Source organism: Bartonella sp. WD12.1 (assembly GCF_002022415.1).
In the GTDB taxonomy this organism is placed as follows: Bacteria; Pseudomonadota; Alphaproteobacteria; order Rhizobiales; family Rhizobiaceae; genus Bartonella.
Genome location: NZ_MUBG01000001.1, coordinates 1,668,530 through 1,726,200 on the forward strand (window position 1 = coordinate 1,668,530; position 57,671 = coordinate 1,726,200).

At 37.6% G+C, this 57,671-nt stretch carries 43 protein-coding genes, 1 tRNA gene and 5 pseudogenes (2 of these 49 running past the window's edge); 21 read left to right on the top strand and 28 right to left on the bottom strand.

Features of this window, described 5'->3' with window-relative positions:
* Positions 1-397: the 5' portion of a (d)CMP kinase gene (gene cmk / locus BWD121_RS07410; protein WP_078663989.1), read on the bottom strand. Its footprint begins 248 nt before the window's first position; 397 of the gene's 645 nt are visible here — the first part of the coding sequence; it begins with the start codon at positions 395-397; its stop codon lies beyond the left edge, outside the window.
* Positions 394-1,722: a 3-phosphoshikimate 1-carboxyvinyltransferase gene (aroA, locus tag BWD121_RS07415; protein WP_078663990.1), complete on the bottom strand. Its 1,329-nt coding sequence runs from the start codon at positions 1,720-1,722 to the stop codon at positions 394-396. The genes cmk and aroA overlap by 4 nt, the downstream gene beginning before the upstream one ends.
* A 187-nt stretch (positions 1,723-1,909) precedes the next feature.
* Here aroA and BWD121_RS07420 point away from each other — a divergent pair.
* The 3 genes and pseudogenes from BWD121_RS07420 (at position 1,910) to ilvD (ending at position 5,084) form a co-directional block, all read left to right on the top strand.
* Positions 1,910-2,291, top strand: a pseudogene (locus tag BWD121_RS07420) (TIGR02300 family protein).
* A gap of 123 nt (positions 2,292-2,414) precedes the next feature.
* A tRNA-Ala gene (locus BWD121_RS07425) sits at positions 2,415-2,490 on the top strand.
* Positions 2,491-3,245: 755 nt separating this feature from the next.
* Positions 3,246-5,084: a dihydroxy-acid dehydratase gene (ilvD, locus tag BWD121_RS07430; protein ID WP_078663991.1), complete on the top strand. Its 1,839-nt coding sequence runs from the start codon at positions 3,246-3,248 to the stop codon at positions 5,082-5,084.
* A 411-nt stretch (positions 5,085-5,495) separates the two neighbouring features.
* Here the strand turns inward: ilvD and mutS are convergent, their stop codons facing one another.
* Positions 5,496-8,219, bottom strand: a complete 2,724-nt coding sequence (mutS, locus tag BWD121_RS07435; protein WP_078663992.1) for a DNA mismatch repair protein MutS — start codon at positions 8,217-8,219, stop codon at positions 5,496-5,498.
* Between the two features lie 212 nt (positions 8,220-8,431).
* Here mutS and BWD121_RS07440 point away from each other — a divergent pair, with 212 nt between their 5' ends.
* Positions 8,432-10,732, top strand: a complete 2,301-nt coding sequence (locus BWD121_RS07440) for an NADP-dependent malic enzyme (protein WP_078663993.1) — start codon at positions 8,432-8,434, stop codon at positions 10,730-10,732.
* 76 nt (positions 10,733-10,808) lie between these two features.
* On the opposite strand, the gene secB is transcribed toward BWD121_RS07440, so the two are convergent.
* Together secB and BWD121_RS07450 are read right to left on the bottom strand one after the other, a co-directional pair.
* The gene (secB, locus tag BWD121_RS07445) at positions 10,809-11,285 is read right to left on the bottom strand and encodes a protein-export chaperone SecB (protein ID WP_078663994.1); all 477 of its coding nucleotides are present in this window, start codon (positions 11,283-11,285) and stop codon (positions 10,809-10,811) included.
* A 116-nt stretch (positions 11,286-11,401) separates the two neighbouring features.
* The gene (locus tag BWD121_RS07450; protein WP_078663995.1) at positions 11,402-11,896 is read right to left on the bottom strand and encodes an FxsA family protein; all 495 of its coding nucleotides are present in this window, start codon (positions 11,894-11,896) and stop codon (positions 11,402-11,404) included.
* Between the two features lie 184 nt (positions 11,897-12,080).
* Between BWD121_RS07450 and BWD121_RS07455 the strand changes: the two genes are divergently transcribed.
* Both BWD121_RS07455 and BWD121_RS07460 read left to right on the top strand, forming a co-directional pair.
* Positions 12,081-12,773: a Tim44/TimA family putative adaptor protein gene (locus BWD121_RS07455; RefSeq protein WP_078663996.1), complete on the top strand. Its 693-nt coding sequence runs from the start codon at positions 12,081-12,083 to the stop codon at positions 12,771-12,773.
* Positions 12,774-12,832: 59 nt separating this feature from the next.
* Positions 12,833-13,417: a Smr/MutS family protein gene (locus BWD121_RS07460; RefSeq protein ID WP_078663997.1), complete on the top strand. Its 585-nt coding sequence runs from the start codon at positions 12,833-12,835 to the stop codon at positions 13,415-13,417.
* An 86-nt stretch (positions 13,418-13,503) separates the two neighbouring features.
* Here the strand turns inward: BWD121_RS07460 and BWD121_RS07465 are convergent, their stop codons facing one another.
* From BWD121_RS07465 to BWD121_RS07475, 3 genes and pseudogenes are all read right to left on the bottom strand, one after another.
* Positions 13,504-14,517, bottom strand: a complete 1,014-nt coding sequence (locus BWD121_RS07465; protein ID WP_078663998.1) for an Hsp33 family molecular chaperone — start codon at positions 14,515-14,517, stop codon at positions 13,504-13,506.
* 29 nt (positions 14,518-14,546) lie between these two features.
* Positions 14,547-15,480 (bottom strand): annotated as a pseudogene (gene argF, locus BWD121_RS07470) (ornithine carbamoyltransferase).
* 17 nt (positions 15,481-15,497) lie between these two features.
* Positions 15,498-16,685 (bottom strand): aspartate aminotransferase family protein, encoded by a 1,188-nt coding sequence (locus BWD121_RS07475; protein ID WP_078663999.1) that lies wholly within the window; start codon positions 16,683-16,685, stop codon positions 15,498-15,500.
* 438 nt (positions 16,686-17,123) lie between these two features.
* On the opposite strand from BWD121_RS07475, the gene BWD121_RS07480 reads away from it, so the two are divergent.
* Complete coding sequence (locus BWD121_RS07480) at positions 17,124-17,657, top strand: GcrA family cell cycle regulator (RefSeq protein ID WP_078664000.1); 534 nt, start codon at positions 17,124-17,126, stop codon at positions 17,655-17,657.
* A gap of 861 nt (positions 17,658-18,518) precedes the next feature.
* On the opposite strand, the gene BWD121_RS07490 is transcribed toward BWD121_RS07480, so the two are convergent.
* From BWD121_RS07490 to ccmA, 5 genes are read right to left on the bottom strand one after another with little or no spacing between them, the layout of a single operon-like run.
* A complete protein-coding gene (locus tag BWD121_RS07490; RefSeq protein WP_078664002.1) occupies positions 18,519-19,142 on the bottom strand; it encodes a DsbE family thiol:disulfide interchange protein in 624 nt (207 codons plus the stop codon).
* Positions 19,117-19,368, bottom strand: a complete 252-nt coding sequence (gene ccmD, locus BWD121_RS07495; RefSeq protein WP_078664003.1) for a heme exporter protein CcmD — start codon at positions 19,366-19,368, stop codon at positions 19,117-19,119. Before ccmD ends, BWD121_RS07490 begins: the two co-directional genes overlap by 26 nt.
* 18 nt (positions 19,369-19,386) lie before the next feature.
* The gene (locus tag BWD121_RS07500; protein ID WP_078664004.1) at positions 19,387-20,136 is read right to left on the bottom strand and encodes a heme ABC transporter permease; all 750 of its coding nucleotides are present in this window, start codon (positions 20,134-20,136) and stop codon (positions 19,387-19,389) included.
* 45 nt (positions 20,137-20,181) lie between these two features.
* On the bottom strand, positions 20,182-20,844 hold the full coding sequence (gene ccmB, locus BWD121_RS07505; protein WP_078664005.1) for a heme exporter protein CcmB: 663 nt from the start codon (positions 20,842-20,844) through the stop codon (positions 20,182-20,184).
* Positions 20,845-20,858: 14 nt separating this feature from the next.
* Positions 20,859-21,470: a heme ABC exporter ATP-binding protein CcmA gene (gene ccmA, locus BWD121_RS07510; protein ID WP_078664006.1), complete on the bottom strand. Its 612-nt coding sequence runs from the start codon at positions 21,468-21,470 to the stop codon at positions 20,859-20,861.
* Between the two features lie 292 nt (positions 21,471-21,762).
* On the opposite strand from ccmA, the gene acnA reads away from it, so the two are divergent.
* From acnA to cyoD, 10 genes are all read left to right on the top strand, one after another.
* Entirely contained in the window at positions 21,763-24,450 is a 2,688-nt protein-coding gene (gene acnA / locus BWD121_RS07515; protein ID WP_078664007.1) for an aconitate hydratase AcnA, read from the top strand.
* A gap of 215 nt (positions 24,451-24,665) precedes the next feature.
* Complete coding sequence (gene rpsT, locus BWD121_RS07520; RefSeq protein ID WP_007476123.1) at positions 24,666-24,932, top strand: 30S ribosomal protein S20; 267 nt, start codon at positions 24,666-24,668, stop codon at positions 24,930-24,932.
* A gap of 690 nt (positions 24,933-25,622) precedes the next feature.
* Positions 25,623-27,197, top strand: a complete 1,575-nt coding sequence (gene dnaA / locus BWD121_RS07525) for a chromosomal replication initiator protein DnaA (RefSeq protein WP_078664008.1) — start codon at positions 25,623-25,625, stop codon at positions 27,195-27,197.
* Between the two features lie 194 nt (positions 27,198-27,391).
* A complete protein-coding gene (gene dnaN, locus BWD121_RS07530; RefSeq protein ID WP_078664009.1) occupies positions 27,392-28,513 on the top strand; it encodes a DNA polymerase III subunit beta in 1,122 nt (373 codons plus the stop codon).
* 12 nt (positions 28,514-28,525) lie between these two features.
* The gene (gene recF, locus BWD121_RS07535) at positions 28,526-29,698 is read left to right on the top strand and encodes a DNA replication/repair protein RecF (protein ID WP_078664010.1); all 1,173 of its coding nucleotides are present in this window, start codon (positions 28,526-28,528) and stop codon (positions 29,696-29,698) included.
* 23 nt (positions 29,699-29,721) lie between these two features.
* Positions 29,722-30,177 carry a type II 3-dehydroquinate dehydratase gene (aroQ, locus tag BWD121_RS07540; protein ID WP_078664011.1) on the top strand — a complete coding sequence of 152 codons (456 nt, stop codon included), beginning with the start codon at positions 29,722-29,724 and terminating at the stop codon, positions 30,175-30,177.
* Between the two features lie 129 nt (positions 30,178-30,306).
* Entirely contained in the window at positions 30,307-31,278 is a 972-nt protein-coding gene (gene cyoA, locus BWD121_RS07545) for a ubiquinol oxidase subunit II (protein ID WP_078664012.1), read from the top strand.
* 76 nt (positions 31,279-31,354) lie between these two features.
* Positions 31,355-33,373: a cytochrome o ubiquinol oxidase subunit I gene (gene cyoB, locus BWD121_RS07550; protein ID WP_078664013.1), complete on the top strand. Its 2,019-nt coding sequence runs from the start codon at positions 31,355-31,357 to the stop codon at positions 33,371-33,373.
* Positions 33,370-34,035, top strand: coding sequence for a cytochrome (ubi)quinol oxidase subunit III (locus BWD121_RS07555; RefSeq protein WP_078664014.1), 666 nt, complete (start codon positions 33,370-33,372; stop codon positions 34,033-34,035). Before cyoB ends, BWD121_RS07555 begins: the two co-directional genes overlap by 4 nt.
* Entirely contained in the window at positions 34,035-34,613 is a 579-nt protein-coding gene (cyoD, locus tag BWD121_RS07560; protein ID WP_078664015.1) for a cytochrome o ubiquinol oxidase subunit IV, read from the top strand. Before BWD121_RS07555 ends, cyoD begins: the two co-directional genes overlap by 1 nt.
* A 145-nt stretch (positions 34,614-34,758) precedes the next feature.
* Here cyoD and fabI read toward each other — a convergent pair whose 3' ends face one another.
* From fabI to fabA, 3 genes and pseudogenes are all read right to left on the bottom strand, one after another.
* A complete protein-coding gene (gene fabI, locus BWD121_RS07565; RefSeq protein ID WP_078664016.1) occupies positions 34,759-35,577 on the bottom strand; it encodes an enoyl-ACP reductase FabI in 819 nt (272 codons plus the stop codon).
* Positions 35,578-35,627: 50 nt separating this feature from the next.
* A pseudogene (gene fabB, locus BWD121_RS07570) lies at positions 35,628-36,847 on the bottom strand (beta-ketoacyl-ACP synthase I).
* A 57-nt stretch (positions 36,848-36,904) separates the two neighbouring features.
* Positions 36,905-37,414, bottom strand: a complete 510-nt coding sequence (gene fabA / locus BWD121_RS07575) for a 3-hydroxyacyl-[acyl-carrier-protein] dehydratase FabA (RefSeq protein ID WP_007476100.1) — start codon at positions 37,412-37,414, stop codon at positions 36,905-36,907.
* A gap of 249 nt (positions 37,415-37,663) precedes the next feature.
* Between fabA and irrA the strand changes: the two are divergent.
* Positions 37,664-38,117, top strand: a pseudogene (irrA, locus tag BWD121_RS07580) (iron response transcriptional regulator IrrA).
* Between the two features lie 60 nt (positions 38,118-38,177).
* Here irrA and BWD121_RS07585 read toward each other — a convergent pair.
* The 5 genes from BWD121_RS07585 to BWD121_RS07605 form a co-directional block, all read right to left on the bottom strand.
* Positions 38,178-38,735 (bottom strand): SH3 domain-containing protein, encoded by a 558-nt coding sequence (locus BWD121_RS07585; protein ID WP_078664017.1) that lies wholly within the window; start codon positions 38,733-38,735, stop codon positions 38,178-38,180.
* 569 nt (positions 38,736-39,304) lie between these two features.
* A complete protein-coding gene (locus BWD121_RS07590) occupies positions 39,305-40,168 on the bottom strand; it encodes an NlpC/P60 family protein (RefSeq protein ID WP_078664018.1) in 864 nt (287 codons plus the stop codon).
* A 5-nt stretch (positions 40,169-40,173) separates the two neighbouring features.
* The gene (locus BWD121_RS07595; protein ID WP_078664106.1) at positions 40,174-41,547 is read right to left on the bottom strand and encodes a leucyl aminopeptidase family protein; all 1,374 of its coding nucleotides are present in this window, start codon (positions 41,545-41,547) and stop codon (positions 40,174-40,176) included.
* A gap of 13 nt (positions 41,548-41,560) precedes the next feature.
* The gene (gene coaA / locus BWD121_RS07600) at positions 41,561-42,505 is read right to left on the bottom strand and encodes a type I pantothenate kinase (RefSeq protein WP_240536713.1); all 945 of its coding nucleotides are present in this window, start codon (positions 42,503-42,505) and stop codon (positions 41,561-41,563) included.
* A 189-nt stretch (positions 42,506-42,694) separates the two neighbouring features.
* On the bottom strand, positions 42,695-43,684 hold the full coding sequence (locus tag BWD121_RS07605; RefSeq protein ID WP_078664019.1) for an asparaginase: 990 nt from the start codon (positions 43,682-43,684) through the stop codon (positions 42,695-42,697).
* A gap of 201 nt (positions 43,685-43,885) precedes the next feature.
* Here BWD121_RS07605 and hslV point away from each other — a divergent pair.
* Together hslV and hslU are read left to right on the top strand one after the other, a co-directional pair.
* Positions 43,886-44,468 (top strand): annotated as a pseudogene (gene hslV, locus BWD121_RS07610) (ATP-dependent protease subunit HslV).
* Positions 44,469-45,779: an ATP-dependent protease ATPase subunit HslU gene (hslU, locus tag BWD121_RS07615; RefSeq protein ID WP_078664021.1), complete on the top strand. Its 1,311-nt coding sequence runs from the start codon at positions 44,469-44,471 to the stop codon at positions 45,777-45,779.
* 1,068 nt (positions 45,780-46,847) lie between these two features.
* Here hslU and pnp read toward each other — a convergent pair.
* Together pnp and rpsO are read right to left on the bottom strand one after the other, a co-directional pair.
* The gene (gene pnp / locus BWD121_RS07620) at positions 46,848-49,049 is read right to left on the bottom strand and encodes a polyribonucleotide nucleotidyltransferase (protein WP_078664022.1); all 2,202 of its coding nucleotides are present in this window, start codon (positions 49,047-49,049) and stop codon (positions 46,848-46,850) included.
* Between the two features lie 232 nt (positions 49,050-49,281).
* Positions 49,282-49,551, bottom strand: a complete 270-nt coding sequence (rpsO, locus tag BWD121_RS07625) for a 30S ribosomal protein S15 (protein ID WP_007476079.1) — start codon at positions 49,549-49,551, stop codon at positions 49,282-49,284.
* Positions 49,552-49,848: 297 nt separating this feature from the next.
* On the opposite strand from rpsO, the gene BWD121_RS07630 reads away from it, so the two are divergent.
* Positions 49,849-51,477 (top strand): MFS transporter, encoded by a 1,629-nt coding sequence (locus tag BWD121_RS07630; RefSeq protein ID WP_078664023.1) that lies wholly within the window; start codon positions 49,849-49,851, stop codon positions 51,475-51,477.
* Between the two features lie 108 nt (positions 51,478-51,585).
* Here BWD121_RS07630 and truB read toward each other — a convergent pair whose 3' ends face one another.
* The 5 genes from truB to nusA all read right to left on the bottom strand — a co-directional run.
* Positions 51,586-52,548, bottom strand: coding sequence for a tRNA pseudouridine(55) synthase TruB (gene truB / locus BWD121_RS07635; protein ID WP_078664024.1), 963 nt, complete (start codon positions 52,546-52,548; stop codon positions 51,586-51,588).
* Positions 52,549-52,554: 6 nt separating this feature from the next.
* Positions 52,555-52,962, bottom strand: coding sequence for a 30S ribosome-binding factor RbfA (gene rbfA / locus BWD121_RS07640; protein ID WP_078662847.1), 408 nt, complete (start codon positions 52,960-52,962; stop codon positions 52,555-52,557).
* A 127-nt stretch (positions 52,963-53,089) separates the two neighbouring features.
* Positions 53,090-55,639, bottom strand: a complete 2,550-nt coding sequence (infB, locus tag BWD121_RS07645; RefSeq protein ID WP_078664025.1) for a translation initiation factor IF-2 — start codon at positions 55,637-55,639, stop codon at positions 53,090-53,092.
* Positions 55,636-56,271, bottom strand: coding sequence for an RNA-binding protein (locus tag BWD121_RS07650; RefSeq protein ID WP_078662848.1), 636 nt, complete (start codon positions 56,269-56,271; stop codon positions 55,636-55,638). The genes infB and BWD121_RS07650 overlap by 4 nt, the downstream gene beginning before the upstream one ends.
* An 18-nt stretch (positions 56,272-56,289) precedes the next feature.
* A protein-coding gene (gene nusA, locus BWD121_RS07655) for a transcription termination factor NusA (RefSeq protein WP_010703288.1) crosses the window boundary here: on the bottom strand, positions 56,290-57,671 show its 3' portion. The gene runs 232 nt beyond the window's last position; only the last 1,382 of its 1,614 coding nucleotides appear in the window; its start codon lies beyond the right edge, outside the window; it ends in the stop codon at positions 56,290-56,292.

Consider the following 57,671-nt stretch of genomic DNA (forward strand, 5'->3'; position numbering starts at 1 on the left):
AAACGTAAAATTTTATATTTGCATCAGGGCAGACGACAGTGCCAATATCACGGCCATCAAGTACGCTGCCTGGCAGAGTTTTGGCAAAATTGCGTTGTTTTGCAACAAGAATTTCGCGCACAGCCGGTATGGTTGCTACTTTTGAAGCTGCTTCACCAATTTCATGAGAAGTGAGAAGATTTGGATCTAAAGTGTTAAAATCAAGCTTTGTGGCGTATGTGATAGCACTGGTTTCATCATCAAGAGGCAATCCTTTTTGTAAAAGTACATAAGCAACACCGCGATAGGTTAGACCAGTATCTAAATGGTGAAGATGATAATGGGTTGCAATTTTACGGGCTAATGTTCCTTTACCAGAGGCTGCTGGGCCATCAATTGCAATGACAAAAGGTTTCAAAGAATTTGACCTCCAAGTTGACGCATTAAGGGAATAAACTCTGGAAAGCTGGTGGCAATCATTCGTGTATCATCGATGGTTACAGGTTTTTCTGATGCCAATCCAAAAATAAGAAAGCACATTGCAATTCTATGATCAAGATGTGTTGTAACACATCCACCTCCTAGACCTTTTGTTGAGTTTTTCCCATGGACAATAAGGAAGTCTACGCCTTCTTCACAATCTACGTTGTTGATTTTTAATCCTTGGGCAATAGCAGAAAGCCTGTCTGATTCTTTAACACGCAATTCTTCAATCCCTAGCATGGTTGTTTTACCTTCAGCAAAGGCTGCTGCTACTGCTAAGGCGGGATATTCATCAATCATTGATGGGGTTCGCTCTTTAGGTACGGTTACGCCTTTTAATACTGATGATCTGATACGTAGATCGGCAATATCCTCTCCGCCTGTTTGGCGTTGATTTAAAAAATCAATCTTAGCTCCCATTTCCCACAATGTTTGGATAAGACCGATTCTAGAGTTGTTTATGAGAACATTTTCAATAATAATATCAGAATCTTCCACAAGAAGAGCTGCAATAAGTGGAAAAGCAGCAGAGGAAGGGTCTCCTGGAATATCTATAATTTGTCCAGTAAGGTGTGGTTGACCATTCAGGTGAATAAAACGTGTACCTTTTTTGTCTGTCTCTATTTCAAGTTCAGCACCAAATGCTTTTAACATTTTTTCTGTGTGATCTCGGGTGATGATTGGTTCAATAACAGTGGTAATACCGGGCGTATTAAGACCTGCAAGAAGAATTGCTGATTTAACTTGGGCAGAAGCCACTGGTATACGATAACAAATCGGGCTAGCCATTTTAGGACCGTAAAGTGTTAAAGGCAAATGATCACCGTATATTTTTTCAACTGTAACGCCCATTAAACACAAAGGATCAAGGATACGTTTCATTGGACGTTTAGACAGAGAAGAATCACCGATAAAGGTTGTTTTCATATGATAAGAACTGACCATTCCCATAATTAAGCGAGCGCTTGTTCCAGAATTTTTAAAATTTAAAGATGTTTGCGCTTGCAAAAGGCAGCCGTTTCCGGTTCCTTGAATGACCCAGAGATTATTTTCCTTACAAATATGGGCACCCATAGCTTGCATAGCAGCAGCTGTTTGCAAAATGTCATCGCTTTCAAGAAGCCCGTGAATACGTGTTTCACCATTTGCAAGTCCCCCTAATATGAGAGATCGATGAGAGATTGATTTATCGCCTGGTATTTTGATTGTACCAGAAAGATTGGTAGATTTTTGAGCTGTTGCGGGTATTGCGTTTTGCATAGAAGCTTTATTTAATTTTAATCTAAATTTTACAAAATTAAGTGTTCTTTAGCACACGCTTTAATAAGCGTCATGAGAAAATCCGTGTGAAACGATGCATTTATCTTTGACAAATACATTGTTTTTCGCTTAAGCACCTTAAATTCGTTTTTAAATGAAATTGTAGCTAACCAAAGAGGCACGGTCCATGGCAAAACAGGAACTTGGAACCAAACGTGTTGACCCGGAAACGGGAAAGAAATTTTATGATCTTAATCGTGATCCTATTGTATCACCTTATACAGGGCTTTCTTATCCGCGCTCTTATTTTGAAGTTGCAGCCGCTGAAGCCAGTAGCGAAGAAGAAGTTGACACTGAAGAGCTAGATACAGCACTTGAAAAGTCTGCTTTTATGTTGCTTGGAAGAAGATGTTGACGATTCTAAGGATGATGATCTCCCTATTTTGGAAGATGATGATATGGATCTCGGAGATGACGACGATACATTTTTATCGCACGCTGAAAGCGATGAAGATGATGATGTGACCGATATTATTGGTGGTAGTGTTCCAGACGATGATGGTACTTAAAGAAAATGAGAAGATTCAGTATTGTTTTGTTAAAACAAATTCTTCTTGATCTTCGATTTTTCTCGTTTTAGGAATCTTGTTAGATTGTTAATCTTCCTTTTGGGAAGAGAGGGTATCTTTTATGGGGCTATAGCTCAGCTGGGAGAGCGCTTGCATGGCATGCAAGAGGTCAGCGGTTCGATCCCGCTTAGCTCCACCAAAAAGGTCGGGGTATTTTTCTCAATATAATGCAAATATTTGGAAAGAAGATTGATACATCGGTTGAGAGGCACCGCGGTTTTCGTGATAAATCTCTTTTTTAAGAGGTTTATTCAATAAGTGTGTAATATGTTTATCTTGCACTCATTCATTCTATGCCTTTTTAGATTTTTAACAGCCATAAAACTGAAAGTTTAATAAAAGCAAAGTAAAATAAACTATTCATTAAACAAAAGTTCTATCATTGCTCGAAGGCATTACAAAAAAGCCATTGATTGGATTATAGCCTGTAATAAAAGATTTCAAGAGTAGCGTAAAATTAGATCCATAAACTGGAAATAATGCTAACTTCATGATTCGTAATGCGCAGCACATACTAAAATAGCAATGGAATTAGTTTGTCTTCAAAAAAAATAATAAAATCAATGCATTATGCATTATAAATTCATGATTTAAATTTTTATTCATCATAAATTCAATTAATATTAGTTATTGTTATTGTCTGATTGTGCTTTTATTTTGTTCTTGTAAGTTATTGTTATATTTAAGTAAAATTAAAGAAGTAGTACATAGGATAATCTTATTAATTATGGACAAATAACAGCTATTGAATTGAATTTTGTAAAGAATATTAATCTTTTAGAGATTCAAATGCTTCAGTAGAATAATATTATTTTAGCACTAAAATTCTTGTCTTTATAATTGGGGTTCAGAACAAACAGAGAAGAATTTTTAAATTATTCAAGGAAAAAAATAATGCCTTTTTATCGTTCAAGGACATCAACTCATGGACGCAATATGGCAGGGGCTCGTGGTCTTTGGCGTGCAACAGGGATGAAAGACACGGATTTTGGTAAGCCCATTATTGCAATTGCGAATTCTTTTACACAATTTGTGCCAGGGCATGTACATTTAAAAGATCTTGGGCAACTTGTTGCGCAAGAAATAGCTGCCGCTGGTGGTGTTGCAAAGGAATTTAACACTATTGCTATCGATGATGGGATTGCTATGGGGCATGATGGAATGCTTTATTCTTTACCTTCTCGTGAAATCATTGCTGATTCTGTTGAATATATGATCAATGCTCATTGTGCAGACGCTCTTGTTTGCATTTCTAATTGCGACAAAATTACGCCTGGCATGTTGATGGCTTCTTTACGGTTAAATATTCCAACAATTTTTGTTTCAGGTGGCCCTATGGAAGCGGGCAAGATTACATGGAAAGATCAGGATATTACTGTTGATTTAGTTGATTCAATGATCGTTGCAGCTGATGATCGTAATTCAGAGGAAGAAGTTTCTGAAATGGAACGCGCCGCTTGTCCTACATGTGGCTCTTGTTCAGGCATGTTTACTGCCAATTCTATGAATTGTCTTACCGAAGCATTAGGACTTTCTCTTCCTGGAAATGGATCAATGTTGGCTACACATGCAGATCGTCAGGGGCTTTTTGAAGAAGCAGGCCGACGTATCGTTACATTGACAAAACGTTATTATGAACAAGACGATGAGACAGTTTTGCCGCGTTCTATTGCTTCACGTAAGGCTTTTGAAAATGCAATGATTGTAGATATTTCCATGGGCGGATCAACTAATACTGTGCTGCATCTTTTAGCAGCAGCACAGGAAAGCAAGGTGGATTTTACCATGGCTGATATTGACCGTCTTTCACGCCGTGTTCCTGTTTTATGTAAAGTTGCACCTGCTGTTGCTAATGTTCATATGGAAGATGTTCATCGCGCTGGTGGTATTATGGGGCTTTTGGGTGAATTAGATGCAGCTGGACTTATCGATACATCAACTTACACGGTTCATGCAAAAACGATGAAAGAGGCTCTGTGTCGATGGAATGTGAAACAAACCAATGAAAAAAGCATTCATGAATTCTACCGTGCGGCACCAGGTGGTGTATCAACACAGGTAGCTTTTAGCCAAGCATCTCGTTATGATACTCTTGATCTTGATCGTGAAAGAGGTGTCATCCGTGATATTGCGCACGCTTATTCACAAGATGGAGGTTTGGCGGTTCTTTATGGGAACCTTGCACAAGATGGTTGTATTGTGAAAACGGCAGGTGTTGATCAATCGATTTTAACTTTTAAAGGTCCTGCACGGATTTTTGAAAGTCAAGATTCAGCTGTTTCAGCAATCTTAGCTGATAAAATTAAGCCAGGTGACATTGTTTTGATCCGTTATGAAGGTCCACGCGGTGGGCCTGGAATGCAAGAAATGCTCTATCCAACTAGCTATCTTAAGTCTAAAGGATTAGGAGAAGTTTGCGCGCTTGTAACAGATGGTCGCTTTTCGGGAGGGTCTTCAGGGCTTTCTATTGGTCATATTTCACCAGAAGCTGCTGAGGGAGGCACAATTGCTTTAGTGGAAGAGGGTGATATCATAGAAATTGATATTCCCAACCGTATCATTCAATTGATGGTCGATGACATTGAGATTATGCGCCGTCGTGCCAGGATGGAAGAAAAAGGAAATACTGCTTGGCAACCAGTTGAAGAACGTAAGCGTAAAATTTCAAAGGCTCTAAAAGCTTATGCAGCTATGACCACTTCTGCTGCTAAAGGTGCGGTTCGTAGTATTTGATTAAAGTAGAAAATTCAATTTAATATAGAGAAGATTTAGAGTTAAGGGATGAAATCAGTTTACACTTATCTATAAATTGTGCTGATCATAACAAAAAGCAATAATAATACAATGAGTTGTAAACATAAACGGGGAATGAATAGAGCGGTATATTTGAAGGTTATCTTGACAAGGTAAGAATGTTTACCAAAGAAACTGGTGCACCATAATACTGATAACTAAATCACTTAGTGTTGTTGGTAAGGAAAAATCAGAAAAATGAAGCTCACTTGTTAGATTGTTTGTGTTCCAAATAAAAAATTATGAATCCTAAAAAGAGAAAAATCAAAAGAATTTAAATTCAGATGAAGCTTTTTTAAAAAATATGACTAAATAAATAACAAGAAATTTTGCTGCAGTTTATGAAAGAATTCATTGTGTATTCAATTGTTTAAGGCGATAAAGCTCTTCTAACGCAGCCTTGGGTGATAATTCGTCGGGATGGATATTATTTAAAGCTTCTTTAATTGCATAATATTTGTTTGTTTCTTCAGTTGTGGGTGATGGTGTTTGAGGAGAAAATAGCGGCAAGTCATCAATTAATTTGTTTCCTTTTCCAGCCATTTCACTTGTTTCTAATTGTTGTAGAACATCTGTGGCACGAGTGATAACTGCTGTGGGAAGCCCTGCGAGCTTTGCAACCTGTACGCCATAGGATCGGTCAGCAGCTCCTTTAGCGACTTCATGAAGAAAGACCACATCGCCATTCCAATTTTTGACTTTCATTGTCACATTATGAAGACGGTTGAGTTTTTTAGTCAGTGCTGTCATTTCATGAAAGTGTGTGGCAAGAATAGCACGACAGTGGTTGACTTCATGAAGATATTCAACAGCTGCCCAAGCAATTGAGAGGCCATCAAAAGTTGATGTACCTCGCCCGATTTCATCAAGAATAACAAGAGAACGGTTACTAGCATGATTGAGAATGGTTGCTGTTTCGACCATTTCCATCATAAAAGTTGAACGCCCCCGTGCAAGATCATCAGAAGCACCAACACGACTAAATAAGCGGTCAACAATACCAATATGAGCTGAAGTAGCTGGAACAAAAGAGCCCATTTGTGCCATAATAGCAATGAGGGCATTTTGTCGCAAAAAGGTTGATTTTCCTCCCATATTTGGGCCCGTTAACAACCAAATTTCTGCATATTGTTGGTCTTTTTGTGCAGAGAGATCGCAATCATTAGCAACAAATGATTCTGCTGTTTGTTTTCGTAATGCTTGTTCTACAACGGGGTGGCGCCCTCCTGTGATCTGAAAGGTAAGCGAATCGTCAATTTTGGGGCGACAATATCCTTGTTCTTCAGCTAAATGAGCTAAAGCAACAGATACATCTAAGACAGCAAGTGCTTCAGAAGCTTTACGAATGAAATCAACGTGTGCAGTAATTTCATTAACAAGTGTATCAAAGATTTCTAATTCAAGCGTTATTGCGTGATTTGCTGCATGAGCAATACGACTTTCAAGTTCAACAAGCTCTGTTGTGGTAAAACGCATAGCACTTGCCATTGTTTGCCGGTGGATAAAGCGTTCTTTTGATTGCGGGTTATTTGTGAGAGCTGAAGCTTGTAGGCTTGTGACTTCAATGAAATATCCTAAAATGTTATTATGCTTAATCTTGAGTGTTTTAATATCTGTTTCTTGAGCATATTGTGCTTGAAGTTCAGCAATGACACGACGGGACTCGTCACGTAAACTGCGGGTTTCATCTAATTCTTGATGATAATTGGGACGAATAAAACCACCATCACGTTTAAGAAGAGGCAGATCATCAGCTAATGCTTTTTCTAATTGGACATGCAAAGCAATGGGTAAATGTGAGAATACTTCTCGTACGTCGCTTATTTCTTGAGGAGGCAATTCATTGCTCAGAAGTTGATTAAGCTCATTAATAATTTCAAAGCCGCGCTGAATTGTAGCTATGTCACGTGGTCCTCCTCGGCCAAGAGCTAAACGTGAAACTGCGCGCGGCATATCTGCCCCCCCTTTCAAAATGAGACGAATAGCTTTTGCAAGAGAAGTATTGCTCAGAAAAAAGGCGATTGAATCAAGACGTTTATCAATGATTTCAGGAGTAGTAAGCGGGGAAATTAAACGGTCAGCAAGAAGACGAGAACCACCTCCTGTGACGGTACGGTCGATAGTTTTTAGTAAGCTCCCATCGCGTTGTCCAGATGTGGTACGAATAAGCTCAAGGTTAAGTCTAGTAGCCGCATCAATAAAAAGGGTAGCACTTTCATTTTGGCGCTCAGGGCGCATAAGAGGAGGGCGATGAGTGATTTGCGTTTTTTCAATATAACGGATAGCCGCGGCGATTGCGGAAAGTTCTGCAGGTGAATAGTCTGCAATGCCTTCAAGAGTTGATAGTTTAAAATAACTGCAAATGTCATGTTCAGCGGTTATTGTATCAAAAAGACTAAGTGGTTGAGGTGAGACGATACGACCAAGAGCATTAAAGAGCGATTTCTGCGATGGATCATGAAAAAATGAATCAGCCACAATCACTTCTTGTGGATCTACGCACATGATATCTGTTAAGAGTTTATCAGGGTGACTTTGTGTAACACGAAATATGCCCGTGGAAATATCAATCCAAGCAAGGGCAAATTCTTTTCTATCATTGGTTCTAGTACGAGCCAGTGTCATTAAATAATTTGCGCGCGTTGGGTCAAGAAGCTTTTCTTCTGTTATGGTTCCGGGTGTAACAAGGCGTACAACATCACGCTGAACAACGGATTTTGAGCCACGCTTTTTTGCTTCTGCAGGGTCTTCTGTTTGTTCACATACAGCAACACGATAGCCACAAGCGATAAGCTTTTGCAAATAATCATCTGCAGAATGAACAGGAACACCACACATGGGAATGTCTTCGCCTAAATGTTTGCCACGTGTTGTGAGAGTGATTCCTAAAGCTTGGGAAGCTTCAATTGCATCATTGAAGAATAATTCATAAAAATCACCCATACGATAAAAAAGGAGAGAATCGCTATTGACTGCCTTGATTTCTATATATTGCTCCATCATAGGTGTAAGGCGTTCTTGATGTGCAGTTGCAGACTGTGGGATTAAATTATTTTTTTCAGTCTTTTCTGTCATTTTGACGTGCCCATTTCCTTTGATATAGGTTTTTATGCCCTTTTTTATTTACTTCAATGCAGATCTTCATTATCTCTAAATTGAAACGTATAGTAAATTATCTATTTAATGAAAACATAGCGATTTTTAGCATATGAATCAAACTTTAAAATCAAGTAATTGCACTCGTTAGTAAGCAGAATATATACTGTTTTTGGAGAAAAATAAGTCAGATGAAAAAAAGTGAACAGGGTCAAAAAGTGCATAAAAAAGCTTACAGTGCAAGCGAGCAAGAAGCTCTTGATTTTCATAGTCGTGGTCGGCCGGGAAAGCTTGAAATTGTTGCAACAAAATCTATGGCAACTCAGCGTGATTTAGCACTTGCTTATTCGCCAGGTGTGGCTGTTCCGGTTAAAGAAATTGCTCATGATTCAGCACTGGCTTATGATTATACAGCAAAAGGCAATCTTGTTGCTGTTATATCAAATGGGACTGCTATCTTAGGTTTAGGGAATTTAGGGGCACTGGCATCTAAGCCAGTGATGGAAGGAAAAGCAGTACTCTTTAAGCGTTTTTCAGATATTGATGCAATTGATTTAGAAATTGATACAAACGATACAGAAAGTTTTATCAATCTAGTGCGTCATTTGGAGCCATCTTTTGGCGGCATTAATCTTGAAGATATTAAGGCGCCTGATTGCTTTATTATCGAAAGCCGTTTGCGCGAGATAATGAACATTCCTGTTTTTCACGATGATCAACATGGAACAGCAGTTATTGTAGCCGCTGGTGTTCTCAATGCTTTGCATTTAACTGGGCGTGATATGAAGAATACGCGGTTGGTTTGCAATGGCGCTGGTTCTGCGGGGATTGCTTGTATTGAGCTCATCAAAGCAATGGGTTTTCGACCTGAAAATATTCTGTTATGTGACACTAAAGGTGTTGTCTATGAAGGTCGTGAAGAGGGGATGAATCAGTGGAAGTCTGCTCATGCTACAAAAACAGATAAACGTACTCTTGCCGAAGCAATGGAAGGGGCTGATATATTTTTCGGAGTTTCAGTTAAAGGTGCACTAACCCGTGAAATGGTTAAGTCAATGGCTCCACGGCCGATCATTTTTGCTATGGCCAATCCCGATCCCGAAATTACACCTGAAGAGGTTATGCAAGTACGTGATGATGCTATTATAGCAACAGGTCGATCGGATTATCCTAATCAAATTAATAATGTTCTCTGTTTCCCATATATATTTCGTGGTGCACTTGATGTGCGTGCGACAGTTATTAATGAAAGTATGAAAATTGCTGCAGCGAAAGCTATTGCAGGTTTGGCACACGAAGATGTACCAGATAGCGTTGCAGAAGCTTACCACGGGAATCGGCTAAAATTTGGTCCAAACTATATTATTCCCGTTCCGTTTGACCCACGTTTGCTTACAGTTGTTTCAATTGCTGTGGCAAAAGCAGCAATGGAGAGTGGTGTTGCAAGGAAGCATATTGATGATTTAGAAGCTTATGAGCGTGATTTAAATGCTAGGCGCGATCCCATTGCATCCACGATGCGTGGTGTTTATAATCGTGTTCGTCAAACGCCAAAACAAATTGTTTTTGCAGAAGGCGAAGAAGAACAGGTGATGCGTGCGGCTGTTTCTTATGTTCATCAAAAATTGGGTAAAGCAATTTTGATTGGTCGTGAAGAGCAGATTAAAGATACTGCTACTGTTGCTGGAATTGATCTTGAACGTGAAGGTATTTCTATTGTTAATGCTAAGCTATCTGATTATACGGATGCTTATGCTGATTATCTTTATAAAAAAATGCAGCGCCAAGGTTGGTTGTTGAGAGACTGTCATCGCCGCATTAATAATGATCGCAATTATTTTGCCGCTTGTATGGTAGCATTGGGCCATGCTGATGTAATGATTACAGGGGTAACACGAAATTATGAAACAGCTTTACTGGATATACGCCGGGTAATTGATGAGAAACCAAAAGAACGGTTGCTTGGTATCTCAATGGCTATTTGTCGTGAACGAACTGTGTTTATTGCTGATACAGCTATTTATGAACATCCTAGCGCTGAAGAACTTGCCGACATAGCTGAACAGACGGCTTCTTTTGTTCGTGGGTTGGGGTATCAGCCACGGGTAGCATTTTTGGCATTCTCTACCTTTGGTTATATGAAAGGGCAGGTTACTCAGCATATTCAGGATGCTGTCAATCTTTTGTGTGAACGTAAGGTTGATTTTGAATTTGATGGAGAAATGAGTGCCGATGTAGCACTCAATCCTAAACTAATGCAGCAATATCCTTTTATGAAGTTAACAGAGCCTGCTAATATTTTGGTCATGCCTGGGTATCATTCATCTTCAATTGCAAGTAAAATGTTACAAGAGCTTGGCCAAGCAACCATTATTGGCCCCATTTTAATTGGGTTAAAAAAATCTGTCCAAATTGTGCCGTTTAGTGGACACGATACAAATATCGTCAATATTGCGACACTGGCAGCTTATCATGCAGCAAAAATTGTTTGAAAGAAAAAACTAAAATTTTAAGATCTTTTTGATACTGAAAAAACAAAAATAGATCACATCTGTTTTGAAACAATTTTTAAGATGATTGTGTTGAGTTATTTTTTTGCTCTTCAGCAATACGCTTTTGAAACAAAGCTGCAAAATCAATAGGATCAATGCGCAAGGGTGGAAAACCACCATTGTGAGTAGCATCAGATATGATTTGCCGAGCAAAGGGAAACAAAAGACGAGGACATTCAATAAAAACCAATGGCATAACGTGTTCTTGTGGAATATTTTTAATATGAAAAATACCACCATAAATCAATTCTACATGAAATAACACTTCAGCATCATCAAAGGCTTTGACTGAAAGCGATAAGGTTACATCATAATTATCATTACCAACTGGGTTGGCATCAACGTTTATGTTAATATCAATTTGCGGTGCTTTTTCTCGCGGACGCAATGACTGAGGGGCATTTGGATTTTCGAATGAAAAATCTTTTAAGTACTGAGTCAATACAGCAAAAACTGGCCCTCCATTTTTATTATTTATTTCACCTTCGGCCATATTAAACACCTTTCATGAGAATGCATATATTTTCAGGTTTCAAAATGAAGTGGTTACCACGCTTTGTGCAAGGTTACAAGAAACGTTCTTTTTGTCTTTGTTATTTTTTTTGTGTTTTAATGATCATCATTTATACGCCAGGGAGATTCCTTATTATCGCTTTGATAATCTTCTGCGTTAAGCTCAATTATTTTTTCAGATTCATTTTGGGTATTGGTACTGGTTTTAGCATTAATTTTATTTTTTAATGATAAAAAGAAGAAACGGACAAAAGTACGTATAGGTTTTATAAGGAGTGATATTCCTAAAATATCGCTTACAAAACCAGGAAAAATAAGTAAAATCGCACCAATAATAATGAGGACATCATCAGCTATATAATATTCTGACATAGTCCCTTGGATAATTTCTCTTTGTATATTTTTAAAAAGGCTAATACCCTGAATACGTAATAAAATACTTCCAATTATCATTGTTAAAAGGATTAAACTTAAAGTTGCTAAAATTCCGATTTCGTTTCCAACAACAATAAAACTGGCAATTTCGATAAAAAGAACGCTAAGGACAATAACCACAAAAAAGCGAGGCTTTATATGATAGAATTTTGTCACACGAAACTTCCCTTCTCAAAGATTTTTTATAGGAAAATTTATATATAGTGTCTTTTCAACTTAAATTAGAGACCATAAACACTATTTGAATGGTAAATTTATTTAATTTATATATTTATTGATAAATAATATTAACTGCAATGTTTATTGCAGATCACTTTAAGTTTGGAGATTGACAGCGCCCATGGAATTTGACGTTGTACTTGTAATAGCTCTTGTTATTATGGTTGTTGTTTTTATGCAACTGCGTAATGTATTAGGAAAGCGGACTGGTTTTGAAAGACCTCCCTTTGATCCTTATTCTGGTTCTTCTAAAAAGCAGATTGAAACAGAAACGGCTGATCATAGTCTTTTGTTTCCTCATCAGGCTAACGCGCGAAAGAAAGATTTTAGCGAAATTGATGCAATTGCACCAGAAGGGAGCGCATTGAATGATGGTTTGCGGGCTATCTGTCAGGCTGATTCTAATTTTTCTCCTCAATTTTTTGTCAATGGTGTTCAAATTGCTTATGAGATGATTATGACAGCTTTTGCTCAAGGCGATCGTGATCAGCTTAAAAAATTACTTTCTCAAGATGTTTTTGAAAGTTTTTGTGCAGCTATTGAGCAACGTGAAAAGAGAGAGGAAAAAGTCAAATTTACTTTTGTCGGGATTAATAAAGTTGAATTTGTTGCAGCAGAAATGCAAGAAAATGAAGAGTTTTTAACTGTGCGTATTATTAGTGAAATTATTTCTGTAACTTATAATAAGCAAGACCAATGTATAGATGGTGATCCTGAAACTATTGTAGAAATTAAAGATGTTTGGACCTTTGTTCGTAACAGTTTATCACAAGATCCAAATTGGAAACTTTTTGCAACAGAAGATGGAGATTAAAACGATTGTTCGTTTGTTGAGTTTTTTAAATTAAATTTAAAGAAAATTGCAGGGTCAAAATGACTAGAGGTCAAGAGGAGAAGGGGCATAAGTTATTAGTGTTAGAAGACAGCCTTTTGTGGGAAAAAGTTTGTCGTACTACGATACCACTTCATGATGAGAGCTCTCCTTTTATGAGAGAAGATGTTGAAAATACCAAACATAAAAAACTGCAAGCAGAACATGTTCTTTCATTTTCTCAACAAAATCAAAAACAATTAGCAATGGTTAAAAACAATAGAGGGTTGATAGAACAAACAGAAAAAATATATTTTTTTGATCGTGCAACACATCGTAAAATTGCAAAGGGTCATTATCCTATTGAAGCATGTATTGATCTTCATGGTTTTATACAGGATGAAGCCTATTTTTTCTTGAAGAAATTTTTACAATCATCTCAACAGCGTGGATTACGCTATGTTCTAGTGATTACAGGAAAAGGTCAATCACACGGAAGTAATGGCGTTTTATGTCAGTATGTTCCTTATTGGTTATCAACACCAATTTTTCGGTATTATATTCATGCTTTTGAGAGAGCTTCTCGTCAGCATGGTGGAAACGGCGCACTTTATATCCGGTTACGTAGTTTACGTAAGGGGAAATAGTTATGATGCTGTGTTTAGCGAAATTGTGCAAATCATGTTTATTGTTGAATTAAGAAGAAACAGCTCTTCTTTATTATAAGTAGAGATTATTCGTGTTTTGTTTCAGGAAATTCTTGTGGTTTGAAATAATAGACTGTTGAACAAAATTCACATGTGACTGAAATTTGTTGGTTTTCGACTGTTTGAGAACGTTCTTCAGTAGAAAATTTATCTAATATCATTTTAATTTTTTTGCGCGAGCAAGAACATTGAGCCACAATAGAAGAGGCGTTAAAAACTGTAACGCCTTGTTCATGAAAAAGACGGAACAGTAACCGTTTAGGACCAACTTGGGGGTCTGTAAGCTCTTCATTTTCAATGGTTTTAGTGAGCACTTTGACTTCTTGCCATTGATCTTTAAGTTGGGCATGAGTTTTGGTTTCTTTTACTTGTTTATGTACTATATGCGTTTTATGATGGGGTGATGCCTGAGGCAAAAGTTGGGTTAAAATACCCCCTGCTCGCCAGGTTTTTGTTAATTTTCCTTGGTGATTATGATTGATTAACGTGGCTGCTGCCAAACGGATATCTGTGGAGATTTGTTCTGATTGATCAAAATAAGTACAGGCAACCTCCTGTAGATTTGATCCATCTAATGCGACAATTCCTTGATAGCGTTTCGTATGGGAGCCTTGATCGATGGTAAATGCCAAAGTTCCTTTGCCAAGCAGCATTTCTGAAGATGTTTGACCATTGGTTATCGCTTGTTTTAAACTTTTTTCATCAAAGCGAGCGTAGCCACGCAGCTGAGAGGGAGTAGTAAAGTCACATACCAGCATATTTACTGGTCCATTAGAGTGGGTTTGTAAGATAAATTTCCCTTTAATTTTGAGTGATGTCCCAAGCAGAACGGTTAAAACCAAAGCTTCTGCCAAAAGATAAGAGACAGGTTCAGGATATTGATGGCTTGTAAGAATAGAATTTACAGCTTCTCCAAGTTGTACAATACGTCCACGCACGTCAAGTCCTTCAACTTGAAAAGAAATAACAGTATCATCTCCATTCAAGAAGACGTCATTAGAATAAGTTTCGTTATTGGTTTTTTCACTTTCAGCGTTCATATTTTTGACTTTTTATGATTTTGAATAAGTTATTGTGCAGAGAAAAATGGGTCATGTAAATACCAAGCAAGAATCGCTTTTTGTGTATGAAGACAATTTGCAGCTTCATCAAAAATGACAGAATTTGGTCCATCAATTACAGTATCTACGACTTCTTCGCCACGATGAGCAGGAAGGCAATACGTAAAAAGAGCATTGGGTTTTGCTAATTTCATTAAAGCTTCATTGACTTGATAGTGTTGAAAAATAGAATGATTGCGGGCACGAAATTCTTACCCCATTGAAACCCATGTATCGGTAATAATGCAATCAGCATTTCTACAGCTTTTTCGGGATCGTTAGTAAGTATAATATGAGCACCCCATTTACGTGACCACTCAACATATTTTGTTTGTGGTTTGCTGCCTTTGGGTGTGGCAATGCGTGAGGGAAAGTTAAAAAGAGCTGTTGCTTGGATTAAATAATAAAGAACATTATTACCGTTTCCCATCCAAGCAAATATTTTTCCGGAAATTGGTCCACAATGCTCTTCATAAGTAAGAATATCTGTTAGAATTTGGCAAGGATGTGTATCATCTGTGAGGGCGTTAATGACACGAATTTGGGCATGGTGTGCTAATTCGAGCATTCGATGGTGTGCTGTAGTCTTTAGTGTAATGATATCTACAAAACGTGATAATACTCGTGCTGTATCAGTAATGGTTTCACTGTGACTGAGTTGCATCTCTAAACCAGTTAACATCAGCGTTTCTCCACCAAGCTGTTACATGCCGATATCAAATGAAATGCGAGTGCGTGTAGACGGTTTTCAAAAATCATTGCTAATGTTTTACCAACAAAGGGTTGTGAATTTTGCCATGCTTTGAAAGTTGTTTTAAAGATTGCAGCATAATCGATGATAGTGCGTGCTGTTTGCGGGGTTAAAATGGATAAGTCAATAAAATGGCGAAGAGCATTTGTCATGAGATTATATTTGTTTTTTATGAATTTGAAAGGTGAGCAATTGCTTTTTCAATACGGTGCAGACCTTCATGTATTTCTTCTTCGGTTATGATGAGAGGAGGTAAGAAACGCACAAAGTTATTGCCGGCACTAACACTTAAAATATGTTCGTTTTCCAATGCAGTGATGACATCATTTTGGGGAACGATACACTGGATACCTATCATAAGGCCTTTTCCTTGAACTGAGCAAATAACATCAGGGTAAGTTTCAAGGATAGTTAAAAACCCTTGTTTTAGCTGATGAGCTACGTGTTGAACATGGTTAAGAAAATTAGGTTCTGATACAATATCAAGAACACTATTGCCAACAGCCATAGCAAGAAGATTGCCTCCAAAAGTTGAGCCATGGGTTCCCGGTGTCATGCTTTGTGCAGCTTTATCTGTTGCAAGGCAAGCCCCTAATGGAAAGCCACCACCCAACCCTTTTGCTAGAGTAAGAATATCAGGTGTAATATCACTCCATTCATAAGCGAAAAGTTTACCTGTGCGCCCGATACCAGTTTGGACTTCATCTAAAATCAATAATAGATTATTTTCATCACATAGGTTGCGTAAAAGCTTTAGAGTTTCAAGAGGTACTACGAGTAGCCCCCCTTCTCCTTGAATGGGTTCAATAAGGATGGCTGCAGTATTTTTATTGATGGCATTACGTAAAGCTTTTTCATCCCCAAAGGGAACTTGAATAAAACCACTTACTTTAGGCCCAAAACCTTCAAGATATTTTTTTTGTCCGCTAGCAGCAAGTGTTGCAAGTGTACGGCCATGAAATGCATCTTCAAAAGTAATAATTTCAAAACGTTCTGGTTGACCATTGGCATAGTGGTAACGTCGGGCAGTTTTAAATGCACACTCTAATGCTTCTGCACCAGAGTTACAGAAAAAAACTTTATCAGCAAAGCTATTTGCACAAAGACGCGTAGCAAGGGCTTCTTGTTCAGGGGATTGAAAAAGATTGGAGATATGCCAAAGCTTTTCAGCCTCTATTTTAAGAGCATTAATTAGTTTTGGATGAGCATATCCTAAAACATTGACAGCAACGCCAGATGTAAAATCAAGATAACGCTCTCCTTTGTCAGAAATAAGCCATACACCATCGCCTTGTTTAAAACACAAATTACGCCGAGCAAAACTATTATAAAGTGATTGTGTAGAGGTGCTTCCCATTATTATTTCCTTTATTTCTTAAGCACCGCAATCTGATGAATAAAAATGCTACGCTTATCAATACAATGTGATCGGTACTTCAAATTTGATTGATAAACTATCGCGCCAATTCATAAAAAGTCAATTAAGGTTCCTAAAAGGTATATGTACATGAAAAAGTTGGAGCAAAAAAAAGGATTTTGTCTATGATTGATTCGCAAGTTGGGGAAAACTTTTTAAAAAGACATTTCAGAGGGTAAAGGCTCTTGTCATAGAGTCAGTGCATATTATAGTCTAAATAAGCAAACGAAATTGTATTTACGTTTGTAAATCTACGGATCAAAAGAGATCTTTTTGCGCTTGATTTTAAAATATAAAAATTTGTTTAAAATAAAGTTAAGACATTTGAAAATGCGATAAAGATGCATTTCAATGATATAATCAAAAAGGAGTTCTTGTATGGGCTGGACATGTGAACGCGTTGAACTTCTTAAGAAGTTTTGGAGTGAGGGTCTAAGTGCAAGTCAGATCGCAGCTCAACTGGGTGGGGTTAGCAGAAATGCAGTGATCGGTAAAGTGCATCGGCTAAAATTACCAGGGCGTGGTAAAACAACACCTGTGATATCGCGTGTACAAAAAACATCAGCAGGTGTTGGTTCATCGATACCACGAATGCGCCGCGCTGCATCTTCTGTAGTTCCGGAAAATACTATTTCTTGCAGTGTTGGAGCTACAGCTTTGAAAATGGATTTTATAGCTGAAGATGTGGCAGCAGTTGATGTTCTAGAGCAATCAAAAGTGGTTGTTCCTATTTCACGTCATCTTAATCTTTTGCAACTAAGTGAAAATACATGTAGATGGCCAGTCGGAGATCCTTTGTCATCAGATTTTCATTTTTGTGGTGCTGATTCTGGTGAAGGCAACCCTTATTGCGCTTTTCACGCCAAAATAGCATTTCAACCAATATCGGAAAAACGGCGAATAAGAATATAATTAAGATATTATCTTATATCAGAATTTATATTTTATAAGTGAATTTTAATTTAAAAAATACAAAATTATTCTTTAAATCTGGATCTTATAAAAGAAATCTTTTGTGAAGATATATATTAAAATGGATATGAAATTTTCATTAGAATTTTTTGGGTTCAAGTTTTGTTTTTCGTGGTTATTCGAATGATAATACGCATTGGTGAGTGTATAAATCATCGCAAAATTTAGACAAAATTTCATTATTCCGTGGATGTTTTTTATTTTTAGGTATTTCTTAATTCTTAAGGATAAACTGTATCATTCAACTGGTGTATTTGATATTTATTTTTCATTTTTTGGTGCATTTTTACGATAAAAAATTCTCCTAAAACGAAGGTAATAGGAAGTTCAAGCAAGTTTTGATGACTATATCAAAGAACTGACTGTGCGCATTTAATGACTATTAGTTTTTGAGCAGTTTTATTGCTTCTTATTTCTAGAGGTTCTTTGTTAACTGTATATGTTAATTGAGGCTATTATTGATATGGCAGCAATAAATTCTATTAAAGCCTATTATTGTATATTAACACGATTAGTTGAAATATTTAAGGTTATGGTTCATAGGGTAGAATTAGTAATACTGCGTGGAATGTGGTGTGAACCAAATTATAGTAATCTGAGAAATAAAGTATTAAAATATGTGCTTGTACAAAAAGTGCATATCAAGAGAGTGAAGCTAAACTAAACATACGGTGTTACAAACTAATTTTAAGATTCAGTAAGAAAGCTGAAATATCTACTCTAATATGGAAATGATTTAAATCAAAAAATAATTGCTTGTTTGTTTAATTGCTTAATAAAACACCGAAAGATTACAATTGTTTATTTAGGTGAAATAAATAATTTATCGTTGGAAGATTCTTCTACAGTTATAGTTTTTTCTATTTTGGGCAGAATTTCTTTTTGATAAATTTGCCATGTTAAGGGGCCAATATGTCTGGCAATGATGATACTTTCTTTATCCAGAACAAAGGTTTCCGGTGGTCCATATACGCCCCAGTTAATGGCTGTATGGTTTGAAATATCAAAACCGATAAATTTAAAAGGATTGCCAAAATGAGTTAAAAAACGTTTGGCATTTTCTTTATTATCTTTAAAATTAATTCCGATAAGATCAAAACGATGATCTTTTGCGATTTTCATAAGGACAGGATGTTCTTCGCGACACGGTGGGCACCAGGATCCCCAAAAGTTAATTAATATTACGCGTCCTTTAAACTGTTTTGAATTTAAATAATCATCTTTGTTTAATAAGGGAAGGTGAGTTTTGGGAGCTGGTCTTCCAATTAATATATTTGAGGTGAGGGAGAGAGCATTAGAGTGTTTGTTTTTTATGGAACTAAAGAACAGTAAGATCAGTAGAAGAAAGAGCAAAAATGGTGCAAGCAAGCCAAATAAAATAGGTAAAGATATACTTTTTTTATATTTGGATGGAGTTGTTTTCATCGCATTTTTCTTCCAAAATAAGCTCTTTTGCTTGTAGTTGTTGCAAGATTTTTCTTTGATGTGCTCCTTTACGGAGAATGTGCCCAATAAAACAAAGGAGAGTAATTGCAGAAAGCATATAGCTTAAAATGACAGTTTGTTCATGATGAAGAGTGCCAAGAAGAAAATCAATGCGCTGGGAAAAATTTTCTAAAAGTTTATTTTGCATATTATTTAAGTTGGGCATGGTAAAGAAGTTTTAATGTTAAGTACGACGAGTTATTTTAGTTTGGAGTACTTGAATATGACGACGAGTAATTTCATTTTGCATGGCCATTAAGTTTAATAAGATAAATAGAAGAGTAAAACAAAACATCATAGTTATAAGTGGCCATAGCATGGGGCCATCAATTGTTGTGCCACCTGAACGTAAAAGTGATGCTGATTGATGAAGCGTGTTCCACCAATTGACGGAAAATTTAATAATGGGGATATTAACTAATCCAACTAGTGTTAAAATCGCTGTAGCACGTGCGGCTTTTACTTGGTTGTCAAAAGCACGGGCGAGCGTGATAATAGCAAGATAAATAAAAAATAAGATTAAAACTGATGTTAATCTAGCGTCCCATACCCACCATGTTCCCCATGTAGGGCGTCCCCAAAGGGCTCCTGTCATTAAGGCTAAAGCTGTAAAAATTGCCCCAATGGGAGCACTACATTTGAGTGCTATATCAGCAAGGCAATTATTCCAAATCAAGCTGATTAGTGCAGCAGCACTCATCATAATGTAGCAAATTGTAGATAGCCACGCAAAAGGTACATGAATGTACATAATCCTAACAGTAATACCTTGTTGATAGTCATCGGGAGAATGTATAACAAGAGCTAATCCTAAGAGAAGAAAAAGCACTGTTGCGCTGGTTAACCAAGGTAAAACAGCACTGCTGATTTCCATAAAACGAGTTGAATTTATAAGGAAAAGCTTCGTATTTTTTTGACGTGATAATTCATTCATAAGTTTATAATAAGCAAACTTTAGTTTTGCAGCAATTATCTTTTATTATTCTAATAAATATTTCAGTGTTATAGCTGCGACAAAAGAGCTAAAGACACTCAAAAAAAGTGAGAAAGCAATAAGAAAAGCCAAGGCAGTAAAAAAGATGTTTGGTATTATTGGGGCTGTAGCAGCTGCAACACCAAAGATCATGATTGGAATTGTCCATGGCAGAATAATAATGAAAGTAAGGATAGTACTGTGCGGCAATGATATTGCCAATGCTGCACCAATGGCACCAATAAAAATGATAGCAGGTGTTCCACATAAGAGGGTGAGCATCGTTGCGAAAGTTGTTTTAGTATCTAAATGGAGCATAAATGCTAAAATAGGGGTAGCAAAAATAAGAGGAAGCATAGTGCCTGCCCAATGCGCAAGGCATTTGGTAAAAACAATAAGTGTTAAGCTTTGTCTGTGAGCGGCAAGGATAAGTTGATCAAGATTTCCGTCATCATGATCAATTTGAAACAGTTTATTAAGGTTAAGTAGACTAGCTAAAAGAGCACCAAGCCATAATATACCTGGACCTATTCGTGCGAGAATATCTGGATCTGGCCCGATGGTAAAAGGAATGATCATAATAACAGCAATGAAAAATAAGAGCTCTGTTAGTGAAGAAACTTGTGGTTCTAAGGTTAATTTAAGATCTCGCCAGAATAATGCTTTCATTTATATTTTCTTCTTTATAAGGGTAAGAAATGCTCTAGGGCAATCGTATAGTTTGCTGAAAGACCAAGAGGTATATGGGTTGCAGCAATAACCATGCCGCCTTGGTTGAGATGATTCTGAAAAAGATTTGCGAAAATGATTTGGGTATGACTATCAACGCCAGATGTTGGTTCATCTAGAATCCAAACAGGACGATAGGACAGCAAGAGACGAGCAATAGCTACGCGTCTTTTTTGCCCAGTTGATAAAACGCGAAAAGGTAAATGCCCAAGATCAGAAAGACCAACATCTGCAAGAGCTTCATGGGGAGTACGCAGATATTGACCGTAAAATGCTGCCCAAAATTGCAAATTATCAATGACTGATAAGGAGGATTTCATAGCATTTTGAATACTTAGGTAATGACATACACTAGCTAAGGGATATGTTTGTGTTTGTTCTTTAAAAATGACATGGCCTTCAGCAGCTTCAAGAAGGCCGACAATGATTCGCAATAATGTCGATTTTCCGATGCCATTTGGGCCTGTAATTGTCATGAGTTGTTGTGGGAGTAGACAAAAAGAAAGGCCTTGAAATAAAATTTCTTCATTTCTACGTGCTGCTAGATTTTTACCTAATAACACCATGTGATTGCCTGTTATTCTTATTATTTCTATAGCTTTTATTACATTGTAAAATAAAAAACACGTTTTTTATGTAATTGTATCTAGAATAGTTCTAGGAATAGTTTTATAAGGTATACGTTCTATCAATTGTCGATGTAGAATGGATTTTAGGATCAAGCTGCGAATTGACTTAAAAAAAGCGGGGAATGGATAGCGGAAGTGACTGCATTCGTATTCAAGCTGCATTTATATCTGCAGCTTGTGTTGTTCATTCCGGAAAATGAGTGAATGTATAATATAAGGATGAACAATCATGTCTCAAATTGATAGTTTTAATTGTCGTAAAACTTTAAATGTTGGTGGCAAAGAATACGTTTATTATAGTTTGATTGAAGCAGAGAAAAACGGTCTTAAAGGTGTTTCTCGTTTACCATTTTCCATGAAGGTTCTTCTCGAAAATCTGCTACGATTTGAAGATGGTCGTACAGTTAAAAAAGAAAATATCTTAAACATTGCTCATTGGTTGAATGATAAAGGCAGCACCGGTACAGAAATCTCTTATCGCCCCGCACGTATTCTCATGCAAGATTTCACGGGTGTTCCTGCAATTGTTGACCTTGCTGCAATGCGCGATGCTATGGTCAAATTGGGAGAGGACGCTGAAAAAATCAATCCCCTCATTCCTGTTGACCTTGTCATTGACCATTCAATTATCGTTGATAATTTTGGCAATTCGATGGCATTTAAGAAAAATGTTGAACGTGAATATGAGCGCAATGGCGAGCGTTATCGTTTTCTTAAATGGGGGCAGAAAGCATTTAAAAATTTTCGTGTTGTTCCTCCCAGAACAGGGATTTGTCATCAGGTCAATTTAGAATATTTAGCGCAATGTGTATGGATGAACAATGAGGATGGTTGTCAGACGGTTTATCCTGACACGTGCGTGGGAACTGATTCGCATACAACCATGGTGAATGGTTTGGGTGTTTTAGGTTGGGGTGTTGGCGGTATTGAAGCAGAAGCTGCCATGTTGGGACAGCCAGTTTCAATGTTATTACCTGAAGTTATTGGTTTTCATTTAACTGGAAAGTTGAAAGAAGGTGTAACTGCTACTGACTTAGTTCTAAGGGTAACACAAATTTTACGCCAAAAAGGTGTTGTTGGTAAATTTGTTGAATTTTTTGGTCCTGGTTTAGAGTATATGACGCTTGCTGATCGGGCGACAATTGCGAATATGGCACCTGAATATGGGGCAACCTGTGGTTTTTTCCCAATTGATAAAGAAACAATACGCTATCTCAATATGACAGGGCGCGATGAAAGTCAGATTGCTTTGGTAGAGGCTTATTCCAGAGCACAGGGAATGTGGCGTGATGAAACAGGATCTGATCCTGTTTTTAGTGATGTAATTGAATTAGATATGGGAAGCATTGTGCCTTCTATGGCTGGTCCCAAACGTCCTGAAGGGCGGGTTCCATTGGAAGATGTGGGTCAAGGTTTTGAGATGGCATTGGTTCATGATTATAAGAAAACTACTGGGCAAAATGCCCGTTATAAGGTTGAGGGTGAGGAGTATGAGCTCGGTCATGGGGATGTGGTGATTGCTGCGATTACTTCTTGTACGAATACATCAAATCCAAGTGTTCTTATTGCTGCTGGCCTTTTGGCACGTAATGCTGTGGCAAAAGGTCTCAAAACCAAGCCATGGGTTAAGACTTCTCTTGCACCTGGCTCACAGGTAGTTGAAGCTTATCTTCTTAGTTCAGGTCTTCAGAAAGATTTGGATGCTTTAGGGTTTAACTTAGTTGGGTTTGGATGTACGACATGTATTGGGAACTCTGGTCCTTTGCTACCAGCCATTTCCAAAACGATAAACGATAATGGTTTAATTGCTTCAGCAGTTCTTTCAGGTAATCGTAACTTTGAAGGGCGTGTATCACCTGATGTACAAGCAAATTATTTAGCTTCACCACCGTTGGTTGTAGCGCATGCTCTTATGGGGACGGTACGCAAAGATTTAACCAAAGAGCCTCTTGGTAGAGGCTCGGATGGTCAGCTAGTTTACTTAAAAGATATTTGGCCTACTTCTAAAGAAATACAAGAATTTATCGAAGAAAATGTTACTCGTAAGATTTTTGTTGAGAAATATGCAGATGTATTTAAGGGAGACGAAAACTGGCAAGAAGTCCAAGTACCTTCTGGTGTCACCTATTCTTGGGATGATCAATCAACTTATGTGCGTAATCCGCCTTATTTCGACGGTATGCTGAAAGTTCCTGGTGCATTAGAAGATATTAAAAATGCACGAATCTTAGGTTTGTTTGGTGATAAAATTACGACTGATCATATTTCTCCTGCTGGTTCTATTAAGGTTGATTCTCCTGCGGGACAATATTTGATTGATCATGGTGTTAAAATGGTTGATTTTAATCAATATGGAACCCGTCGTGGCAATCATGAAGTTATGATGCGTGGAACTTTTGCTAATATTCGCATTCGTAATTTTATGTTGGGGACCAGTGGTCGTGAAGGAGGTTATACAGTTCATTATCCATCCAAAGAGGAAACAACAATTTATGATGCAGCAATGGCGTATAAGCAAGAAAAAGTTCCGCTCGTTATTTTTGCTGGTATTGAATATGGTAACGGGTCATCTCGTGATTGGGCGGCTAAAGGCACTAATCTTCTTGGTGTAAAAGCAGTGATTGCTCAATCTTTTGAGCGTATTCATCGGTCTAATCTTGTTGGTATGGGTATTGTTCCCTTTGTATTTGAAGCGGGTGCAAGTTGGCAATCGCTTGGTTTAAAAGGAGATGAACAAATAACGATTGAAGGAATCGATAATTTGAAACCTCGTCAGAAGACTACAGCTACAATCACTTTTTCTGATGGAGTGGTGAAAACTGTGCCATTATTATGTCGTGTTGATACTGAGGATGAGTTAGATTATTTGCATCATGGTGGCATTTTGCACTATGTTTTGCGTAATTTGGCAGGTTAAATAAAATTTATCTGTTTAACAATGTGTTTAAGTAGGGTCTCAAAGAGGTGTTTTGCTGATTTTTAGGTTCATCTTTGAGAATCTAATTGACGTTTGTTTTTAGATTACGTTATAAGAGCACCAATAATGAACAGCTTTAGAGCTTAGACTTGTTTATTTCAGTAAAATATTTTGTCGAATTAATTTTTACTGATTAGTTGAAAGAGAAAGATACGATGGCGAATACACTTTCAGCAAAAAAAGCAGTGCGCAAGATCGCAGCACGCACGCAGGTCAATAAGGCCCGCCGTTCACGCGTTCGCACTTTTATTCGTAAATTTAATGATGCTTTAGCTAGCGGTGATAAAGCTTCTGCGGAAGTAGCATTTAAAAATTTTGAGCCTGAAATTATGCGTGCGGTTTCTAAAGGGGTTTTTCATAAGAATACTGCCGCGCGAAAAGTATCGTGTTTAGCGAAACGCTTAAAAGCCTTTAGCGCCTAAATTTTTTCCAATTTATCACATTAAGTCAGTACCAAACAGGTGCTGACTTTTTTATTTATTTTCAAAAATGATGCTTTTTTTATAAAAGCTGTACGATGGTTATTACTGTTAAAAAATAGAATAAATTTATAATGTTAAGCTAGTTATCCACAAGCCTTGTGGATTGTGATAGAGTCTTTTCTTGTCAAGCTTTTTTTTATTTTTTTTTAATGAATGAATTTTTTCATTAATAGTAAATTTTTCGTAAAGAAAAAGTGAGTTGAATCAATGAACTTTCTCATTTGTTTTTTACGATTGCAAAATTATTGCGGATTTTAATGGTCTTTTGATTTTATTTTGGCCTCTTGCATTTTACCTCTTCTGTTTTGTATGGTCTTTAACGGAAATTGAAAATGCACAAGGTTTACATCAGCTAGATGCTATAGCGTTTTAGATGAAGAACGCTTTAGCTTAAGCGAGTTTTCGGGTGAGTTTTTTAGTTTCTTTATTGATATGTTTTGTCATCTTGAAGAGCATGTCGTACAATCAATAAAAGATAAATCTTATTGGTCATCTTTATTAGTCAGGTTGTAATGAGGCTATCTTAGGGGAGGATGAATTATCTCATTTTGGGAAAGAAGCACTTGCATTGGCTAAGTAAATATTTAGCTGTCTGGCAGGACAAGATTGTAGTTTTTATCGGAATAAAAAATGGTGGATAAATTGAGTTCTAGAGCTAATTCCTTGAAAAGGGTTTCGGTGGATGTTCTGTCGACAGAAAGAGCAATAAATCAAATGACGAATATAAATGAAATGGGTGGTACAAGTACTCTTGGAGAGCATCCAGTTATTTTGGAAGAAGAAGGTGCAGCTGCTTTTGCACGTGTGATGGCGCAATTAAAAGTGCGGGTTGGTGTTGAGGCTTATACCAGTTGGTTTGGTCGTTTGAAGCTTTCCGAGTATAATCGCAATCTTGTGAAACTTTCTGTTCCTACAGCATTTTTGCGTTCATGGATTAATAATCATTACGGTTCTCTTTTAACCAGTTTATGGCAACAGGAAAATTCAGCGATTCTTCGGGTTGAAGTTATTGTTCGTGATTTAAAACGTGTTTCAAAAAATGAAGTATGCAAAACAAATGGCAGCTCTGTTGTTGCAGTTCCTGAGGAGCAGAATACTTCATCTTTAGCTGAGAGTTATGTGGAGTATTCAACCAAGAATTCTCAGGCAGGAATCTTTGGTTCGCCACTTGATTCGCGTTATACTTTTGAAAATTTTGTTGAGGGGGCTTCAAATCGTGTTGCTTTAGCTGCAGCGCATTCAATTGCAGAGGGGCATAAAAGTGCGTTGCGATTTAACCCTCTTTTTATTCATGCATCAGTTGGTTTGGGAAAAACGCATTTGCTTCAAGCTATTGCGGCTGCCGCTTTGAAGCGTTTAACGCCCGCGCGGGTTATTTATTTGACTGCTGAATATTTTATGTGGCGTTTTGCGACAGCTATTCGTGATAATAATGCTCTTTCTTTTAAAGAACAGCTTCGCGATATTGATCTTTTAATTATTGATGATATGCAATTTTTACAAGGTAAATCGATTCAACACGAATTTTGCCACTTGCTCAACATGTTACTTGATAGTGCAAAGCAGGTTATTGTGGCTGCAGATCGTCCACCAGCGGAATTGGAATCGCTTGATCTTCGGGTTCGCTCTCGTCTTCAAGGGGGAGTTGCTCTTGAAATTGAAGCGCCAGATTATGAAATGCGCTTAAAAATGTTGCAGCAACGATTAAAAGTAGCGCGACAAGATGATAGTGCAATTGAAATTTCTAATGATATTTTAGAATATATTGCTAAAACGATTTTAGGGTCAGGGCGCGATATTGAAGGAGCATTTAATCAGCTTTTATTCCGTCAATCTTTTGAATCTGATTTGTCTTTAGAGCGTGTTGATGAATTATTAGGTCATTTGACACGTTCGGGTGAGCCAAAACGTATTCGAATTGAGGAAATTCAACGTACAGTTGCACGCCATTATAACGTTTCTAAGCAAGATTTATTATCCAATCGCCGAACACGTACGGTTGTTAAGCCACGACAAGTTGCAATGTATTTGGCAAAAGTGTTAACACCTCGCTCGTTGCCTGAAATTGGGCGTCGTTTTGGAGGGCGCGATCATACAACAGTTTTACATGCTGTACGCAAAATTGAAGATTTGATTTATGATGATAAGACTTTAGCTAAAGAACTTGAGTTGCTTAAGCGACTAATTGGAGAACAAGCTGTATAACATTGATAATTTTTTATTCTATTTGTTAATATGCTGGAAAGATCCAGTGAGAATAGTCGTTTTTGCTTATGTGATGCCCTATTGCCATTTTAGTAGAGGTTGCATAAACTTCAACTATGATTCTTTAAATGAATCGAGTGCTTTGGCTGAGCGAATTCCTATAGTTATGAAATAAATTATCAACGGGGATTTTTATGCACATTACAATTGACCGTAATCAATTTTTAAAGTCTCTTAATCGTGTTCATCGTGTAGTTGAGCGTCGTAATACAATTCCTATTTTGTCAAATGTATTGATTAACGCAAGTGGTGATGGTGTACAATTAAAAGCAACAGATCTTGATATTGAGGTTATAGAGTCTTCTTTAGCTAAAGTTGAGCAAGAAGGAGCAATAACTGTTCCGGCGCATTTGCTTTATGACATTGTTCGTAAGCTTTCCAGTGGAAGTGAGATTGTATTAAAGGTTGATAACAATCAAGCAAATACAATGTCTGTTGTTTCTGGTTGTGCTAATTTTCAACTTCAATGTCTTCCTAAGGTAGATTTTCCAGAGTCACTTCCAGGTCAGTTTAGTTGTCGTTTTTCTTTATCGGCATCAGATTTAAAGCGTTTATTTGATTGTACACAATTTGCTATTTCGACTGAAGAAACACGTTATTATCTTAATGGTATTTATTTTCATGTCGTTGATGATGGTGTTTTGAAGTTGCGTTTGGTTGCAACTGATGGCCATCGTTTAGCACAGGTTGATATGGAGGCGCCTTCAGAAATTAAGGATATGCCGGGTGTTATTATTCCTCGTAAAGCTGTAGGAGAGTTACAAAAACTACTTTCCGAAGAAACTGAGGGTGATGTTTCTATAGAACTCTCAGAAACAAAGATTCGTTTCTCTGTTGGATCTGTAGTTTTGACATCGAAGTTAATTGATGGAACATTTCCAGAATATCAACGCGTTATTCCTTTGAGTAATGATAAAAAACTAGCTGTCAACCGACAGGATTTTTCTGCTGCAGTTGATCGTGTTTCAACAATTTCAAATGATCGTGGTCGTGCGGTAAAATTAACAATCGAAAATGGGCAGCTAAAGCTTGTAGTTAATAATCCTGATTCTGGAAGTGCAGAAGATCAATTGGCTGCAGATTATACATCTGATCCGCTTGAGATAGGCTTTAATTCACGTTATCTTTTAGATATTGCTGGGCAACTTTCAAGCGATGAAATGGTTTTTATGCTAGCTGATGCTGGGGCACCAGCACTGATTCGTGAAAGTGATGATGCAAATGCACTTTATGTGCTGATGCCTATTCGTGTTTAAGGATAATGCGCCTTGCAGTGCAATGCTAGCCGTGTACATAAGGTAACAGTGAGGCAGCTGAAATTAACGCATTATCGCAATTATTGCTCTTTCAATATTCATTTGTCAGGTCAGCATGTAGTTTTTACTGGTCATAACGGTGCTGGTAAAACTAATCTTTTAGAAGCGTTATCTTTTCTTTCCCCTGGTCGTGGGTTACGGCGTGCGGCTTACTCTGATATCAGTTTTTCTAAGAGTAGAGGGGTTGCATTTGTTGTGTTTGCTCGTCTTCAATGTGCTCTTTATGGTGAAGTGCATATTGGTACAACTTTAGAGACTGGTGATAGTGGCCGAAAAGTACATATTAATGGTGTGCATGAGTCGTGTGATTGTTTGACAGATTATTGCCATGTGAGTGTGTTGACTCCTTCTATGGATGGACTTTTTATGGGGCCTGCACTTGATCGACGTCGTTTTTTAGATCGTATGGTTTTGGCTATTGATTCTTTACATGGCCGGCGTATCGCAGATTATGATAAGGCTATGCGTGCGCGTAATCGTTTGTTTTTAGATGGAAATGAAGATTGTGCTTGGTTTGATGCTTTAGAGGCGCAGATGGCTGAACTTGCGACAGCTATTGCGGCTGCACGGGTTGATGTTATTCAGCTTTTGAATGATATGTCTGAGCAAACATCGTCTTATACACCTTTTCCACGAGCTTTTCTGCAAATTGATGGTTTTTTGGAAAAAGCTCTTGGAACAACATCAGCAATTGAAGTTGAAGAACAGTTTTTAGACCGGTTGCGTCGCAATCGCCCGGTAGATTGTGCTGCTAGGCGAACATTAGAAGGGCCGCATCGCACAGATTTGCAGGTTTTTTATGCGGATAAAAATATAGCTGCAACATCTTGTTCAACAGGTGAGCAGAAAGCTTTGTTGACAGGTTTAGTGTTATGTCATGCGCGTTTAACAGGTATGATGTCAAATATGACACCTATTCTTCTTCTTGATGAAATGGCTGCGCATCTTGATTCTCGTCGGCGTGCTGCTTTATTTGATATTCTTGATGATTTAGGTAGTCAGACATTTATGACGGGAACAGATCGTGTTTTGTTTGATTCTTTAAAAGGACGAGCAGAGTTCTTTGAGATTGAAGATGGAGCTTTATTGCAGCAAGAAACCTATTCAAAGTTTGTGATGGGATAATAATTGAGAAAAAGAGGCTTGTTGTGTCTGCAATTATAACGGTTTTAAATGGTCCTAATTTGAATTTTCTTGGAAGACGTGAACCAGAAATTTATGGCAGTGAAACCTTAGAAGATATTGAAAAATCTTGCAAAGATTATGCAATAAACCTTGGAATAACGGTGCAATTTTATCAGAGTAATTATGAAGGACAATTGATTGAGTGGATACAAGCAGCAACTGGAGTAAGTGCTGGATTGATTATTAATCCAGCTGCTTATAGTCATACATCTCTTGCAATTCTTGATGCATTAAAGATGTTTTCAGGGCTAATAGTAGAGGTTCATTTGTCAAATATTTATCAGCGTGAATCCTTTCGTCACCATTCTTATATTTCTATGGGGGTAGATGCAGTTATTGTCGGGTGTGGGGGTGAGGGATATTTATTTGCACTTAATTATATTGCCAAGCGGCTAAAATGTGGTGTAAAAAAGGCATAAATTAGACAATATTGATAAGGTGTGTTTGACATTTTCTTAATAATTTGTTTCAAATGAGTAAGATAACTTATAAAAATACTATTACTGTTTTTATGATAATTTATTAGTACATATAACAGGCAGGTCAGAATGAGAAACTGTTTTGAACAAATTAAGATGCTTGCTATTTTAGGGGGAGCGTTACTTTTATCTGGTTGTAAATTCGATGTTCTTCAACCTGAGGGATATATTGCACGTCAACAGCTTACTTTAATTGTTATATGTGTTCTTGTTATGCTTTGTGTCGTGATTCCAGTGATGATTGCGGTAGTCCTTTTGGCTATTAAATATCGCGCATCGAACACAGCAGCAGATTATTTGCCTGATTGGGGGCACTCAAATAAAATTGAAGCTTTTATGTGGGGTATTCCAATTGTTATTGTTGCGATTTTAGGTTTATTGACGGCTTATTACACTTATAGGCTTGAACCTTCAAATCCACTTCCAGTAGATGTTGTTGGTGAGGAGAAGCCGTTGCAGGTCGATGTTGTGGCTCTGGATTGGAAATGGTTGTTTATTTATCCTGAATATGGTGTTGCATCGATCAATGAAATTTATGCGCCAGAAGGTCGTCAAGTATTGTTGCAGTTAACATCAGAAAACTCTGTTAATGCATTCTGGGTACCAAAACTTGGTACAGTTCTTTATGCTATGCCGCAGATGAATTCTAAATTACATTTAGTGGCTGATGAGCAAGGAATATTCAATGGGAGCTCGGCAAACTATAGTGGTGATGGTTTTTCAGGTATGCGTTTTCAATGGCATTCTGTGTCTTTAGAGGATTTCGATGATTGGATTGCTAAAGCTCGGGCGAGTGGACAAAAACTTGATCGTTCATCTTATCGTCAACTTTCAAGTGTACCTCGTATGGGTGATGTTGTCGCGAAAGAAAAAGATGCTGAAGTGCGTTATTTTGCACCTGTTGAAGAACGGCTTTATTATCGAATTGTTAACCGGTGTGTTGATGAAAATACGATATGTAATGAAGACTTAATGAAGCGTGCTGCCGCTCAAACACTTTGGGGTACACTTTGTTCTGTTTTTGATCCGGGTGTTCTTTAAAAAGGCATCAATCGAGAAAAAACTCTTTTTAAAAAAGGTTTTTTAAAACTAAAATTCATTGGATATGGGGTAAGAAATGTTTGGAAGACTTACGGATCCTACGGCTGGTGCTTTTCATGCACTTACACATGAGCCAATTGTTCTTCATACATGTATTGCAATTGTTGTGATTGGCTTGGTTGCAGTTATTGCTTTAACGGCGCTTGGCTGGTGGGGAATTCTTTGGCGTAATTGGATTACAACAGTTGATCATAAACGCATTGGCATTATGTATATCGTTCTCGGAATTATCATGCTTGTTCGTGGTTTTGCTGACGCGATTATGATGCGAACACATCAGGCTATGGCGCTTGGTAATGAAACAGCAGGTTATTTGCCTCCTGAGCATTTTGATCAGATTTTCTCGGCTCATGGTGTTATTATGATTTTCTTCATGGCGACACCAATTTTATTTGGTCTTTTTAATTACCTTATACCTCTTCAAATCGGCGCTCGTGATGTCGCGTTTCCGTTTGCAAATAATCTAGGATTTTGGATTACGGTTGCGGGAGCAATACTGCTCAATATATCTCTTGGAGTTGGCAATTTTGGTCGTGGTGGTTGGTTGATGTATCCACCTTTCTCAGAGTTACAAAGCAGTCCAGATACAGGTGTCGATTATTATTTGTGGTCACTTCAGCTTTCTGGTATCGCGACAACGATGGGAGCAATCAATTTTGTTGCAACTATTATTAAAATGCGTGCTCCTGGGATGACATTGATGAAAATGCCCATTTTTTGTTGGGGAGCTTTTGTTAGCAATATTCTTATTTTAGTTATTTATCCTGTTTTAGCTGTAGCGTTTGCGTTGTTAGCAGGTGACCGTTATTTGGGTATGAATTTTTTCACCAATGCAGCTGGTGGCAATCCAATGGTCTGGATTAATTATGTTTGGATTTTTGGTCACCCTGAAGTTTATGTTTTAGTTATCCCCGCTTTTGGGATTATTTCTGAAATCGTACCTACTTTTTCTTCAAAACGCCTTTTTGGGTATAGCTCAATGGTTTGGGCGATTTTGGTTATTTTGATTCTTTCACTTATTGTTTGGGGACACCATTTCTTTACAATGGGTGGTGGTGAAGCTGTTAATACTTTCTTTGGCGTTGCAACAATGATTATTGCGATTCCAACGGGTGTTAAGGTCTTTAATTGGTTGCTCACTATGTATAAGGGTCGAATTCGCTTTGAGCCTCCTATGCTTTGGTGTATGGGGATGATGTTTACATTTGTTGGTGGTGGATTAACAGGTGTTTTGATGGCGATTGTGCCTGCTGATTGGCAATTTCATAATTCTCTATTTTTGGTGGGTCATTTTCACCATACAATTATTGGGGGTGTTGTCTTTGCTTATTTGGGTGGTCTGGCTTTTTGGTTTCCAAAAGTTTTTGGTGTTAAACCAAACCGCATGTTAGGTATTGCATCTTTCTGGTGTTGGTTTATTGGTTTTTACATTGCTTTCTTCCCGGTTTATATACTTGGTTTAATGGGTGCTACGCGTCGTCTCCAACACTATATTGAACCTAGTTGGCAGCCAATGTTTATTATTGCTGCGGTGGGAGCTTTTATTATTCTTCTTGGTATCCTTTGTTTTGTGCTCCAAGTTCTTTTGGCGATTTGGTATGGTATCAAGCATAAGGGGCGCTTGCCAGTAACATCAAATGATCCTTGGGGTGATGCACGTACGCTTGAATGGTTGGCTTCTTCTCCTCCTCCTGCTTATAATTTTGCAATTATTCCAGAGGTACAGGCTGAGGATGCTTATTGGGATATGAAGAAAAATGGTTATCAGCGCCCAACGAGTGGATTTACAAAAATCCATATGCCGTCAAATACATCAGCTGGAGTTATTGCAGGTTTATTCTCATTAATTGTAGGTTTTGCGCTTGTCTGGCATATTTGGTGGCTTGTTGCGATTGGGGTGATTGGCTTTATTGCAACGATTGTTTGCCATTCATTAATGGGCGATCATCATGGTTATTATATTCCAGCTGAAGAAGTGCAGAAAACAGAAGACACCTTCACAGCTGTTCTTAAAGAACAAGGAGTAAAAGCATGAGTGCGGTAACAATGAATAATGTTTGCGCGGATGAGCATCACCACGACAATAGTTCGGTAATGATATTTGGATTTTGGATTTATATCCTTTCGGACTTAATCGTGTTTGCGACGCTTTTTTCAAGTTTTGCTGTATTTTCTGCTTCTTATGGTGGAGGTAAAGCAGGTAGTGAGTTTATTCATTTAAACTTTGTTTTGGTTGAAACTGCTATTTTGTTATTATCATCAATTACCTACGGTTTTGTGATGGTACAAACCCACAAGGGTAATTTGGCTGGCGTACGTTTATGGATGGCTATAACCTTTGTACTTGGGTCTTGCTTTATTGGGATGGAAATTTATGAATTTCGTGAACTTTTAAGTGAGGTGTATTATTATGATGCTGGTGCTTATGCTGGTGTTGATTTAACAACAGGTACGCAACTTTTTGGGCGAGAGGTTCTGTCTGCTTATTGGTCAGCATTTTTTGCTTTGGTTGGTACGCACGGTCTCCATGTAAGTGTTGGTCTACTTTGGATGATTGTGATGTTTTTTCACCTATGTCGTAGTGGTTTGGATCAGAATAACAAAACACGTTTAACATGCCTTTCAATTTTCTGGCATTTGCTTGATATTGTTTGGGTTGGTGTTTTTACTATGGTTTACTTGTTAGGAGCACTGTAATGAGCACGCATGACAAAGCACATAATCCAAGTACTATCTCTTATTTGGTTGGTTTTATTCTAGCTGTTTTTTTTACTTTAGGTTCTTTTATTCCTGTAATGTATGGGATGTTGGACAGTTGGGCGGTTAGTACGAAAGTTATTTATCTCATTGGTATGGCGCTGATCCAGATTGTCGTACAGATTGTTTTCTTTTTGCACTTGAATTCTGGTCCAGATGCTAAGTGGAATTGGATAACCCTGTGGTTTGCAGCTATGTGCGTTTTCATTATTATTGGAGGAACGTGGTGGGCTATTTCTCATTTGAATTATAATATGATGGGTGGTTCAGGACGCATTATTGTGCCAAAAGTATTAGAAATGAATGTAACTGAGCCAGAAGGGCCTGCATCAAGTATGCAAGAGCAGGAGGAACAAACATCAATACAGGAGCCGGAAGAACCAGTGCAAGGTACGCAGGAACCGGCGTCAAGTGTGCAACAGCAGGAGGAATTAGCACCAGATGTACAAGAACCGGCATCAAACGTACAAACGCCGGAAGAACCAGCGTTGAAAGATTCATCGTCTTTTAATGACTAGAATGCTTTCATTTTAAAAGAGAAAGAGAATGATTCTATAGTAAAAGGAATCATTCTCTTAAATAATTTATAGACTTAAATATTTTTGCAGGAATTTGTAGGAATTATTGAATAAGTGTTTCTACTTTTTTCTAATGTCTAAACCATTATTCTCCTTGAGTTTCTTCACTTTGTTTTAGTTCTTCAAGTGTTGGCATGGACATAATATTGTATCCTGAATCAACATAGTGGATTTCTCCAGTAACGCCTGACGATAAATCAGAAAGCAAATAAAGAGCAGATTTCCCAATCTCATTAATGTTTACAGTGCGACGGAGTGGTGCATTGCGACGTTGATATGAAAAGATTGCTCTTGCAGCTGCAATGCCATTGCCAGCTAAGGTTCTAACAGGGCCAGCTGAAATTGCGTTGACGCGGATACTTTGAGGACCAAAATCTGCAGCTAAATAACGCACCATAGCTTCTAAGGCTGCTTTAGCAACGCCCATGATATTGTAGTTAGGAACAACTTGCTGTGAAGCTCCATAAGTGAGTGTTAAAAGTGTTCCACCATTGGGCATGAGCTTACCCGCGCGTTGAGCGATTTCTGTAAAAGAATAAGCTGAAATTACCATTGTGCGAGTAAAATTCTCGCGGGTTGTAACATCAACATAACGCCCTTTTAATTGTGTTTTATCTGAATAACCAATGGCATGGACAACAAAATCAATCGACCCCCACTCTTTTTTTAAATATTCAAAAACTTGGTCGACATTTTCAATTTTTTCAACGTCACACTCAAGTAATAATTTGCAGCCAAGTTTTTTTGCAAGCGGTTGAACGCGTTTTCCAAAGGCATCTCCTTGATAAGTCAAGGCTAGTTCAGCTCCTTCTTCTGCTAATTGACATGCAATGCCCCAAGCAATTGAGTGATCATTCGCAATCCCCATAATGAGGCCACGCTTGCCCTCCATCAAACCTTTCATATTATTTCTCCGTAAGATCGTGCCATTGTCAATCAGTTAAGAATCATCATTTACGTATAACGTTGGAAAACGAGCGTTGCATTGGTACCTCCAAAACCAAATGTATTTGATAATACAGTATTTAATTCTTGGTGATCACGGCGTTTACGGACAATCGGCATATCAGCAAAAGCGGGATCAAGTTCTTCAATATGAGCACTCTCACAAATAAAATTATGATTCATCATTAACAATGTATAGATCGCTTCTTGAACACCTGCTGCACCTAAAGAATGACCCGTTAAAGATTTTGTAGCAGAAATTGGTGGGCATTGATCACCTGTCCCAAAGATCTGGCGGATTGCTTCTATTTCAGGGGGTCACCAATGGGCGTTGCTGTTGCATGGGGATTGATGTAATCAATTTTATTTTTTACGGTTGAAAGTGCCATGCGCATGCATCTTTCTGCTCCTTCACCGGATGGAGAAACCATATCATGCCCATCAGATGTAGCACCATAACCAACAATTTCACCATAGATTTTTGCGCCACGTGCTTTGGCTACTTCTAACTCTTCAAGAACCAAAACACCAGCGCCACCAGCAATAACAAATCCATCTCGATTGATATCATACGCACGTGAAGCTTTTTCTGGTGTGTCGTTATATTTACTAGACATAGCGCCCATGGCATCAAATAAAACAGATAACGTCCAATCTAAATCTTCACAACCTCCTGCAAAGACACGATTCTGTTTGCCGTATTGTATCATCTCATAAGCATTGCCAATGCAATGATTGGATGTAGCACAAGCTGAAGAGATCGAGTAGTTCACTCCTTTAATTTTAAAGAAAGTTGCAAGAGTTGCTGCTGCTGTAGAACTCATCGCTTTGGGTACCACAAAAGGTCCAACGCGTTTAGGGCCTTTCTGACGTGTAATATCGGCAGCTTCAACGATTGAACGAGTGGAAGGTCCTCCAGAACCCATAATAATACCAGTATGCTCATTTGATACTTCACTAGGTTCTAAACCTGCATCGACTATTGCTTGATCCATAGCAATATGATTCCACGCTGTTCCATGACCATGAAAACGCATGGCTCGTCGATCAACCAATTCTTCTATATTTACATTTGGTTTGGCATAAACTCTGCTACGAAAGCCTAATTCAGCATATTCGGGTGCATAAGAAATTCCGGATTTTGCTTCACGCAAACTCGTTAAAACAGTTTGAAGTCCGTTTCCAATTGAGGAGATAATTCCCATTCCGGTTACAACAACTCGACGCATTCATACCTCCTTAGTTCATATAGAGCACAACAAAATGTTTTTTCTGATGGAATAATGTTAGTCTTCTTTAAATAAAGCAACGCGTAAATCATTGGCTTTGTAAATGGCTTTTCCATCTGCCTTCACCCATCCATCTGCTATTCCTAAGACCAAATTCCCACGTCGAATACGTTTAAAATTGATTTCATATTCAAGCAGTTGAGTTTGCGGAGTAACCATGCCTGATAATTTTGTTTCTCCTGTCGATATAGCACGTCCTTTTCCTGGTTCACCTAACCAACCAAGAAAAAAACCTGTTAATTGCCATAGTCCATCTAAGCCGAGACATCCTGGCATGACAGGGTCACCGATAAAATGACAATCGAAAAACCATAGATCTGGAGTGATGTCAAACTCCGCACGGACTATCCCTTTATTATATTCACCACCAGTTTCACTAATTTGGGTGATTCGGTGAATCATTAACATTGGTGGTGCAGGTAATTGCGCATTACCTTTACCAAACATTTCACCGCGAGCACAGCTTAGGAGCTCTTCATAAGTGTAGCGAGACTTTTGTTCAGCCATTGTTACTCCATTTATCTCCGTATATTTCATTGTGCTTCTTCAACTTATTTTTAAAGCAAATTTGAGGGAGAAGGAAATGATTTTATATGATTAAAGACCTTTTTTATATATTTTTATTATGAAAGGCTATTTTTGATAAAATCAAGAATTTATATTTTATCTTCCTCATTTTCTTGAATGTCAACCTTACTTGAATATAAATGTAATGCAGTTTATATTGCGTCAATAAGCATAAACAATTTAGGATTTATGAAGAAAAATAGTTCGTGAGAGAGTTGTGAATTATTATTCCTTACCTGAATTAGAAAAGCATTTACGTCAAAATGGTTTGCGACCAACGCGCCAACGATTAGAGCTTGCCAAAATGATTTTTTCTCAAGGCAATCGCCATATTGCGGCTGAAGAGCTTTATGCAGAGGCAGTTAAATCAAATGTTCCTGTGTCTTTAGCGACGGTTTATAATACACTTCATCAATTTACGGAAGCTGGTTTATTACGAATTATTGCTGTAGAAGGTTCAAAAACTTGGTTTGATACGAATACATCTGATCATTATCATTTCTATATTGAAGGTGAGAATCGTATTCTTGATATTCCTTGTAGTTTAAAAGGGTCTCCTATTATTGAAAATTTGCCTCAACCACCGGAGGGGATGGAAATTTCGCATGTTGATTTAATCATTCGATTAAGACCTAAAACTTAGTTGATATTAGGAATTAAACAGTTTGATACATGAAAATTAAGTGCAGAAGCTGGAAAATCATTAATTTTTGATTTTTTCACCAGGATAAATTCCCCATAATTGGGTTTGATGAAGCCATCCGCGAATGTTGCGAATATCTAGTTCACACCAATGCCCGTCACATTGACGAATATTTCCGATAATATTGGGTTCTACTTCTGCTAAAAGTTTTGCATTATCTGTTGGGGTTTGGCGTACCATAAGTCTTTTTGTTTTATCTTTTTGCCACGGAATAGTTATAGCAGTTCGTTTTCCCGATAAAAGCGATTGATAGACCCATCCTTCGTCTCCTTCAGAGTCACGAATTTTGCGCCATTGATCATATTCTTGAATAATTTCAATAGGTAAGCCCTGCTTTTGATAGGTGTAGATAATAGGATAATTACTTCCCGGTCCCACGCGTACATTAACACGTGCAGGCTTGATCGAAGCAAATCGTGGAAGTGGTAAACCACTTGGACCCAAATTTTGATTGGGTGCTTGTGCATGCGAAAGAACAAGAGAACCAAATAAAAATTCTCCTGTTATTAATACACATGATAGGAATGTTGAAAATCGAAACCAGATAGAATTTTTCACTTTTCAACCTTTTTCTTATTCTACGCTTTTTGTATGTTTGTAACCTGACATTTGGAAAATAGGTCCGAGACTTATTTAATATGGCATGTGTTTAGTTAAAGAGGTTTGAATTAATTGAGCAGTTATGATGAAATTTATGAAAACTAATAAAAACATTTAAAAATATAGATATACTGTAAGTACAGATTCATCATAATGTTAAAGTAAATTTTCTTTTTTTAATAAAGCAATGTGTAGACGAACTTTTTGGCATTCATTTGATGAAATGATACAATTTATAATACACAATAATAAAAGTTATTTTTATAACGCTTTAATGCTTATGTGTAAGCTGTTTTATGAGAGGAATACGTGCAAAATTATAAACGGAAATGTTTTAGTTGAAGTACGTAAATAAAAAGCCTTATAACAGGGGGTAAACTTTATATATTTTAAAAAGTAAATGTAGAATTCAGCTCTGTGTTTCTGTGTTAATGAATATATAAAATCAAATTATTATTTTCTACATATGATAATAATAATTGCGTTGTTGTATTTTTTAAACTCTCTCTCATATGAAAAAACGTATATTATATTTTCTGGATTGGTTGACGTTTCGCTATGAGATGCTGATTTTTTTTAGCAAAATATGCGATAGCTTCCTCTAATGGTTCGATCATAACATCCATAGATTTGCCATTTGCGTGAATGATATTTTGGTGATCGACCATAATAGCAACATGGCCTTTCCAAAAGATCAAATCACCCCGTTGAAGATTTTCACTGTCTGTCAATTGTTTTCCTATGGTTTTCTGTTGCATATCGGTATCTCGTAAAACTATTTGACCGGCCATCATCATGGAAAGCTGGACCAATCCCGAGCAATCAATACCAAAGCCACTGACACCACCCCAAAGATAAGGTGTGCCGACAAGAGTTTGCGCAACTGTAACGTAGTCCTCATAGATATATTCAATGGGTCTAAGGTGACAAGAAACAATAGCTTTTCCATTTTCAAGGATAGAATACATTGTATTTCGTGTCTCAATTTCATCAACGACACTTACTTTACTTCCCATAGATAAGGCACTTTCTATTGGTCCACGTAAGTCAGCTTGTAAATATTGAAAGGTACGCGGCACTGAAACAATATGAGTTTGTTTTATAGTTGGTGTACAAAGAATTTTTGTATCAATATAACCCACATAGTTGTCTTTGAGTGATTGCCCCCATGACATGGTTTCTCCTTGTTCAAAGATTAAAAGTTCTTCTCCAAAGAGGCATTCAGTTTGCCTTTCGCTTTTTTGACTTTTATCCTTAAACAAACCGGCAACTGCTGTATTAACGCGTTTTTTTTCTCCTTGAATAGGGCGTTGAGCTGTTATTTCTTTTATAATGTGCTGATCTGCAAGATCATTTCTGAATGGATATAATCGTGGATCTTTATGTATCATCTATGTTAACTTTGGTCTTTGAAAAGATGATAAAGGGCGCGAATAACTTGTGCACTACCACCAGTAGGATAACCTGGTTTTTCTTTTGATATCCACCCATACAGATCAAAATGAGCAAAGTGTTGGGTTTTTTCAACAAAAGAATTGAGAAATAAGGCAGCAGTTATAGAGCCAGCGAAGTTATCTCGAGTTGCATTATTGAGATCAGCAATCGGTGATGATAATTTTTCCTTATAAGGTTGCCAGAATGGCATTTGCCAAAGAGGATCATGAACACAGTTGGCAGCTTGAAAAATTTTTTGTGCCCATGATGAGTCATTACAATAAAATGCAGGAAGATCTGGACCTAATGCTATGCGAGCAGCTCCTGTTAAACTAGCCATACAAAGCATGAATTGAGGTTTGTTTTCATCACCATAGGTTAATGCATCGGCAAGAATAAGTCGGCCCTCAGCGTCTGTATTGCCAATTTCAACACTTAGTCCTTTTCGACTTTTTAAAATGTCACCTGGCCGAAAGGCGTTACCCGAAACTGCGTTTTCAACTGCTGGAATCAGAACCTGTAAACGGAAGGGTAATTGTGCATCCATAATAAGCTTAGCTAAGCCTAAGACATGTGCGCTACCACTCATATCTTTTTTCATTAACAGCATGTTGTTGGCTGATTTAATGTCTAATCCCCCAGTATCAAAGGTCACGCCTTTACCAACTAATGTTATTTTAGGGTGATTTTCCTGGCCCCATTGTAGTTCAATAAGTCGTGGTGCAATATTGCTTGCCCGCCCTACAGCGTGAATCATTGGAAAGTTTTGTGTAAGGAGTTCATCTCCGCAAATGCTTTTGACGTGAGCATTATAAATTTGTCCTAGTTGGTAGGTTGTGGTCTCCAGAGTATCAGGGTTCATGTCGTTGGCTGGAGTATTGATGAGATCACGGACAAAAAAGACCGTCTCATAAATTCGTTTGAGTTCATTAAGATCAATTGTGTCATGAACATGAATCGATAATGATTTGAAAGAAGGATTTTGGAGATAACGGTTAAATTGATAGCTTCCTAATGCTAATCCTAAATACGTATTTATTTCGTTTGCAGCTGATCCTTGTAAATGCCAATCGCCGGTAGGCAGATGTTTGGCAAGAAGTCCTGTGATAAAAGGTTCTTCACCATTGCCGATTCCAAATAAAACTTTTTTTAATTGTCCTGTTTCATGAGGAACAAATAATATTTGCCCTGCTTTTCCAGTAAAGTTATTGACTTTCATCCATTTGGTTGTTGATGCATCAAAAGATAAGTCAGCACAATTTTTTTGGCACACTAAAATAATAGGGCAACTATTGTCGGCACGTGTTGAAGTGAAATTAATTTGGTGTTGAAGCATATCTATTTGATCCTTATAGTTTTCGAAGTGCAACATATTCGACCAAATGGTTTCTTCCTTTCCGTAGAATAAGGTTAGCCCGTGGCCGTGTTGGCAATATATTTTCCTGTAAATTTTTTAAGTTAATCGTATACCAAAGATTGTCAGCAATTTTTAAAGCTTCTTCTTCACTTAAGAGCGCATAACGATGAAAATAGGATTCAGGATTTTGAAACGCTGTTTTACGCAAACGCTTGAAACGATCTAAATACCAATGGCGAATCATTTCTGTTTCAGCGTCTACATAGATTGAAAAATCGAAAAAATCTGAAACAAAAGGCATAATTTTTTTATCATTTGGAAAAGTACTGACCTGAAGCACATTAATACCTTCAACGATTAAAATATCAGGACGGTCAATGATAGCCTCTTTATTTTCTAAAACATCGTAGGTCATATGTGAATAAAGTGGCACGCTGACATTACCGATACCAGCTTTTATAGTGGCGAGAAAGCGCAGCAATTTTTTAATGTCATAAGAATCAGGAAAACCTTTACGATTCATACGATTTTTTTTCTGTAACACAGCGTTAGGATAGAGAAAGCCATCAGTTGTCACTAGATCGACTTTAAAGTTGGATGTCCAACGTTTCAAAAGTTCCTGAAGGATACGTGCAGTGGTTGATTTTCCTACTGCGACAGAGCCTGAAATTCCAATAATAAAAGGAGTTTTTATTATATCTTCTTGGTACAAAAATTGTTGTCGTTTTTGGAAAAGTTTTTGCACTGCTTCAACGCGGCATAATAACAAACGTGACAAGGAGAGATAAATGCGTTGTACTTCTTCAAGATCAATAGGATCGCCAATTGAGCGTAAACGCTTAATTTCATCAAAGGTTAAAGTAAGTGGTGTATCTGCACGAAACTGGGACCATTCTTGTGCGGTAAAGACACTATAAGGAGAATAAGGGCCAGAAATGTAATTGATCAGATCATCTCCTTGGTTGGTTTTTGACAGATTGATATCAATCATTTTTGCCGACCAAGAATTTTTTGCTGGATTGTTTTTTTTCAACAGCAATACTTGAGTATAAAAAGATAGAGTACTTTATTGTCAAAACGATTTTATTGTGCATATTTTTTCATTTAAAATAATCAACGATTTTTCTCAGCTTATAGTCCAATCATTCCAATACATATTAATTTGTTCTTGTGATAAACCTTGTGCCAAAAAAGTCCATAAAAGTAAACGTGCTTTCACTGCAGATAAATAACCTGACATCAAAGCACCAGAAGCAATCATATCGATTTCTGAACCTTTATAACCATAGGTTGTTTTAGCTGTTGAGCCATTATAAGAACGGCTTGCGATGATAATTGGAATTTTCTTGGCGTATTGTCGTATAATATCTGCTTCTTGAGAAGAACAATGACCTGCACCAAAACCAGCTATAACAAGGCCTGCATAATGTCCACTTTCAAGACAGAATTTCATTAAGTTTGTATCAGATGATAGAGAGGAGTACAGAAGTGCAACTTGGTGGTTATTATTTTTGGGAAATGTAAAAGTTGTAGGAAAGAAATTTCGATCATTGAAATAAATAAGTTTTCCTTCCAAAATGGTTCCTAAAGCGCCTGCTAAATCTGACTGAAATGTTTCAACCCTGACAGTATGGCTTTTCTGCACCCAGTAGGGTGAATGAATAGTATCATTAATTACAACTAAGACACCTCTGTTACGACTCTGTTGATCAGCAGCAACACGGGTTGCAGCTAAAAGATTAGCCGGCCCATCAGCACCTGCATTACAGGGCAGACGCATAGCGCCAGTTATAACGAGTGGTTCAACTTTATTCCAGTAAAGGGAAAGAAAAAAAGCTGTTTCTTCTAGTGTATCAGTACCTTGTGTTAAAACAATACCATCGGCACCGGCTGCGATTTGTTGTGTTGCCCATTCTATTGTTTCAAAAAGAATTTTAAAAGATAAAGATCCACTTGGTAATTGTGTTAATGTTTGAGCATAAATATCGGCAATATTTTTAAAATCAGGAACACTTTTTATAAGGATATCTGAAGTTAAAGTTGGTTGCATTTTCCCAAAATTATCAGGTGCCATTGCAATAGTGCCACCCAATGTTCCTATGGCTATTTTTTTCATAGTTTACTCTTTTAGAAAATGCAGATTACATGTGAAAGTTATTTAACAACAATTTAAGTTGGCAGCAACGGTATCATTTTCTTATTTAAATAATTGAGTTAAGCTCAGTCGTTGTGTTTTGCAATATATGTTCTTAAATAAAGAGATAGATAGTTGCATTTTATGTCTGATAAAGGGAAGCAATATTAAGGAGTTTTCTTAATGACAGAACATAAGTCTGATAGAATGTATGGTACAACTATTGTTACTGTACGAAAGGGTGATAAAGTAGTTATGGCTGGTGATGGTCAGGTTTCACTTGGGCAAACCATTATGAAAGGTAATGCACGTAAAGTGCGTCGTCTTGGGAAGGGTGGAACGGTTATTGCTGGTTTTGCAGGCGCTACAGCGGATGCTTTCACATTGTTAGAAAGATTGGAAATTAAGCTTGAACAGTATCCTGATCAGCTCATGCGTGCGTGTGTAGAGCTTGCAAAAGACTGGCGAACTGATCGCTATTTGCGTCGTCTTGAAGCAATGATGCTTGTGGCTGATAGAAAAGTAACTTTGGCTTTAACAGGTCTTGGAGATGTATTAGAACCAGAAGATGGAATCATGGCAATTGGTTCTGGGGGCAATTTTGCTTTATCGGCTGCGCGGGCACTCATAGATACGGATTTGGATGCAAAAGCTATTGCGTGTAAAGCGATGAGCATTGCTGCTGAAATTTGTGTTTATACCAATGGCAATTTCACGATTGAAACATTGGATACAGAGTTATAATTCTTTAGAGAAAGCTATTTGAATGTGTATTGTATTTTCTCCTCGCGAAACTGTTTCTGAACTTGATCGTTTTATTATTGGTCAAAAAGACGCTAAACGTTCTGTTGCTATTGCCTTGCGTAATCGGTGGCGTCGGCAACAACTTGAAGGACAAATGCGTGAAGAAGTTATGCCGAAAAATATTTTAATGATAGGGCCAACAGGTGTTGGTAAGACAGGAATAGCACGTCGATTGGCAAAACTTGCTGGTGCACCTTTTGTTAAAGTAGAAGCCACTAAATTTACCGAAGTTGGTTATGTTGGGCGTGATGTTGAACAAATTATTCGTGATCTTGTTGAAATAGCAATTTCTCTTGTACGTGAAAAGAAGCGGGATGAGGTAAAAGCTAAAGCTCGTATGAATGCTGAAGAGCGGGTTTTGGATGCCCTTGTTGGCAAAACAGCAAGCCCTGCTACACGTGATAGTTTTCGTAAAAAACTACGCGAAGGTGAGTTAGATGAAAAAGAAATTGAGATTGAGATAACCGATAATAGTAGTAATGGTACTCCCACATTTGATATTCCTGGTATGCCTGGTGCACAAATGGGTATTATGAGTCTATCAGATATTTTTGGCAAAATGGGGACTCGTACAAAAATCCGCAAAACAACCGTAAGGGATGCTTTTAAACCATTAATTGATGATGAATCTGAAAAACTTCTTGATCAGGATCAAATTATTCAAGAAGCATTACGTGTGGCTGAAAATGATGGAATTGTTTTCATTGATGAGATTGATAAGATTGCAACCAGAGATGGTGGAGCAGGTGCTACTGTTTCACGTGAAGGGGTTCAGCGGGATCTTTTGCCTTTAGTTGAAGGAACAACAGTTGCTACTAAATATGGGCAAATAAAAACGGATCATATTCTTTTTATTGCTTCTGGTGCGTTTCACGTATCCAAGCCATCTGATTTGTTGCCAGAGCTTCAAGGTCGTTTACCTATACGCGTAGAGTTAAATGCTTTAACGAGGGAAGATTTACGACGTATTCTTACCGAGCCTGAAGCAAGTTTGATTAAGCAATATATTGCTTTAATGGCAACAGAAGAGGTTCATTTAGAAATTACAGATGATGCAATTGATGCTTTGGCTGATATTGCTGTTGATTTAAACGCAAGGATTGAAAATATTGGGGCACGTCGTTTGCAAACAGTGATGGAACGTGTTCTAGATGAAATTTCTTTTACAGCACCTGATAAAGCTGGCACTTCATTTAAAGTTGATGCTGCTTATGTCAAGCAATCTATAGGTGATCTGGCTGCTGATGTTGATCTTTCACGTTTCATTCTTTAAAGGGTTATCGCTTGTTTATTATCTTTTCGATGTACTTCGATAACTTTTAAAACTGTGTGTTTTTATATATCAAACTTTGTGAAAGAGTTTTTTATACTCTTTCACAAGAGTAGATAGTGGTTAACAACAATAAAATAAACAGCTTCCTTATTTGAAGGATTTTGCAAGTATTGATAATTGCAATACTATTTTTCTTAAGATGAAGATATTTATGTTTTGTTGCGTAAGAGCGTGGGTTTAAAATGATTGTATTGTGAAAATCAGTGATAAACTCGTAAACAAGATCATTTTAATAAAAACCATAAAAATAATAGCTGTTAATTATTACATGCGTTTTTGGCTACTTTCCGTTATGATTAATTTTTAAAGATTAAGTGTAGGCTAGATTTTCTTTCTTAGGTTTTTTCATAAGAAAAGAAGCTTTAATCTGGTTACTAAAATAAAAGCTTTTCCAGAAATATACGGAACAAATATGGCAGATTCTGGAACAGTAACGACCATAAAAACATATCAGAAATGTTATGAAATTTATTTTCAAGACTGAGTGGTGGTGTGAACGAAACAATAAAATATTGTACCTATCTATTATAGATTGTGATACTCAAAATCAAAATACAAGGCTGTGATTTTGGGTAATTTATCACTAATATAATTTATCTATTTTATCATTGAAGTGATGTTTGCTAGTTGATTTTTGTTAATGACAATTTATGTATTTAACCTATTTAGACAAATCCCAGAAGCTATTTTTAGTGAAAACCACGGTATTTATCAAATTGTAAAAACACACTATCATAAGTAAAGGTTTAGTTTGTTTGCAGAAGAGACGGAATTTGACATTGGTAGATTTTAAGAAGTTTAGTTACTAAGACGATTATAATTTAAAAGTTTGTACTTATTATTCATTGAGTACCTTAATTGAATCAAAAAACAATCAATATTAATTTGGGTTAAGTTGAAGGAAATCATATTTTTCAAGATAACAACAGTGGCACATTGGGTTCTTTCAAAAAAAATGCTATCCTAACGTGAGGATAGCATTTTTTATCATGGATAATAAGCAAAAGCTCAATTTTCTTTTTTCTTACTGCGACGTTTGCGTTCAGTATTACTTTTTTTATCAGAACTATTTTCTTTTTCTGACTTTATTGAATCATCGACAGCAATTTCTTTCCCGGTTTGTTGGTCAACAACTTTCATCGATAATCGAATTTTACCGCGTTCATCAAAACCCATTAATTTAACCCAAACTTTATCACCCTCTTTAACGATATCAGTTGTTTTTTCTACGCGTTCTGATGCCAGTTGGGAAATATGGACGAGTCCATCGCGTGAACCAAAAAAGTTCACAAATGCACCAAATTCTGCGGTTTTTACAACTGTTCCTTGATAAATAGCACCAATTTCGGGCTCATCAACAATCGAATGAATCCAACGTTTTGCTGCTTCAATGGCTTTAGCATCGGTAGAAGCAATCTTAATTGCCCCATTATCTTCAATATTAATTTTAGCTCCAGTTTGTTCAACGATTTCCCGAATTACTTTTCCACCAGAACCAATAACATCGCGAATTTTATCTACAGGAATGTTCATCATTTCTATACGTGGAGAAAACTCGCTTAGTTCATCACGTGCACTGGTTAAGGCTTTTGACATTTCATTGAGAATATGGATTCGACCATCTTTGGCTTGCTCAAGTGCTATTTTCATAATTTCTTCGGTAATACCATCAATTTTAATGTCCATTTGCAAAGATGTGATACCGTTTTTTGTACCTGCTACTTTAAAGTCCATATCACCAAGATGATCTTCATCACCTAAAATATCAGACAAAATAGCAAAACGTTCACCTTCTTTAATCAAGCCCATTGCAATACCTGCAACAGGGCGAGCCAAAGGAACACCTGCATCCATAAGCGCAAGTGAAGTCCCGCAGACAGTTGCCATTGAAGATGATCCATTAGATTCAGTAATTTCCGATACAGCACGAATAGTGTAAGGGAAAGAGTCTTTTGTTGGCAATATTGGGTGAATAGCACGCCATGCCAATTTACCATGACCAATTTCTCGACGACCAGGAGAACTAATACGTCCTGTTTCACCTACTGAAAAAGGTGGAAAATTGTAGTGGAGTAAGAATGTTTCTTTGTACGTTCCTGTTAATGAGTCAATGTATTGTTCGTCTTCACTAGTTCCCAAGGTTGCGATAACAAGTGCTTGTGTTTCACCACGGGTAAACAGCGCTGACCCATGTGCACGAGGTAAAATACCAACTTCTGATTGAATTGAACGTACAGTTGAAAGGGTGCGTCCATCAATGCGTTTTCCAGTATCAAGAATATTTTGGCGAACAATTTTAGCCTGTAAATGCTTGAAAACAGTGGCAATTTGATCAGCATTAAATTCACAATTTTCCTCTATTTTCGACATAAATTTGTCGACAACGTTTGCCTTAATAGCGTCAATTGCGGTATGACGTTCTTGTTTATCGGTGATTGTGTAAGCTTTTTGGAGGTCTTTTTCGACCATTTCAAGCATAGTTGTTTCAAGGTCAGATAAATCTTCTGGAATGAAATCGCGCGGTTCTTTTGCAGCAACTTCGGCAAGTTTAATGATAGCGTCAATAACTGGTTGAAAACCTTTTTGACCAAATATAACAGCACCAAGCATGACATCTTCAGGTAATTCTTGGGCTTCTGATTCAACCATTAACACGGCATTTTCTGTTCCAGCGACGACAAGATCAAGTTTTGATTCGGGCATTTCATCAATGTGAGGATTGAGAACATATTGTCCATTACAATAACCAACTCTTGCACCAGCAATAGGACCTACAAAAGGAATGCCTGATAAAGTTAATGCAGCAGAGGATGCAATCATAGCAAGAATATCAGGGTTGTTTTCTAAATCATGCTGTATAACAGAGGCAATGACTTGAGTGTCATTCTTATAACCGTCGACAAAAAGAGGACGAATCGGACGATCAATCAAACGTGAAATCAATGTTTCATTTTCACTCGGCCGACTTTCGCGTTTGAAATAGCCGCCTGGTATTTTACCGACAGCATAGGTTTTTTCTTGATAATTGACGGTTAATGGAAAAAAATCTTGATCTGGTTTTGGATTTTTTGCTGAAACGACGGTTGCCAAGACGATGGTTTCACCGTAGGTTGCAATAACTGCACCATCAGCTTGACGTGCAATTTTTCCTGTTTCGAGGATGAGTGGCCGACCGGCCCATTCAATTTCTACCTTATGGGTTTTAAACATTTTTTATCCTTAATGGCCAGTGTTCACGTTCTAGTTTTGTATGTTTACTTTTAAATGCGGGCAAGACAACAAGATGCTTCTGTTTTTTTCGCAAAGATAAGAATAAATCACAATTGAGATATGAAGCAACTGGCAATCCTGCCGTATGAAAATTTTTTATCAATTTTGAAGATGAAAGCAGTAAGCCGACATAAATGGATGTTTTTTGTAAAAAACATCCATTTACTTTGTTTTAGCGACGCAAACCTAATTTTCCGATCAATACCTGATAGCGATCTTGGTCAATTTCTTTAAGGTAATCAAGAAGGCGACGGCGTTTAGAAACCATCTTTAAAAGGCCACGACGAGAATGATTGTCCTTTTTGTGAGATTTAAAATGATTAGTTAAATTAGAAATACGTTCAGAAAGAACAGCAACTTGCACTTCTGGCGAGCCTGTATCACCGGTTTTAGTTGCATATTCTGTAATGAGAGCGTGTTTACGTTCAGCTGTAATCGACATCATATCATCCTTTCAAAAAATGAGGAAACAACAGTCACCCATAGCCGAGATGTCGTCCAGCGAGGGTCTATGAAAACCAAGAAGAACAAAAATTCTTACTTGCTTTGGCATTTATATAAGAAAGAAGAACAAAATACTAGCCCTTGAAAGTATATTGAAGATCTTCTTTAGAAATAAAGTTGTTTAGTTTAAGGCTATTTTATGAAATATGGCATATCTATTTGAGAGAAAGATTGCAGCTTTGCGCAATGTGTTTATGGTAAAAAGAAGATTAGACTGCCGATTTGGAGACAAAAGATGCAGAAAATTCTAACGTTAAAGCTTTTTCGAAATTCAGTGTTTCGAAATTTATGGTCAGCGACTCTCATTTTTAATTTAGGAGTTGTTATACAAGCTGTAGGGGCAAGTTGGCTGATGACTTTGATTAGTTCATCGCATTTCATGGTTGGGCTTGTTCAAGGTGCTACAGTATTACCGCTTGTTGTTTTTTCTCTGATGGCAGGAGCATTAGCCGATAATTTTAATCGGCGTCAGATTATGTTATTTGCACAAATAGTTATGATAATTGTATCAATTAATTTGACTGTTTTATCCTATTTAGGATTGATAACGCCTTGGCTTTTACTGTGCTTTACATTTTTGATTGGATGTGGGCTTGCTTTTCATAATCCTGCTTGGCAAGCAACAATGGGGGATATTGTAAGTAGAGAAAATATCCCTACTGCTGTTACTCTAAATAGTATTGGCTTTAATTTAATGCGCAGTATAGGTCCTGCTATCGGAGGAGCTGTTATTGCTACTCTAGGTGGAACGGTTGCTTTTTTATTAAATGCTATGAGTTATATTCCTTTAACGAGTGCTTTATTTTTATGGAAACCCAACTATAAGACCAATACATTACCATTGCCGCGAGAGAAATTTTTAGGGGCTATAGCAGATGGTTTGCGTTATGTTGTGATGTCGCCTAATCTTTTAAGCGTTATGGCCAGAGCATTTCTTTTTGGTATCGGGACGATTTCGGTTTCTGCTCTGTTACCAATTGTTGCATGTGACATTCTTGGGGGAAGTGCCCTTCTCTATGGTACGTTACTTGGTTGTTTTGGTATAGGTGCGATTACAGCTGGCTTTGTTAATTCGTATATACGGCATTGTTTTAATTCAGAAACAATTGTTGCGACTTCATTTATTGGCTTTTCTTTTGTTTGCTTTGTTTTAGCAGTAAGTCGTTCAATTGTTGTAAGCCATCTTGTTTTATTTCCTGCTGGTTTATTTTGGGTTTTAGCGTTGTCGCTGTTTAATACATCTGTGCAACTTTCCACACCACGTTGGGTTGTTGCGCGTGCTTTAGCACTTTATCAAACTGCATCTTATGGTGGTATGGCAGTTGGTAGTGTGATCTGGGGTGTATTTGCTGATGCTTATTCTCCAACAGTGGCTTTGAGTGTTTGTGCTCTCTTTTTAATTTTAGGAGCTCTTGCGGGTATAAAGTTTAAAATCCAAGAAATTCCTCAGATAGATTTTGATCCACTTGATCAATTTAAAGAACCACAAGTTTTGCTTGACTTGGAAGCATGTAGTGGTCCTATCATGATTATGATTGATTATCAAATCAATGAAAATGATCTCAAAGAATTTCTTGAAGTTATGGCACGTCGTCGTCATATTCGTCGACGTGATGGCGCTCGCCAATGGGTTCTTGTACGTAATCTTGGAAAACCTGGCTGTTGGACAGAAGTTTATCATATGCCAACATGGGTAGATTATCTACGCCATAATTATCGTGCTATAAAAGCAGATGCAGAAGTGAATAAACATCTTAGTCGATTAAATTGTGCACCCGATGGTATAAGAATACATCGTATGATTGAGTGGCAAACAATACCACAGGCTGATGAGGTATATTTGAAGCTTTCTACAGAGCAATGATTTTAGTAGAACGGTTTGGATATAAAGTGGTAAAATGGACCAATTATTTGTAATAAGTGTAGGAAAATACTTTGTTCCATAAAGAGGTTATCGCAGATAGAAAGAAGTTCATCTATTTGTGAAAATACGTTTTGGTTTGAATTGGTTTTTTTCAATAGTACCTATAGCGAGAAGTTGGTCTTTGTGGATTATACAAACATCATTTTCATCAATACATGCATTTTGATTACGTAAGAGTACTGGATTGCCCGTTTTTAAATGCTGTACTTGATTTTCGCTTATGGTGTAATGAGGTAAGTGAACTAATGCGGCCTTTGTTTCAGTTAGTAGTTCATCAAGTATAGAGAAATCCCGTTTGGAAAATGCATAATTTTCTCCTTTTTCGTCTTTATGTATTACAGCTGCCTCTAATTTACTCCATGGAATGAGATCATTTTCATTAAAAGGAGCCACTGCGACACGGCGTAAGTCAGCAATATATCCATAACAACCAAGGTCACGTCCCATATCGCGCGCTAAGGAGCGTACATATGTTCCTTTTCCGCATGTTATTTCAAAAATGGAATGTCCTTGTGTGGTGGTTCCAGTAAGTTTGAGGGATTCAATTTTCACTTCGCGGGGTGGAATTTCAACAATCTCGCCTGCACGGGCTAGATCATAAGCACGATTACCGGCAATTTTAATTGCAGAAAATTTTGGAGGTGTTTGTAAAATAACACCTGTATATTTGGGTAAAAGGGCGAGGATATCTTCTTGTGTTGGACGTTGAATCGCTGTTTTAATTACTTCACCTTCGAGATCATCTGTTGAACGCTCTTCTCCCCAAGCTACATGAAAGTGATAGGTTTTGATACCTTCCATAACATAAGGAATAGTTTTGGTTGCTTCACCTAATGCAATAGGTAACATACCAGAAGCAAGTGGATCAAGTGTACCTGCATGCCCTGCTTTTTGTGCATTAAAGAGCCATTTGATTTGTGAGACAGCTTCTGTTGATCTCATTCCTTTTGGTTTGTCAAGAATTATCCAACCAGAGATAGAACGACCTTTTTTTTTGCGTTGTTGTGCCATGCTCTTTTAATTTTCAGGCTCGTTATTATAAAGAAGATCGCGTGCTACTTCAGGTGAATGGAGTAGAGCATCAATTTTTGAAAAATTATCAAAACTATTATCAAACCGAAAACGTAATTCAGGCATGTATTTCATTTGTCGCAATTGATGGCTAATTTCTTTACGGATAAAACGACTATGTTTATTTAAAACTTCTATAATAGCAGTATGAGAAATATCGTGAACAATACTGAGTGGAGAAACAAAGCAAGTAGCAATTTTCAGATCTGCTGACATACGTACTTCAGAGATAGAAATAACAACACCTTTTAAGGCATCATCAAGTAAAATATCTCGTTGTAGTATATGAGCTAACACGTGGCGAACTTGTTCTCCCACTCTTAATTGCCGTTGTGATGGACCTGTGTTTTTCATTGAACTCATAACCTTTATTACAATTTCTCTTCTCTTTACTTTTTTAAAAAATTAAAAAGGAAAGAGACACCATTCACCAATCCAAAAATTTCTCTCTTTTAATAGAGAGGAAAGTTATCAGGTGATTTTATAATGTGCGATTAATGTGCTCGACTCGGAAAATTTCAACAATATCGCCGATACGTGTATCTTCATAATTTTCAAATGCTATCCCACATTCTTGGCTAACTTGCACTTCATTAACTTCATCTTTGAAACGTTTAAGTGTTTTAAGTTTTCCTTCATGAATAACAATATTATCCCGAATGAGACGAACACTTGCTCCCCGTTCTATTTTACCTTCTGTAACTCGACAACCAGCAACTTTTCCAATTTTTGTAATATTAAAGACTTCCAAAATTTCAGCATTACCAAGAAACGTTTCACGTTTTTCTGGTGAAAGTAATCCTGACATGGCCGCTTTGACATCGTCAACAAGATCGTAAATGATGTTATAATAGCGAATTTCGATTCCTTGAGCTGCGGCTAAATCACGCACTTGTTTATTAGCTCGGACATTAAAACCAATAACAGCAGAATTAGATGCTGCAGCAAGAGAAATATCACTTTCAGTAATTCCTCCAGTACCAGAATGAACAATACGGGCACGTACTTCCTCATTTCCTAGCTTTTCTAATACTGATGCAATCGCTTCAATAGATCCCCGAACATCTCCTTTAATAATAAGCGGAAATTCTTTTATGCCAGCGGTTTGCAGTTTTGTCATCATTTGTTCAAGAGAACCACGAGAACCAGCTTTTCGTGCTACAGCTTTATCACGTGCTAATCGTTGACGGTATTCAGAAATTTCACGTGCTTTTTCTTCATTCACTACAACGGCAAAACGGTCACCAGCTTGCGGTGTACCTTGCATACCTAAAATTTCGACCGGTGTAGAAGGACCCGCTTGTTTAATATGGTTACCATGATCATCAATTAAAGCACGAACACGGCCCCATTCATTACCTGCTACGATAATGTTGGAAAGATGCAATGCACCTTTTTGAACAAGAACAGTTGCAATGGATCCACGTCCTCTATCAAGTTTTGCTTCAATAACAATACCTTCTGCAGTTCGCTCTGGGTCTGCTTTCAGGTCAAGAATTTCAGCTTGAAGAAGAATAGCTTCTAGAAGTTTATCAAGATTTTGACCAGTTTTAGCAGAAACTTCAACCTCTAAAGTTTCCCCACCCATGGATTCCACGAAAACTTCGTGTTGCATAAGTTCTGTGCGCACTTTTTGTGCATCAGCAGTTGGTTTATCAGTTTTGTTAATGGCAACAATAATAGGCACACCAGCAGCTTTTGCATGATTGATTGATTCAATTGTTTGCGGCATAACACTATCATCTGCAGCGATTACCAGAATAGCAATATCAGTAATTTGAGCACCTCGAGCACGCATGGCTGTAAAGGCAGAGTGTCCGGGTGTATCAATAAAGGTAATCTTCTGTCCATTTTGTTCAATTTGATAAGCACCAATATGTTGCGTAATACTACCTGCTTCATTAGATGCAACATTGGCTTTGCGAATAGCATCGAGCAAAGATGTTTTTCCGTGATCGACATGACCCATAATTGTTACCACTGGTGGACGTTGCCGCATTTTTTGAGGGTCATCAGCTATATTAAAGATACCTTCTTCTACATCTGATTCTGAGACACATTTAACTGTATGACCGAATTCAATAGCGATAAGCTCAGCAGTATCTACATCAATAACATCGCCGGGCTTCATCATTTGGCCCTGTTTCATCAGAAATTTTATAACATCAACAGAGCGCTCAGCCATACGTTGCGCAAGTTCTTGAATGGTAATAGTTTCAGGAAGAATAACTTCACGAGAAATTTTTTCCCGTGGCTCTTGGTTTTGAGCACGTTTAAATTTTTCCTGTCTGCGGCGCATTGCAGCCATTGAACGGCCACGTGCACTGCCTTCTTCATCTAAGGCACTATTAAGTGTGAGTTTTCCGCGGCGGCGTTCATCGGCACCTTTTACAGCTTTAGGTGCACGTATTTCTGATTTAGAAAGATTAGCGCGACGGTTACGCTTTTCTTCGTCTTCATTGTCATCTATGGCGCGTTTTTCGATTGAAGCTGTATTTTTAAACGGGGTAGCTGCCTTTGCTGATTCTATTGGTTCTGTTAGAGAGACTGCAGGAGAAAAAGTTTGAGTTTGTACAGCAGTGTGTTGAGTGTCTTGCTGTTTCATTTTTTCTTGAGCAGCTTGTAAACGCAAGCTTTCTTCACGTTCTTTGGCACGTCTTTCTTTTTCTTCAGCTTGTTGACGCGTTATCTGTTCTTGGATTTTTGCTTCTTCTAAAGCACGAAATCTTGCTTCTATTTCAGCTGAAGAAAGATTACTTTGAGCCACAGATTTTTGGGCTATAGGTTTACTCGTTGCTTTTTCTTCAAACCGCGGTTTGGAGCGTGGTTGAGCCACATGCGGTTTAGTAATTGACAATGATGTCTCAACTTTTTCATCAGGACGTGTAATTTTACGTCGTTTAGTTTCGACAACTACAGCTTTTGTACGGCCATGACTAAAATTTTGTTTGACCATACTAGTTTCTAGCCCTGTTCGTTTGAGGGTCAGCGTCTTTTTAGCTGTTATCTTGTCATTATTATTTTCACTCATTGTATTTCCTTCACGGCTTTTGCCGTCATCTCACAAGGCTTATTGTATTTCTCGTTACGATAGGCGATCAATTTGTTTATCGTTTTGCTAAAACCCTCTGCAGATTTTGTATTCAATAAGGCTGCATGTATCACAAGATTAGCTCCAAAAACCACACTCATTTCATCGCTTGTAAATAAAGATAAAACTTTTATATCCTGATTCGTTTTCTGTTGTATTGCATAGATTGCTTGTAAAATTTTCCGTTTACCATCTTCCGTAGCTTCTTTTGCATGCAACACAAGAGCAACCTGACCAGAGCGGATAGCAGAATCAACTTTGGTTAAACCTGTGACAACAGCACCTGCTTTTCGCGCCATAGAAAGGCTCCCAAGGGCAGATTTTAGGAGGAGTTTATCCACAATATTAGCAAGATTTGAAGCAACCTCCACATCTGTTTTAAGATTTTTGCTAAAAGCTTTACGTTTAATTGCTTCTTCAACGGTATTATAATGAGCAGAGACCCAAATACCACGCCCGGGCAAATTAGCTTTAAGATCGGGGATAATTTGATTGTTTGGACCAACGACAAAGCGAATCAACGCTGTTGTTGAAGCGCTCTTCTTTGTCACAATACAGGTCCGCTCATTCATTTAAAGTGTGTCTCCTATTTAAAGTGTGTCTTCATCCACGTTATCTGTTTTCTCATTTTCTGTAGAATTTTCTGCGACACAATCAGTTTGACATATCCAACCTGCTTGCACACGTGCAGCTAAAATCATAGCTTCTGCATCAGTACGTGTAATATCAAATGGGGTTAAGATACCAGAGAAGTTCTGAACTTGACCTCCTTTGCGTTCTCGCCAGCCAATTAAGTCGTCCACTGCATAACCTGCAAAATCGTCTATTGTTTTAATACCATCTTCGCCAATAGCAACCAACATCGCGTTTGTCATGCCAGGAAGTGATCGCAATTCATCAGCAACACCAAGTTTTTTACGTTTTTCATCTAATTCTTTTTCTTTGCGTTCTAGGTATTCGCGTGCACGGCTTTGAATTTCTGAAGCAGTTTCATTATCAAAACCATCAATAGAAGCGATTTCTTCAAGATCAACATAGGCAATTTCTTCAATTGAAGCAAAACCTTCTGATGCCATAACTTGTCCGACCATTTCGTCAACATCTAAGGATTCCATGAAAAGCTTACTACGTTCATTAAATTCTTTTTGACGATTTTCGGATTCTTCTTGTTCTGTTAAGATATCAATGCTCCATCCTGTTAATTGCGAGGCTAAACGAACATTTTGCCCACGTCGCCCAATAGCGAGACTGAGTTGGTCATCAGGAACGACAACTTCAATACGTTCTGCATCTTCATCAAGAACGACTTTTGAAACTTCAGCAGGCTGTAATGCATTGACAATAAATGTTGCAGCATCAGGTGACCAAGGAATAATGTCAATTTTTTCTCCTTGCAATTCTGCAACAACAGCTTGAACCCGACTTCCTCGCATTCCAACGCACGCTCCAACAGGATCAATTGAACCATCACGTGAGACGACAGCAATTTTGGCACGCGAACCTGGATCACGTGCAACGGATTTAATTTCTATAATACCATCATAAATTTCTGGCACTTCCATGGTAAAAAGTTTTGCCATAAATTGAGGGTGCGTACGCGAAAGGAAAATTTGCGGCCCTCGCTGTTCACGATGTACGTCATTAACAAAAGCACGAATCCGATCTCCATAATGAAAGGACTCACGAGGAATTAGCTCATCACGCCGTATTATAGCTTCTCCACGTCCTAGATCGACAATAACGTTACCATACTCTACACGCTTGACTGTACCAGAAATTATTTCACCAACTTTATTTTTGAATTCTTCAAATTGCTGGTCACGTTCCGCATCACGTACTTTTTGGACAATAACCTGTTTGGCAGATTGTGCTGCAATGCGCCCAAAATCCATAGGAGGTAAAGGATCACAGAAAAAATCACCAATTTTTATATCAACTTGATGTTTTAAGGCGTCAGATAAAGCGATTTCAT

Coding starts and splice junctions, on each gene's coding strand:
- aroA (WP_078663990.1), bottom strand. CDS start 1,722: ATGCAAAACGCAATACCCGCAACAGCTCAAAAATCTACCAATCTTTCT.
- ilvD (WP_078663991.1), top strand. CDS start 3,246: ATGCCTTTTTATCGTTCAAGGACATCAACTCATGGACGCAATATGGCA.
- mutS (WP_078663992.1), bottom strand. CDS start 8,219: ATGACAGAAAAGACTGAAAAAAATAATTTAATCCCACAGTCTGCAACT.
- BWD121_RS07440 (WP_078663993.1), top strand. CDS start 8,432: ATGAAAAAAAGTGAACAGGGTCAAAAAGTGCATAAAAAAGCTTACAGT.
- secB (WP_078663994.1), bottom strand. CDS start 11,285: ATGGCCGAAGGTGAAATAAATAATAAAAATGGAGGGCCAGTTTTTGCT.
- BWD121_RS07455 (WP_078663996.1), top strand. CDS start 12,081: ATGGAATTTGACGTTGTACTTGTAATAGCTCTTGTTATTATGGTTGTT.
- BWD121_RS07460 (WP_078663997.1), top strand. CDS start 12,833: ATGACTAGAGGTCAAGAGGAGAAGGGGCATAAGTTATTAGTGTTAGAA.
- BWD121_RS07465 (WP_078663998.1), bottom strand. CDS start 14,517: ATGAACGCTGAAAGTGAAAAAACCAATAACGAAACTTATTCTAATGAC.
- BWD121_RS07475 (WP_078663999.1), bottom strand. CDS start 16,685: ATGGGAAGCACCTCTACACAATCACTTTATAATAGTTTTGCTCGGCGT.
- BWD121_RS07480 (WP_078664000.1), top strand. CDS start 17,124: ATGGGCTGGACATGTGAACGCGTTGAACTTCTTAAGAAGTTTTGGAGT.
- BWD121_RS07490 (WP_078664002.1), bottom strand. CDS start 19,142: ATGAAAACAACTCCATCCAAATATAAAAAAAGTATATCTTTACCTATT.
- ccmD (WP_078664003.1), bottom strand. CDS start 19,368: ATGCCCAACTTAAATAATATGCAAAATAAACTTTTAGAAAATTTTTCC.
- BWD121_RS07500 (WP_078664004.1), bottom strand. CDS start 20,136: ATGAATGAATTATCACGTCAAAAAAATACGAAGCTTTTCCTTATAAAT.
- ccmB (WP_078664005.1), bottom strand. CDS start 20,844: ATGAAAGCATTATTCTGGCGAGATCTTAAATTAACCTTAGAACCACAA.
- ccmA (WP_078664006.1), bottom strand. CDS start 21,470: ATGGTGTTATTAGGTAAAAATCTAGCAGCACGTAGAAATGAAGAAATT.
- acnA (WP_078664007.1), top strand. CDS start 21,763: ATGTCTCAAATTGATAGTTTTAATTGTCGTAAAACTTTAAATGTTGGT.
- rpsT (WP_007476123.1), top strand. CDS start 24,666: ATGGCGAATACACTTTCAGCAAAAAAAGCAGTGCGCAAGATCGCAGCA.
- dnaA (WP_078664008.1), top strand. CDS start 25,623: ATGGTGGATAAATTGAGTTCTAGAGCTAATTCCTTGAAAAGGGTTTCG.
- dnaN (WP_078664009.1), top strand. CDS start 27,392: ATGCACATTACAATTGACCGTAATCAATTTTTAAAGTCTCTTAATCGT.
- cyoA (WP_078664012.1), top strand. CDS start 30,307: ATGAGAAACTGTTTTGAACAAATTAAGATGCTTGCTATTTTAGGGGGA.
- cyoB (WP_078664013.1), top strand. CDS start 31,355: ATGTTTGGAAGACTTACGGATCCTACGGCTGGTGCTTTTCATGCACTT.
- BWD121_RS07555 (WP_078664014.1), top strand. CDS start 33,370: ATGAGTGCGGTAACAATGAATAATGTTTGCGCGGATGAGCATCACCAC.
- cyoD (WP_078664015.1), top strand. CDS start 34,035: ATGAGCACGCATGACAAAGCACATAATCCAAGTACTATCTCTTATTTG.
- fabI (WP_078664016.1), bottom strand. CDS start 35,577: ATGAAAGGTTTGATGGAGGGCAAGCGTGGCCTCATTATGGGGATTGCG.
- fabA (WP_007476100.1), bottom strand. CDS start 37,414: ATGGCTGAACAAAAGTCTCGCTACACTTATGAAGAGCTCCTAAGCTGT.
- BWD121_RS07590 (WP_078664018.1), bottom strand. CDS start 40,168: ATGATACATAAAGATCCACGATTATATCCATTCAGAAATGATCTTGCA.
- BWD121_RS07595 (WP_078664106.1), bottom strand. CDS start 41,547: ATGCTTCAACACCAAATTAATTTCACTTCAACACGTGCCGACAATAGT.
- BWD121_RS07605 (WP_078664019.1), bottom strand. CDS start 43,684: ATGAAAAAAATAGCCATAGGAACATTGGGTGGCACTATTGCAATGGCA.
- hslU (WP_078664021.1), top strand. CDS start 44,469: ATGTGTATTGTATTTTCTCCTCGCGAAACTGTTTCTGAACTTGATCGT.
- pnp (WP_078664022.1), bottom strand. CDS start 49,049: ATGTTTAAAACCCATAAGGTAGAAATTGAATGGGCCGGTCGGCCACTC.
- rpsO (WP_007476079.1), bottom strand. CDS start 49,551: ATGTCGATTACAGCTGAACGTAAACACGCTCTCATTACAGAATATGCA.
- BWD121_RS07630 (WP_078664023.1), top strand. CDS start 49,849: ATGCAGAAAATTCTAACGTTAAAGCTTTTTCGAAATTCAGTGTTTCGA.
- truB (WP_078664024.1), bottom strand. CDS start 52,548: ATGGCACAACAACGCAAAAAAAAAGGTCGTTCTATCTCTGGTTGGATA.
- rbfA (WP_078662847.1), bottom strand. CDS start 52,962: ATGAAAAACACAGGTCCATCACAACGGCAATTAAGAGTGGGAGAACAA.
- infB (WP_078664025.1), bottom strand. CDS start 55,639: ATGAGTGAAAATAATAATGACAAGATAACAGCTAAAAAGACGCTGACC.
- BWD121_RS07650 (WP_078662848.1), bottom strand. CDS start 56,271: ATGAATGAGCGGACCTGTATTGTGACAAAGAAGAGCGCTTCAACAACA.